This is a genomic window from Sphingobium sp., assembly GCF_036170395.1.
GTDB lineage: Bacteria > Pseudomonadota > Alphaproteobacteria > Sphingomonadales > Sphingomonadaceae > Sphingobium.
Map to the genome: position 1 here is coordinate 109,522 of NZ_JAVHPD010000047.1, position 53,204 is coordinate 162,725.

At 64.4% G+C, this 53,204-nt stretch carries 69 protein-coding genes (2 of these 69 only partly in view); 34 read left to right on the forward strand and 35 right to left on the reverse strand.

The window, feature by feature from the left end; genetic code table 11:
- The 6 genes from V2B31_RS12825 to V2B31_RS12850 all read left to right on the forward strand — a co-directional run.
- Nucleotides 1-415, forward strand: the 3' portion of a protein-coding gene (locus V2B31_RS12825) for an MFS transporter (protein WP_328279099.1). Its footprint begins 1,037 nt before the window's first position; the window shows 415 of its 1,452 coding nt (coding positions 1,038-1,452); its start codon lies beyond the left edge, outside the window; the stop codon is at nt 413-415.
- A gap of 58 nt (nt 416-473) precedes the next feature.
- Entirely contained in the window at nt 474-1,589 is a 1,116-nt protein-coding gene (locus V2B31_RS12830) for an FAD-dependent oxidoreductase (protein ID WP_328279101.1), read from the forward strand.
- 11 nt (nt 1,590-1,600) lie between these two features.
- The gene (locus tag V2B31_RS12835; protein WP_328279103.1) at nt 1,601-2,503 is read left to right on the forward strand and encodes a VOC family protein; all 903 of its coding nucleotides are present in this window, start codon (nt 1,601-1,603) and stop codon (nt 2,501-2,503) included.
- A gap of 3 nt (nt 2,504-2,506) precedes the next feature.
- Nucleotides 2,507-3,664, forward strand: coding sequence for an alpha/beta hydrolase family protein (locus tag V2B31_RS12840; RefSeq protein ID WP_328279104.1), 1,158 nt, complete (start codon nt 2,507-2,509; stop codon nt 3,662-3,664).
- Between the two features lie 123 nt (nt 3,665-3,787).
- A complete protein-coding gene (locus tag V2B31_RS12845; RefSeq protein WP_328279106.1) occupies nt 3,788-4,579 on the forward strand; it encodes a cyclase family protein in 792 nt (263 codons plus the stop codon).
- A 5-nt stretch (nt 4,580-4,584) separates the two neighbouring features.
- Complete coding sequence (locus V2B31_RS12850) at nt 4,585-5,559, forward strand: fumarylacetoacetate hydrolase family protein (protein WP_328279108.1); 975 nt, start codon at nt 4,585-4,587, stop codon at nt 5,557-5,559.
- A 58-nt stretch (nt 5,560-5,617) separates the two neighbouring features.
- On the opposite strand, the gene uvrB is transcribed toward V2B31_RS12850, so the two are convergent.
- Entirely contained in the window at nt 5,618-7,801 is a 2,184-nt protein-coding gene (uvrB, locus tag V2B31_RS12855; RefSeq protein ID WP_328279110.1) for an excinuclease ABC subunit UvrB, read from the reverse strand.
- A gap of 188 nt (nt 7,802-7,989) precedes the next feature.
- Here uvrB and V2B31_RS12860 point away from each other — a divergent pair, with 188 nt between their 5' ends.
- From V2B31_RS12860 to V2B31_RS12905, 10 genes are all read left to right on the forward strand, one after another.
- On the forward strand, nt 7,990-10,110 hold the full coding sequence (locus tag V2B31_RS12860; protein ID WP_328279112.1) for a calcium-binding protein: 2,121 nt from the start codon (nt 7,990-7,992) through the stop codon (nt 10,108-10,110).
- Between the two features lie 107 nt (nt 10,111-10,217).
- Nucleotides 10,218-10,766 (forward strand): DUF3617 domain-containing protein, encoded by a 549-nt coding sequence (locus V2B31_RS12865; protein WP_328279114.1) that lies wholly within the window; start codon nt 10,218-10,220, stop codon nt 10,764-10,766.
- A 10-nt stretch (nt 10,767-10,776) separates the two neighbouring features.
- Nucleotides 10,777-11,058: an HNH endonuclease gene (locus tag V2B31_RS12870; protein WP_328279117.1), complete on the forward strand. Its 282-nt coding sequence runs from the start codon at nt 10,777-10,779 to the stop codon at nt 11,056-11,058.
- An 80-nt stretch (nt 11,059-11,138) separates the two neighbouring features.
- Complete coding sequence (locus V2B31_RS12875; RefSeq protein ID WP_328279119.1) at nt 11,139-11,639, forward strand: DUF3617 domain-containing protein; 501 nt, start codon at nt 11,139-11,141, stop codon at nt 11,637-11,639.
- A gap of 88 nt (nt 11,640-11,727) precedes the next feature.
- Nucleotides 11,728-12,783, forward strand: coding sequence for a DUF3667 domain-containing protein (locus V2B31_RS12880; protein WP_328279121.1), 1,056 nt, complete (start codon nt 11,728-11,730; stop codon nt 12,781-12,783).
- Between the two features lie 100 nt (nt 12,784-12,883).
- Complete coding sequence (locus V2B31_RS12885) at nt 12,884-14,245, forward strand: methyl-accepting chemotaxis protein (RefSeq protein ID WP_328279123.1); 1,362 nt, start codon at nt 12,884-12,886, stop codon at nt 14,243-14,245.
- A gap of 60 nt (nt 14,246-14,305) precedes the next feature.
- Nucleotides 14,306-15,646, forward strand: a complete 1,341-nt coding sequence (gene glmM / locus V2B31_RS12890; protein ID WP_328279125.1) for a phosphoglucosamine mutase — start codon at nt 14,306-14,308, stop codon at nt 15,644-15,646.
- Nucleotides 15,647-15,751: 105 nt separating this feature from the next.
- A complete protein-coding gene (locus V2B31_RS12895) occupies nt 15,752-15,976 on the forward strand; it encodes a DUF1272 domain-containing protein (RefSeq protein WP_328279127.1) in 225 nt (74 codons plus the stop codon).
- The gene (gene thiD, locus V2B31_RS12900; RefSeq protein WP_328279129.1) at nt 15,973-16,854 is read left to right on the forward strand and encodes a bifunctional hydroxymethylpyrimidine kinase/phosphomethylpyrimidine kinase; all 882 of its coding nucleotides are present in this window, start codon (nt 15,973-15,975) and stop codon (nt 16,852-16,854) included. The genes V2B31_RS12895 and thiD overlap by 4 nt, the downstream gene beginning before the upstream one ends.
- Nucleotides 16,847-17,473, forward strand: coding sequence for a ribonuclease HII (locus tag V2B31_RS12905; protein ID WP_328279131.1), 627 nt, complete (start codon nt 16,847-16,849; stop codon nt 17,471-17,473). The genes thiD and V2B31_RS12905 overlap by 8 nt, the downstream gene beginning before the upstream one ends.
- Here the strand turns inward: V2B31_RS12905 and V2B31_RS12910 are convergent.
- Nucleotides 17,470-18,636, reverse strand: coding sequence for a mechanosensitive ion channel family protein (locus tag V2B31_RS12910; RefSeq protein ID WP_328279133.1), 1,167 nt, complete (start codon nt 18,634-18,636; stop codon nt 17,470-17,472). The two genes, V2B31_RS12905 and V2B31_RS12910, sit on opposite strands and share 4 nt — an antisense overlap.
- A gap of 19 nt (nt 18,637-18,655) precedes the next feature.
- Nucleotides 18,656-19,663, reverse strand: a complete 1,008-nt coding sequence (locus tag V2B31_RS12915) for a DNA topoisomerase IB (protein WP_328279135.1) — start codon at nt 19,661-19,663, stop codon at nt 18,656-18,658.
- Between the two features lie 106 nt (nt 19,664-19,769).
- On the opposite strand from V2B31_RS12915, the gene V2B31_RS12920 reads away from it, so the two are divergent.
- Nucleotides 19,770-20,324, forward strand: a complete 555-nt coding sequence (locus tag V2B31_RS12920) for a type 1 glutamine amidotransferase domain-containing protein (protein WP_328279137.1) — start codon at nt 19,770-19,772, stop codon at nt 20,322-20,324.
- On the opposite strand, the gene V2B31_RS12925 is transcribed toward V2B31_RS12920, so the two are convergent.
- Both V2B31_RS12925 and V2B31_RS12930 read right to left on the reverse strand, forming a co-directional pair.
- Complete coding sequence (locus tag V2B31_RS12925; protein ID WP_328279139.1) at nt 20,284-21,000, reverse strand: hypothetical protein; 717 nt, start codon at nt 20,998-21,000, stop codon at nt 20,284-20,286. The two genes, V2B31_RS12920 and V2B31_RS12925, sit on opposite strands and share 41 nt — an antisense overlap.
- The gene (locus V2B31_RS12930; protein WP_328279141.1) at nt 20,997-22,364 is read right to left on the reverse strand and encodes a putative O-glycosylation ligase, exosortase A system-associated; all 1,368 of its coding nucleotides are present in this window, start codon (nt 22,362-22,364) and stop codon (nt 20,997-20,999) included. Before V2B31_RS12930 ends, V2B31_RS12925 begins: the two co-directional genes overlap by 4 nt.
- A gap of 320 nt (nt 22,365-22,684) precedes the next feature.
- Between V2B31_RS12930 and V2B31_RS12935 the strand changes: the two genes are divergently transcribed.
- Both V2B31_RS12935 and V2B31_RS12940 read left to right on the forward strand, forming a co-directional pair.
- Nucleotides 22,685-23,911 carry a TIGR04063 family PEP-CTERM/XrtA system glycosyltransferase gene (locus tag V2B31_RS12935; protein WP_328279143.1) on the forward strand — a complete coding sequence of 409 codons (1,227 nt, stop codon included), beginning with the start codon at nt 22,685-22,687 and terminating at the stop codon, nt 23,909-23,911.
- 20 nt (nt 23,912-23,931) lie between these two features.
- The gene (locus V2B31_RS12940; RefSeq protein WP_422247444.1) at nt 23,932-24,864 is read left to right on the forward strand and encodes a hypothetical protein; all 933 of its coding nucleotides are present in this window, start codon (nt 23,932-23,934) and stop codon (nt 24,862-24,864) included.
- Between the two features lie 4 nt (nt 24,865-24,868).
- Here V2B31_RS12940 and V2B31_RS12945 read toward each other — a convergent pair whose 3' ends face one another.
- From V2B31_RS12945 to V2B31_RS13090, 30 genes are all read right to left on the reverse strand, one after another.
- Entirely contained in the window at nt 24,869-25,237 is a 369-nt protein-coding gene (locus V2B31_RS12945; protein WP_328279145.1) for a hypothetical protein, read from the reverse strand.
- Nucleotides 25,238-25,547: 310 nt separating this feature from the next.
- A complete protein-coding gene (locus V2B31_RS12950) occupies nt 25,548-26,375 on the reverse strand; it encodes a DNA adenine methylase (RefSeq protein ID WP_328279267.1) in 828 nt (275 codons plus the stop codon).
- A 200-nt stretch (nt 26,376-26,575) separates the two neighbouring features.
- A complete protein-coding gene (locus tag V2B31_RS12955) occupies nt 26,576-28,186 on the reverse strand; it encodes a hypothetical protein (protein WP_328279147.1) in 1,611 nt (536 codons plus the stop codon).
- On the reverse strand, nt 28,186-28,452 hold the full coding sequence (locus V2B31_RS12960) for a spike base protein, RCAP_Rcc01079 family (protein ID WP_328279149.1): 267 nt from the start codon (nt 28,450-28,452) through the stop codon (nt 28,186-28,188). Before V2B31_RS12960 ends, V2B31_RS12955 begins: the two co-directional genes overlap by 1 nt.
- A gap of 177 nt (nt 28,453-28,629) precedes the next feature.
- Nucleotides 28,630-29,859, reverse strand: a complete 1,230-nt coding sequence (locus V2B31_RS12965) for a phage head morphogenesis protein (RefSeq protein ID WP_328279151.1) — start codon at nt 29,857-29,859, stop codon at nt 28,630-28,632.
- Nucleotides 29,860-29,889: 30 nt separating this feature from the next.
- Nucleotides 29,890-30,564 carry a DUF2786 domain-containing protein gene (locus V2B31_RS12970; protein WP_328279154.1) on the reverse strand — a complete coding sequence of 225 codons (675 nt, stop codon included), beginning with the start codon at nt 30,562-30,564 and terminating at the stop codon, nt 29,890-29,892.
- Nucleotides 30,561-30,713, reverse strand: a complete 153-nt coding sequence (locus tag V2B31_RS12975; RefSeq protein ID WP_328279156.1) for a hypothetical protein — start codon at nt 30,711-30,713, stop codon at nt 30,561-30,563. The genes V2B31_RS12970 and V2B31_RS12975 overlap by 4 nt, the downstream gene beginning before the upstream one ends.
- 226 nt (nt 30,714-30,939) lie before the next feature.
- Nucleotides 30,940-32,964, reverse strand: a complete 2,025-nt coding sequence (locus V2B31_RS12980; protein ID WP_328279158.1) for a phage portal protein family protein — start codon at nt 32,962-32,964, stop codon at nt 30,940-30,942.
- A gap of 47 nt (nt 32,965-33,011) precedes the next feature.
- Nucleotides 33,012-34,484 carry a terminase large subunit domain-containing protein gene (locus tag V2B31_RS12985; RefSeq protein ID WP_328279159.1) on the reverse strand — a complete coding sequence of 491 codons (1,473 nt, stop codon included), beginning with the start codon at nt 34,482-34,484 and terminating at the stop codon, nt 33,012-33,014.
- Nucleotides 34,484-35,023 carry a phage protein Gp27 family protein gene (locus V2B31_RS12990; protein ID WP_328279161.1) on the reverse strand — a complete coding sequence of 180 codons (540 nt, stop codon included), beginning with the start codon at nt 35,021-35,023 and terminating at the stop codon, nt 34,484-34,486. The genes V2B31_RS12985 and V2B31_RS12990 overlap by 1 nt, the downstream gene beginning before the upstream one ends.
- Nucleotides 35,023-35,322 carry a hypothetical protein gene (locus V2B31_RS12995; RefSeq protein ID WP_328279163.1) on the reverse strand — a complete coding sequence of 100 codons (300 nt, stop codon included), beginning with the start codon at nt 35,320-35,322 and terminating at the stop codon, nt 35,023-35,025. Before V2B31_RS12995 ends, V2B31_RS12990 begins: the two co-directional genes overlap by 1 nt.
- Nucleotides 35,319-35,678: a hypothetical protein gene (locus tag V2B31_RS13000; RefSeq protein ID WP_328279165.1), complete on the reverse strand. Its 360-nt coding sequence runs from the start codon at nt 35,676-35,678 to the stop codon at nt 35,319-35,321. Before V2B31_RS13000 ends, V2B31_RS12995 begins: the two co-directional genes overlap by 4 nt.
- A 128-nt stretch (nt 35,679-35,806) precedes the next feature.
- Nucleotides 35,807-36,286, reverse strand: coding sequence for a hypothetical protein (locus V2B31_RS13005; protein WP_328279167.1), 480 nt, complete (start codon nt 36,284-36,286; stop codon nt 35,807-35,809).
- Nucleotides 36,286-36,996: a regulatory protein GemA gene (locus tag V2B31_RS13010; RefSeq protein ID WP_328279169.1), complete on the reverse strand. Its 711-nt coding sequence runs from the start codon at nt 36,994-36,996 to the stop codon at nt 36,286-36,288. The genes V2B31_RS13005 and V2B31_RS13010 overlap by 1 nt, the downstream gene beginning before the upstream one ends.
- On the reverse strand, nt 36,989-37,270 hold the full coding sequence (locus V2B31_RS13015; RefSeq protein WP_328279171.1) for a LexA family protein: 282 nt from the start codon (nt 37,268-37,270) through the stop codon (nt 36,989-36,991). The genes V2B31_RS13010 and V2B31_RS13015 overlap by 8 nt, the downstream gene beginning before the upstream one ends.
- On the reverse strand, nt 37,267-37,539 hold the full coding sequence (locus V2B31_RS13020; RefSeq protein ID WP_328279173.1) for a hypothetical protein: 273 nt from the start codon (nt 37,537-37,539) through the stop codon (nt 37,267-37,269). Before V2B31_RS13020 ends, V2B31_RS13015 begins: the two co-directional genes overlap by 4 nt.
- Nucleotides 37,536-37,799: a hypothetical protein gene (locus V2B31_RS13025; RefSeq protein WP_328279175.1), complete on the reverse strand. Its 264-nt coding sequence runs from the start codon at nt 37,797-37,799 to the stop codon at nt 37,536-37,538. The genes V2B31_RS13020 and V2B31_RS13025 overlap by 4 nt, the downstream gene beginning before the upstream one ends.
- Entirely contained in the window at nt 37,792-37,989 is a 198-nt protein-coding gene (locus tag V2B31_RS13030) for a hypothetical protein (protein ID WP_328279177.1), read from the reverse strand. The genes V2B31_RS13025 and V2B31_RS13030 overlap by 8 nt, the downstream gene beginning before the upstream one ends.
- Nucleotides 37,986-38,240, reverse strand: coding sequence for a hypothetical protein (locus tag V2B31_RS13035; protein ID WP_328279179.1), 255 nt, complete (start codon nt 38,238-38,240; stop codon nt 37,986-37,988). Before V2B31_RS13035 ends, V2B31_RS13030 begins: the two co-directional genes overlap by 4 nt.
- On the reverse strand, nt 38,237-38,572 hold the full coding sequence (locus tag V2B31_RS13040; protein ID WP_328279181.1) for a hypothetical protein: 336 nt from the start codon (nt 38,570-38,572) through the stop codon (nt 38,237-38,239). Before V2B31_RS13040 ends, V2B31_RS13035 begins: the two co-directional genes overlap by 4 nt.
- A gap of 183 nt (nt 38,573-38,755) precedes the next feature.
- A complete protein-coding gene (locus V2B31_RS13045; protein WP_328279183.1) occupies nt 38,756-39,019 on the reverse strand; it encodes a hypothetical protein in 264 nt (87 codons plus the stop codon).
- Nucleotides 39,016-39,582, reverse strand: coding sequence for a host-nuclease inhibitor Gam family protein (locus tag V2B31_RS13050; protein WP_328279185.1), 567 nt, complete (start codon nt 39,580-39,582; stop codon nt 39,016-39,018). The genes V2B31_RS13045 and V2B31_RS13050 overlap by 4 nt, the downstream gene beginning before the upstream one ends.
- Nucleotides 39,582-39,794, reverse strand: coding sequence for a hypothetical protein (locus V2B31_RS13055; protein ID WP_328279187.1), 213 nt, complete (start codon nt 39,792-39,794; stop codon nt 39,582-39,584). Before V2B31_RS13055 ends, V2B31_RS13050 begins: the two co-directional genes overlap by 1 nt.
- A complete protein-coding gene (locus V2B31_RS13060; RefSeq protein ID WP_328279189.1) occupies nt 39,791-39,955 on the reverse strand; it encodes a hypothetical protein in 165 nt (54 codons plus the stop codon). Before V2B31_RS13060 ends, V2B31_RS13055 begins: the two co-directional genes overlap by 4 nt.
- Nucleotides 39,952-40,272, reverse strand: coding sequence for a hypothetical protein (locus tag V2B31_RS13065; protein ID WP_328279191.1), 321 nt, complete (start codon nt 40,270-40,272; stop codon nt 39,952-39,954). The genes V2B31_RS13060 and V2B31_RS13065 overlap by 4 nt, the downstream gene beginning before the upstream one ends.
- A 49-nt stretch (nt 40,273-40,321) precedes the next feature.
- On the reverse strand, nt 40,322-40,936 hold the full coding sequence (locus V2B31_RS13070) for a hypothetical protein (protein ID WP_328279193.1): 615 nt from the start codon (nt 40,934-40,936) through the stop codon (nt 40,322-40,324).
- On the reverse strand, nt 40,933-41,211 hold the full coding sequence (locus tag V2B31_RS13075) for a hypothetical protein (RefSeq protein ID WP_328279195.1): 279 nt from the start codon (nt 41,209-41,211) through the stop codon (nt 40,933-40,935). Before V2B31_RS13075 ends, V2B31_RS13070 begins: the two co-directional genes overlap by 4 nt.
- Nucleotides 41,211-41,981, reverse strand: coding sequence for an ATP-binding protein (locus V2B31_RS13080; protein ID WP_328279197.1), 771 nt, complete (start codon nt 41,979-41,981; stop codon nt 41,211-41,213). Before V2B31_RS13080 ends, V2B31_RS13075 begins: the two co-directional genes overlap by 1 nt.
- A 41-nt stretch (nt 41,982-42,022) precedes the next feature.
- Complete coding sequence (locus V2B31_RS13085; RefSeq protein ID WP_328279199.1) at nt 42,023-43,837, reverse strand: Mu transposase C-terminal domain-containing protein; 1,815 nt, start codon at nt 43,835-43,837, stop codon at nt 42,023-42,025.
- A gap of 88 nt (nt 43,838-43,925) precedes the next feature.
- Nucleotides 43,926-44,168, reverse strand: a complete 243-nt coding sequence (locus tag V2B31_RS13090) for a helix-turn-helix domain-containing protein (RefSeq protein ID WP_328279201.1) — start codon at nt 44,166-44,168, stop codon at nt 43,926-43,928.
- A 51-nt stretch (nt 44,169-44,219) separates the two neighbouring features.
- On the opposite strand from V2B31_RS13090, the gene V2B31_RS13095 reads away from it, so the two are divergent.
- The 15 genes from V2B31_RS13095 to V2B31_RS13165 form a co-directional block, all read left to right on the forward strand.
- Nucleotides 44,220-44,924 (forward strand): LexA family transcriptional regulator, encoded by a 705-nt coding sequence (locus V2B31_RS13095; protein WP_328279203.1) that lies wholly within the window; start codon nt 44,220-44,222, stop codon nt 44,922-44,924.
- A 462-nt stretch (nt 44,925-45,386) separates the two neighbouring features.
- A complete protein-coding gene (locus V2B31_RS13100; protein WP_328279205.1) occupies nt 45,387-45,620 on the forward strand; it encodes a hypothetical protein in 234 nt (77 codons plus the stop codon).
- Between the two features lie 8 nt (nt 45,621-45,628).
- A complete protein-coding gene (locus V2B31_RS13105; RefSeq protein WP_328279207.1) occupies nt 45,629-45,907 on the forward strand; it encodes a hypothetical protein in 279 nt (92 codons plus the stop codon).
- A 127-nt stretch (nt 45,908-46,034) separates the two neighbouring features.
- Complete coding sequence (locus V2B31_RS13110; RefSeq protein ID WP_328279209.1) at nt 46,035-46,175, forward strand: hypothetical protein; 141 nt, start codon at nt 46,035-46,037, stop codon at nt 46,173-46,175.
- Nucleotides 46,176-46,285: 110 nt separating this feature from the next.
- Nucleotides 46,286-47,230: a hypothetical protein gene (locus V2B31_RS13115; RefSeq protein WP_328279211.1), complete on the forward strand. Its 945-nt coding sequence runs from the start codon at nt 46,286-46,288 to the stop codon at nt 47,228-47,230.
- A gap of 29 nt (nt 47,231-47,259) precedes the next feature.
- Complete coding sequence (locus V2B31_RS13120; protein WP_328279213.1) at nt 47,260-47,601, forward strand: capsid cement protein; 342 nt, start codon at nt 47,260-47,262, stop codon at nt 47,599-47,601.
- A gap of 111 nt (nt 47,602-47,712) precedes the next feature.
- A complete protein-coding gene (locus tag V2B31_RS13125; RefSeq protein WP_328279215.1) occupies nt 47,713-48,639 on the forward strand; it encodes a major capsid protein in 927 nt (308 codons plus the stop codon).
- 74 nt (nt 48,640-48,713) lie between these two features.
- On the forward strand, nt 48,714-49,328 hold the full coding sequence (locus V2B31_RS13130) for a hypothetical protein (protein WP_328279217.1): 615 nt from the start codon (nt 48,714-48,716) through the stop codon (nt 49,326-49,328).
- Complete coding sequence (locus V2B31_RS13135; RefSeq protein WP_328279219.1) at nt 49,325-49,540, forward strand: hypothetical protein; 216 nt, start codon at nt 49,325-49,327, stop codon at nt 49,538-49,540. The genes V2B31_RS13130 and V2B31_RS13135 overlap by 4 nt, the downstream gene beginning before the upstream one ends.
- Complete coding sequence (locus tag V2B31_RS13140; RefSeq protein WP_328279221.1) at nt 49,530-50,252, forward strand: DUF1320 domain-containing protein; 723 nt, start codon at nt 49,530-49,532, stop codon at nt 50,250-50,252. Before V2B31_RS13135 ends, V2B31_RS13140 begins: the two co-directional genes overlap by 11 nt.
- A 1-nt stretch (nt 50,253) precedes the next feature.
- Nucleotides 50,254-50,781 carry a phage virion morphogenesis protein gene (locus V2B31_RS13145; protein ID WP_328279223.1) on the forward strand — a complete coding sequence of 176 codons (528 nt, stop codon included), beginning with the start codon at nt 50,254-50,256 and terminating at the stop codon, nt 50,779-50,781.
- On the forward strand, nt 50,778-51,200 hold the full coding sequence (locus V2B31_RS13150; protein ID WP_328279225.1) for a phage tail terminator protein: 423 nt from the start codon (nt 50,778-50,780) through the stop codon (nt 51,198-51,200). The genes V2B31_RS13145 and V2B31_RS13150 overlap by 4 nt, the downstream gene beginning before the upstream one ends.
- Nucleotides 51,197-51,406, forward strand: a complete 210-nt coding sequence (locus V2B31_RS13155; RefSeq protein WP_328279227.1) for a hypothetical protein — start codon at nt 51,197-51,199, stop codon at nt 51,404-51,406. The genes V2B31_RS13150 and V2B31_RS13155 overlap by 4 nt, the downstream gene beginning before the upstream one ends.
- 4 nt (nt 51,407-51,410) lie before the next feature.
- A complete protein-coding gene (locus V2B31_RS13160) occupies nt 51,411-52,067 on the forward strand; it encodes a hypothetical protein (RefSeq protein WP_328279229.1) in 657 nt (218 codons plus the stop codon).
- A gap of 4 nt (nt 52,068-52,071) precedes the next feature.
- On the forward strand, nt 52,072-53,204 hold the 5' portion of the coding sequence (locus V2B31_RS13165) for a hypothetical protein (protein WP_328279231.1). 181 nt of this gene lie beyond the right edge of the window; only the first 1,133 of its 1,314 coding nucleotides appear in the window; the start codon lies at nt 52,072-52,074; its stop codon lies off the right edge, out of view.

The window sequence follows — 53,204 nt, forward strand, 5'->3', positions numbered from 1 at the left end:
CTGGCTGCTGGTCAGCGGCGCGACAGTTATGGCGATTGGCGGCGCTCTGGCATTGGCGCTGCTGGCGCAGGGGATCGGGGGCGGCGTGGAGTTGATTGCGCTGCTCGGGCTGGCCGGCATGGGAATGGGCATGATCGCCGGCCCGTTGCCGCCGGTCGTCGTCGCCGACGTGGATCGGGCATTCGCCGGCACTGCCAGCGCGACTTTACGCACCGCCCAGCAAATCGGCGGCGCATTGGGCATCGCCCTTATCGGGTCGGCCTTCTTCGCTGGCGCGAGCGGCGAAGGTGCCGGGCGGTTGAGCGGGCTCCTGCCAGCAGGCGTGGTGTTCGTGATGTTGCTGTTGCTGTCTTGCGTAGCCGCGTTGCGCCTGCCGGGGGATATTTTCGGTACGCGGGGCGGCCGAGAGCGTTGACGGCGACGCTCGGCTTATTTAGAGTGAGTATTCTAATATAGCGATTGTGGAGAGGCTGGTGGAAGGAAAGCGCTGTCTGATCGTCGGCGGCGGGATAGGGGGGCTCACAGCCGCCGTCGCGCTGGCGCGGAGCGGCCAGCGCGTGACCGTGATCGAGCGGGAGGCGCAATGGTCGATCTATGGCGTGGGCATCATTCAGCAGGCCAATGTCGTGCGCGCGATGGCGCAACTCGACCTCGCCGGCGCCTATATCGACGCTGGCGTGCCGTTCGACCAGGTCGCGATCCACGCGCCCGACGGCCAATTGGTTGCGCGCATTCCTTCGCCGCGCCTTGCCGAGGGCTATCCCGCCAATGTCGGGATGAGCCGCCGCAAGCTGCACGAGGTTCTGCTCACCCGCGCCGGGCAACTGGGTGTAGAGGTGCATATGGGCGTGACGCTCGCCGATATGAAAGGCGAAGCGCACGGCGTTTCGGTCGAGTTCGCCGACGGGACCACCGGCCAGTTCGATTTCGTCGTCGGGGCGGATGGCATCTACTCGCTACTGCGCGCGCACCTATTCCCGGAAGCACCGCGCCCCGCTTTCGCAGGCCAAGCAGTGTGGCGCTACAATCTGCCGCGCCCGGACGACCTTGATGCGCTGCATGTCTTCAACGGCCCGACCGGCGTCGGGCTGGTGCCGATGAGCGCCGAGACCATGTACATGTTCGTGACGACCCCTGAACCCGGCAACCCGCATTATCCTAAAGCCGGGCTTGCCGAGGCCATGCGCGCCAAGCTGGCGCAGGCGTCGCCGGCTATCCGGGCTCTCGCCGAAAATATCACGGACGATGACGAAGTCGTCTATCGCCCGCTTGAGCATCTGTTCCTGGACGGCCCATGGTATAGCGGTCGCATCGTCCTGCTGGGCGATGCGGTCCACGCGACGACACCGCATCTCGGCCAGGGGGCTGGTCTGGCGATCGAGGATGCAGTCGTGCTGGCGGAGGAGGTCGCGCGGCATGACACGCCCGAAGCCGCCTTTGCCGCCTATCACGACCGGCGCGCCGATCGCTGCCGCTTCGTCTGCGACCTCTCGCTGTCGATCTGTCGCGGGCAGATCGGCGAGGGCGAACCCATCGACAATGCTCAGGCGACGGCGGCGATGTTTGCCCGCACCGCCGAGCCGATTTGAAGGAAAATGTGATGAGCCGCGTGACGGAAATTCGCTTTGTCGGCTATGGGGTCGAGGATTTCGACGCCGAGCGGGCATTTTACGCCGACGATTGGGGGCTGGTGGAGGTCGCGTCGGACGCCGACACCGCCTGGTTCAAGACCCACGGCCATGACGAGCACCATGTCGTCCGCCTCCATCGTTCGCCGAGCAATTGCGTCGAGGTGATCGCGCTTGCCGCCGACAGCCGCGCCGATGTCGATGCACTGCAGGCTCGGGTGGCCGGCGCCGGATGCAAGATCGTGCATGAAGCGCGCGAACTGACCGGGCCGGGTGGCGGCTATGGTTTCCGCTTCTTCTCGCCAGACGGCCTGCCGTTCGAAGTTTCGAGCGACGTTGCGCGCGGCGATCGGCGCGACATGCAGCGCTGGGAAGGCATACCGGTCAAGATCAGCCATATCGTGCTGCACTCGCCCGATCATCGGGCGATGGTGTCGTTCTTCGTCGATGTGCTGGGGTTCAAGGTCAGCGACTGGCTCGGCGATTTCATGTGCTTCCTGCGCTGCAACTCGGCGCACCACCGCCTTGCGATCCTGCCGGGGCCGCCCTGCCTCAACCATGTCGCGTATGACATGCTGACCGTCGACGACATGTTTCGCGGCGTCAGCCGGCTGAAGAAGCGCGGCACCGACATACGCTGGGGGCCGGGTCGTCACACGGCGGGCAACAACACGTTCAGCTATTTCACCACGCCGGGCGGCTTTGCCGTCGAATATACGTCGGAGCTGGACGAGGTCGATTTCGACGCGCATGTCCATCAGGTTCATGTTCCGGGGCCGCAAATCATGGATCAATGGGGCACCGGCGTCGGCGGTCCGCAGACCATGCCGCATCCCCATGCTGATCCCTGTCTGTTCAAGCCGGCGAGCCTCTGACCGATGGCCCTGTACGAACCCTTTCCCAATTATATCTGGAACCTGTCGGTCGCGATCGCGATGGAGAGCGGTGGGCAGATCGGCGAGATCGTCGACATGTGCCAGCCGATCAAGGATGCGGCTGCGAACGGCGCGGACGCGGGTACGCCGCAGTTCATGAAGGCCTGGGCGGCGATGGGCGACAAGCTGCTCGACCTCGCAGCCGCCGACGAGGCGAAAGGAAGGGCCTTTTCCGCGTCGAACAAGCTGGAGCGTGCATCGCTGTATCTCTTCACGGCGGAGCGGATGCAGGGCCATGGCGCGCCCGGTCGTCAAGCGACTTATGCCAAGGCGCGTCAGGCGTTCGACCGTTCGACCACGCTGGGCCAGTTAAACCGTGAGCGCGTGGAGGTCCCGCTCGAAAGCGGCACTATGCCCGCACTCTTCACCCGCGCGCCGGGCGAGGGAAAGAAGCCGGTCGTGGTGTTCTGCAACGGCCTCGATAGCTGCAAGGAACTGCTCTACTGGACCCGCCTGCCGCACGAACTGGCGCGACGCGGCATTTCCACCCTGTGCGTCGATCAGCCCGGATCGGGCGAGGCGCTGCGCCTTCAGAACCTCCCCGTCGATCCGCACAGCGAAAGCTGGGCGAGCAAGGCGGTGGACTGGCTGGAACAACAGAGCGAGGTCGATCCCAAGCGCATCGGCATGACCGGCATTTCGCTCGGCGGCCATTTCGCGCCGCGTGCGGTCGCCTATGAGCCGCGCTTCGCCAGCGGCGCGGTGTGGGGCGCGAACCATAATTGGCGCGAGGTGCAGGACAAGCGCATGGCGCGCGAGGGGGAAAACCCCGTCCCGCATTATTGGGCGCATGTCCACTGGGCCTTCGGCGCCAAGGATCAGGACGACTTCCTCGCCAAATCGGAAGCGATGAACCTCAACGGCCATATGGACCGGATCAAGGTGCCGTTTCTCGTCACGCACGGCGCCAACGACCGCCAGATCAGCGTCGCTTATGCCGACGATCTCTACGACCAGCTGGTCAATTCGCCCCGCCGCGAGAAGATGATCTTTACCGCGCGCGAGGGCGGGGTCGAGCATGTCGGCGCCGACAATATGGCCTATGGCCGCGACCTGATCTCGGACTGGTTCGCGCAAACACTGGGCGGTGTGACGGGGTGATACTTCGGTGACGGCCCTTTTCGAAACACAGGCTCGCCCGCCTGTCATGCCGCCGGTCGGGCGCGCCTCCTCCCCTTGGCGCGGTCGACCGGCGGGCTTTTATTCCCCGCCGGAGCCGATGCCATGACCCGCCGTTTCGTCGACCTGTCGATCACGCTCTGCAACGACGTCGTGAGCGATCCGCCGTTCCTGAAGCCGGAAATCAGCTATCAGACGCACATGGACACCGCGCCCGAGCTGGACATGTTCTTCCCCGGCGTCACGGCGGAGGACACGCCCGACGGCGCGGGCTTCGCCGCTTCGGAATGGGTGAAGCTCACGACCCATAGCGGCACGCATCTCGACGCGCCTTATCATTTCCATCCGACAATGAACGCCAAGGATGGTGAACCTGAGCGCTCGATCACGATCGACGAAGTGCCGCTCGACTGGTGCTTCCGCCCCGGCGTGAAGCTCGACTTCCGCCATTTTGCCGACGGCTATGTCGTGACCGCGCAGGATGTGGAGGACGAACTCGCCCGCATCGGCCATGACCTCCAGCCGCTCGACATCGTGCTGGTGAACACGGCGGCGGGCAAGGCGCTGGGTCGGCCCGACTATGTCAATGTCGGCTGCGGCATGGGCTATGAGGCGACCATGTATCTGACCTCGCGCGGCGTGCGCGTGACCGGCACCGACGCCTGGAGCTGGGATGCGCCCTTCGCCCATACCGCGCGGAAGGTGAAGGAAACGGGCGACACCTCGCTGATCTGGGAAGGGCATAAGGCAGGCCGTGACATCGGCTATTGCCACTTGGAAAAGCTGCACAATCTCGAAGCCCTGCCTGGCAACGGCTTCACCGTCAGCTGCTTCCCGCACAAGATCAAGGGCGCGTCAGCGGGCTGGACCCGCGCGGTCGCCATCTTCGAGGACTAAGCGCCATGCGCCTTGCCACCATCGACAATTGCACGCCCGATGGCGCGCTGATCCTTGTGTCGCCCGACGCCGAGCGCTGCCTGTATGCGGGCGGCACGTTGCAGCAGGCTATCGAACGCTGGAATGATGCCGAACCGGGGCTTCGTGCCCTGGCAGCGCGGCTCGAGCATGGGGAGGGCGAGCCGCTCGATCATCACCGCCTACTCGCCCCTCTGCCGCGCGCCTGGCAATGGCTCGACGGATCGGCCTTCCCGCAGCATGGTGAACTGATGCAGCAGGCGTTCAACCTGCCGCCGATCGAGACCGATCGCCCGCTGATGTATCAGGGGTTGTCAGACCGGTTTCTCGCCGGTCATGCGGACGTACCGCTGCCCAGCGAAGCCGACGGCATCGACTTTGAGGGCGAATATGGCGTCATGACCGATTTCGTGCCGATGGGCACGACCCCGGAGCAGGCGATGGCGCATATCAGGCTCGTTATCCTCATCAACGACTGGTCGTTGCGCGCGATCGCACCCGTCGAGATGAAGACCGGGTTCGGCTGGGTTCAGGCCAAGCCCGCCTGCTCCGCAGCGCCCTTCGCAGTCACGCCCGACGCGCTGGGCGACGCGTGGCAGGATGGGCGCGTCCACCTGCCCCTCCACGTAACGTTGAACGGCCAGTGGTTCGGCCATCCCCATGGCGGTGAAATGGCCTTCGGGTTCCACGAGCTTATTGCCCACGCCGCCCGTACCCGCGACCTCGTCGCCGGCACTATCATCGGATCGGGCACAGTTTCCAACGCCGATTATGCCAGAGTGGGCTCCGCCTGCATTTCGGAGCGGCGCGCCATCGAAATGATCGAGACCGGCAAACCCCAAACCGATTTTCTCAGCTTCGGCAGCCATGTGCATATGGAGGCCTTGGGGGAAAGCGGTTCACCGTTCGGCGCCATTCATCAGCAGGTCGTGCAAGCCGGTCTGCCATCATACAGCCAGTGATCCGGTGCAGTCGCCGCCGGGCCTGAAGCGGGCGCGTGGCGATAGGGCGGGGCGAGACTTACCGCCCGAACTTCTTCTGCACTTTCCCGTATCGCAGCTTTCGCGTCCCCGGCTTGCCCTCGGTCGCGCGGCCCCTGGGCGCCGCGACCTGTTGCTCGACGGGCAGGCCCAGTTCCTCCGCCTCCAGCTTGCGGATTTCGTCCCTGATCCGGCCGGCCTCCTCGAACTCCAGGTCGGCGGCGGCGGCGCGCATCTTCTTTTCAAGGTCTTCGATATAGGCGCGCAGATTGTGGCCGACCATGTGGGGGCGGTCGTCCAGGCCGGTGTCCACCGTCACCTGATCCTTCGACGCGACATGGGCGATGATGTCGCCGATGTTGCGCTTGATCGTGGTTGGGGTGATGCCATGTTCCAGATTATAGGCCTGCTGCTTTTCCCGCCGACGCGAGGTTTCGTTGAGCGCACGCTCCATGCTGCCGGTGATGCGGTCGGCGTAGAGGATGACGCGGCCTTCCACATTGCGCGCGGCGCGGCCGATCGTCTGGATCAGCGAGGTTTCGGAGCGCAGGAAGCCCTCCTTATCCGCGTCAAGGATGGCGACCAGCCCGCATTCGGGGATGTCCAGCCCCTCGCGCAGCAGGTTGATGCCGATCAGCACATCATAGACGCCGAGCCGTAGATCGCGGATCAGCTCGATACGCTCCAGCGTCTCGACGTCGCTGTGCATGTAGCGGACCTTGATCCCCGCCTCGTGCATGAACTCGGTCAAATCCTCCGCCATGCGTTTGGTGAGCGTGGTGACGAGCGTGCGATACCCCTGCGCCGCGACCTTGCGGCATTCGTTGATGAGGTCGTCGACCTGGTCCTCGACCGGCTTGATCTCGACCGGCGGGTCGATGAGGCCAGTGGGACGGATCACCTGCTCGCTGAACACGCCGCCGGTCTGCTCCATTTCCCACGGGCCGGGCGTCGCGGAGACGCTGACGGTCTGCGGCCGCATCGCATCCCATTCGTTGAAGCGGAGCGGGCGGTTGTCGATGCAGGAGGGCAAGCGGAAGCCATATTCGGCCAGCGTGATCTTGCGTCGATGGTCGCCGCGCGCCATCGCGCCGATCTGCGGCACCGTCTGGTGGCTTTCGTCCACGAACAGCAGCGCGTTTTCCGGCAGATATTCAAACAGCGTCGGCGGCGGCTCGCCGGGCAGGCGGCCGGTGAGGAAGCGGCTGTAATTCTCGATCCCCGCGCAGCTGCCGGTCGCCGCAATCATCTCCAGGTCGAAGTTGGTCCGTTGCTCCAGCCGCTGCGCCTCCAGCAGCTTGCCCTCCGCCACCAGCTCCTTGAGCCGCTCGGTGAGTTCAAAGCGGATCGCTTCCATCGCCTGCTTGAGCGTCGGGCCGGGGGTGACATGGTGGCTGTTAGGGAAGACTTTCACATAATCGAGGCTGGCGATCTTCTTGCCGGTCAGCGGATCGAACTCGACAATCTCCTCGATCTCGTTGCCGAAGAAGCTGACGCGCCAGGCCGTGTCCTCATAGTGGGAGGGGAAGATCTCAAGATTGTCGCCCTTCACGCGGAAATTGCCGCGCGCGAAACCGGCATCGTTCCGCTTATACTGGAGCGCGACGAGCTTGCGGATGATCTCGCGCTGGTCCTCCACGCCGCCCTTCTTCATCGAGAAGGTCATGGCCGAATAGGTTTCGACCGAGCCGATGCCATAGAGGCAGGAGACCGACGCGACGATGATGACATCGTCCCGCTCCAGCAGCGCGCGGGTGGCCGAATGGCGCATCCGGTCGATGCTCTCGTTTACCGAGCTTTCTTTTTCGATATAGGTGTCGGAGCGCGGCACATAGGCTTCGGGCTGATAATAGTCGTAATAGCTGACGAAATATTCGACCGCGTTTTCGGGGAAAAAGCTCTTGAACTCGCCGTAGAGCTGCGCGGCGAGGATCTTGTTGGGGGCGAGGATCAGCGCGGGACGCTGAAGCGCCTCGATGGTCTTGGCCATGGTGAAGGTCTTGCCCGAACCGGTGACGCCGAGCAGCACCTGGTCGCGCTCGCCCTGCCGCGCTGCCGCCACCAGCTCAGCGATCGCGGTCGGTTGGTCGCCCGACGGCTCATAATCGCTCACCAGCTTGAAAGCGCGCCCGCCCTCGCTCTTCTCCGGGCGCGCGGGACGGTGGGGGACGAAGCTCTGCCCGGTTTCCGGTTCGGACAGGTCGGTGCGGATTTGAATGGCCATGGCTGGAATATGGGGGTTGCCACCGCAGCCGCAACATTTTTGATGCCCGTCCCGACACCTGGCTTGACCGCAATATGGCCCTATCGCCGTTGGCGTTGTGTAATATACCTATGTTAATTCCGGGAGTTGAAGCAAGATAGGCTCGGGTCGCCATCGTTCCGAATCAACATCATGGAGACGCAAGGGATATGGCGGTAATCAAGGGCACCAGCGCATCGCAGACCATAAACGGCACTGCGGGCACCGACACGATATTGGGTCTGGGTGGGGATGACATTCTCTTTGGACTTGACGGTAACGACGCCTTGGTCGGTGGTGAGGGCAACGATCGGCTGACTGGCGGCGCGGGCGGCGATCGCTTCGTTATTGATGACCGAGGTTTCGGCATCGATACAATTGCCGATTTCGCGGCGGGCGACCGGCTCGACCTGCGCGCGCTCAACATCGGCGATCTCAGCCAGTTGGTCCCCTTCATGACTCAGGTCGGGGCCGACGTGCATATCAGCTTTTTGTGGGGGGGGTGGACCGAGCGCATTATCCTGTCGAATATGCAAGTCGGCAGTATCACGGCTTCGACGCTGCTGCTGAACAGCGCAACCGACTCGCTGTCAGTGCTGGGTACGGGCAATTCGGATACGCTGTTCGGAGGCAAGGGCCATGACATATTGTCAGGGGATAGCGGCGACGACACGCTTTCAGGCGGGGCGGGATTTGACGCTCTGATCGGCGGCGGAGGCGACGACTTGCTCATGGGCGGCGCGAACAGCGACCGTTTCATCTTTTCCAGCCGGGGATTTGGCATCGATCAGATTGTCGATTTCACAACCGGCGACCGCATCGATATGCGCGGCCTTGGCATTGCCGATGTCTCGCAACTGTCGCCCTTCATGACGCAGGTGGGCGCTAATGTGGAGATCCGCTTCGACTGGGCGGGGCGGGCCGAAGGCATCATCCTTCAAAATGTGTCAATCGCGAGCCTGAGCGCCGCCAGCTTCATCTTCGACAAGTCGCTGGAACCTCTTCGCGTCAACGGAACGGGTAATTCGGATACATTGTTCGGCGGCGCAGCCGACGATGTTCTGGCAGGCGGCAGCGGCGACGACGCATTGAGCGCGGGCGCGGGCAATGACGTGCTGGTGGGCGGATCAGGGAACGATGTGCTAATCGGCGGGGACGGAAGCGACCGGTTTGTGTTTGCGGAAAGAGGCATCGATCTCGACCGGATCGTGGATTTTACGAGCGGCGACCGCATCGACCTGCGGGCGCTCAACATCAGCGCGATCAGCCAGCTCAGTCCGTTCATGCGGCAGGTTGGCGACGATGTTCAAATAACCTTCAGCTGGGCCGGGCGGACCGAACGCATCACTATCGCTGGTGTCCAAGTCGCGGATCTGGGCGCTGCCGATTTCCTGTTCAACACCGATCGTGTGGGCAGTATCGTGGACGGCACCGGCAATGGCGATACGCTGTTCGGCGGCTTGGGGCCGGATCAGCTTTTCGGATATTCGGGCGACGATATCTTGTCGGCGGGCAGCGGGAACGACCTGCTGGCCGGCGGTGACGGCGACGACCAGCTTTTCGGCGGATCGGGCAGCGACCGGTTCCTGTACGATATGAGGGGATTTGGTGCGGACACCATCGCGGATTTCGGGAAGGGCGACCGTATCGATCTGCGCGCGCTCAATATCTCCGACCTGTCTCAACTCGCGCCCTTCATGACCCAGGCCGGTTCGGACGTGCGTATCGCTTTCCAATGGGCGGGGCGCACCGAAACAATCATGGTCAAGAACAAGGTGATTGCAGACCTGACCGCAGGACAGTTCCTGTTTAACGGCTCGGGCGATCCGTTGTTGGTAGAAGGCACGGGGAGTGCCGACACGCTGTTCGGCGGTCGCGGCAACGATCATCTCTACGGCCATAGCGGTAATGACAGCCTGAGTGGCGGGGCGGGCAATGACGTGTTCATCGGTGGAACCGGTCTCGACACGCTGCGTGGCGGGGCGGGGGCGGATCGCTTCCTGTTCCGCGCCGGCGACAGCGGCGGATCGCAGATCGACAGGATTCTCGATTTTTCGGCCAGTGAAGGTGACAAGATCGACCTGCGTCGGATCGACCCGTCCGACGAGGCAGGCGATCAAACCCTGTCGTTCGTCGCCGGCGCCTTCACCGATATAGGGCAGGCGCGGATCGTGCAGTCGGGGTCGGACTTCCAGGTTCAGGTCAATCTCGATACCAATTTTGCAACTGCGGAGCTGGCGGTGCATGTCACCAGCGCTGGCCCCCTGATGGTCACCGATCTGTTGCTTTGACAATGGGCGCGCGGGCGGCTTGCCGCCCGCCGGCTGACGAGGAGTCCGCGATTGCCCGCGCTCCGCCGCCTGCTATGCTGCATGTCGGCCATGAGGAGGAAGCGACGATGCGCCATGCTGTTGTGACGATGACGATGCTTGCCACACTGCTCGCCGCCTGTTCCGAAAAGCCCGGCGACAAGGCGGGTGATATTGCCGCTACCGACTCGATGAGCAGGGCGGAGGTGAAGGCGCAGGTCGATAGGGTGCAGCTGAAGCCGGGCCAGTGGGAGGGGCGCTTCACGGTTAAGGACATCGACATGGCGCAAGCACCGCAGGCGGCGAAGGATCAAATGAAGAGCATGATGAGCCAGACGTCGCTGCGCTATTGCGTCACGCCGGAAGAGGCGGCCAACCCCAGTGGCGAAATGTTCGCGGGGCAGGAGGACAAGAATTGCACCTATGCGGGGTTCGAGGCAAAGGGCGGGACGGTCAAGGGCCAAGTGTCGTGCAAGGCGGAAGGCGGCACGATGAACGCCGCCATGTCCGGCAGCTACGCGCCCGAAAGCTATGCGATCGACATGGACATGAAGATGACGGGCGGCCCCCATGCCATGGCGATGACCGCGCGGTCGGAAGGCAAATGGGTGGGGCCGGAATGCAAGTCGCCGGGTTGATCCCGCCGCGATGCGTCAACCTGTCACGGAATGCTGCTGGCTGTGCGATCGGCCCCTGGGGCGGCGGGTGGAATGGCATCATCCGGTGCCCAAGAGCCGGGGCGGGCGGAGCGTCGTGCCGGTCCATCCCATCTGCCATCGCACTATCCACGCGACGCTGACCAACGCCGAACTGGCGCGCGTGTATGCCGATCCTACTGCGCTGCGGGCGCACCCCGCCATTGCGCGCTTCCTGGCCTGGATTGCGGACAAGCCGCTCGATTTCCATGCACCCACGCGCCGGCGCGCCTGATCCGGCTGCATTTCCGCTTGCGCTTTGGCTGCGTCGGGTAGAGCCTCCTGCCGTTCCGTCAAGAGAACAGGGGAGAGGATATGCGACTGAGGATCGAGGCCGGGCTGGCGCTGGGCGCGGCATGGGTGCTTGCGGGCTGCAGCGAGCCGGCGCCGCCGCCACAACAGGAGGAAGCGCCGATCGTGCTGAAGGGCGGCGAGTGGCAAATCACCCGCAAGACCACCGGCTATAACACGCCGACGGTCACGCCGGCCGAATATCAGCAGGCGCTCAAGGACATCGGCGAGGAGAAGGTCTGCATCGCGGTCGACAAGGACGGGGTGCCTGATCCCGATGCGCTTGCGGGCAAGGAAGGATCGGATTGCAGCTACAAGGACAAGATGCTGCGCAAGGGGCGCCTGATCGCGACGTTAAGCTGCAAGTCGGGGGCCGGCACGTCCGAGATCACGGTCGAAGGCAATTACACCGCCGACACGCTGACGCTGGGGACGACGATGACCAGGACTGAAGGGGGGCAGCCGGTGCTGCGCACAACCCACGACCTGACAGGCCGGCGCACCGGCGACTGCGCGGCAGGCTGACCCGGGACGATCGGCGTGCCGCGATGCCGGGCGGCGGGCTTGCGTCCGCTGACTGGCGCCTGTCATACGGCTTTGATACTGTTGGCGCATGACAGGGGGAATCGAAGCGGCGGGTGACGCTGTCACTGGGGCCATGCTGGCGCGGGCGGTCGAGCCCGCCCATGGCGAGGCGCGGGAGGCGGGCTATGGCGCCTGCCTCAATTGCGGGGCGCATGTGGACGCCAATTATTGCGCCCAGTGCGGGCAGGCGGCGCATCTGCACCGCAGCTTTGCTGCGATCGGGCATGATCTGGCCCATGGCGTGCTGCATTTCGAGGGCAAGATCTGGACGACTTTGCCCGAACTGGCGCTGCGCCCCGGCAAGCTGACGCGGCGCTATATCCACGGCGAGCGGGCGAAGTTCGTTTCGCCCTTCGCGCTGTTCCTGTTTTCCGCCTTCCTCATGTATGCGGTCTTTTCGCTTACCAGCCATAGCGGTGGGGAGAAGGCCAAGGGACCGGTGATGGACCCGGGTGCAGTCGCGGAACTCCGCAAGGAAGAGGCGAAGATCGACGCGCGCATCCGGCAGATCGAGGCGGATTTGGCCGCGCCGGGGCTAAGCGCTGCGCGTCGCGCGCAACTGACCGAGAAGTTGGAGGACGCGCAGGCGGATCGCAAGGGCATAACCCTGGCGAGCAACATCAGCCGGTCGCTACAGGGTGAAGGGCTGGATGGCGGGGTGGCCAAGACCGTCGGCCGGGTGATGAACGCCGCAGCGGAAAACCCGGACTTCGCTTATTACAAGCTCAAGGCCAATGCCTATAAATTCTCCTGGGCGCTGATCCTCATTTCGCTGCCCTTCGTCTGGCTGCTCTTCCCGTTCAGCCGCCGCTTCAAGATGTACGACCACGCGATCTACGTCACTTATTCGATCGCCTTCATGTCGCTGCTTTTCTCCCTGTCGATGCTGCTGACCGCGATACATGTCACCAGCGGGATCGTTACCCTGGCGCTGCTGCTGTTCGCCACCTGGCACATGTATCGCCAGTTCAAGGACGCTTATGCTTTGTCACGTGGCGCCGCGCTGGTGCGGTTGCCGCTGCTGTACGGCTTCGCCTGCGTGTCGCTGTCGCTGTTTTTCACGCTGGTCGTCCTGATCGGATGACGCAGGATCGGGCGCAGCGCTAACCCTTCCTTTACCACAGCGGATTACGCCCACTGATGTGGGAAAAGAAGCGCACGCCGATACCGTTGCACGGGCCGTGATGCAGGTCGCCAGATTGTCGGGCGACCTCGGCATCCGCACGCTCGATCTTCAGGCCGACATCAGCGAACTGGCCGACCGGGTGACGCAGCAGGCGCGCACGATCGAGGCGATCAGCGGCGCGGCCGCGCAACTGTCGCGCGACGGCGACAGCGTATCCTATGCGGGGCAGGACGCGCGCGAAAAAGCGATCGCCGCGCGCGCGATCATCGACGATTCCGGGCGGCAGCTGTCCGCCGCCAACAGCAATTTCGTCAACCTGATCGAACAGGTGAACCGCGTCCATGCGCGACTCGACGGCTTTGGCGAGGCGCTCAAGACCGTCGCCCATGTGACCAGCGTCATCAGCGGCATCGCGAGCCAGACCAATTTGCTGGCGCTCAACGCCACGATCGAGGCGGCGCGCGCGGGCGATGCCGGCCGGGGCTTTGCCGTCGTCGCGTCCGAAGTGAAGAAGCTGGCGCAGGAGACGGCGGCGGCGACCCATACGATCGAGCAGTCGATCGGGGCGCTGACCGGCGAGGCGGGCGGAATGCTGGACAGCATCACCCATGGCGTCCAGACCGCGCGCACGGCGCTGAGCGACACCAAGAATATCGAGGCGCTGGTCGAGCGGCTCAGCACATTGATGCACGGTCTGTCGAGCAACAGCGAGGCGGTGGCCGCTCGGATCGGATCGATGGTCGATTCGGCGGGCGAGATCCGCACCGGCCTCGCCGCGCTCGCCAGTACGTCGAGCGACAATGCCGATGGCCTGCAACGCTTGTCGGGGCGTGTGTCGAGCACCAGCGAGGAGGCCAATGCGCTGCTCCAGCATCTGGCCGAAAGCGGCGTCGAAATCCCCGATTCGCCCTATATCCGCTTCTGCCTGGAGAGTGCCGAAGCGGTCGCCCGTGCGGTCGAGCAGGCGATCGACCGGGGCGAGGCGCGGGAGGCGGACATCTTCGCCCACCATTATACGCCGATCGCGGGCACCAATCCGCCGCAATTCACCCATCCCGTGCAAACCGCGATGCTGCCCGCTGCCCGCGAGCGGCAGGAGATGGCGCGCGGCTACGCCGGCCTGTTCGGCATGACCTTCACCGATCGCAACGCCTTTGGCGCGATCGCCATGCCTGAACGCGCGCAGCCGCAACGGCCGGGCGACGACCACTGGAACCTCGAATATTCGCGCCAGGGCGTGATGTTCGATTTCCCCGATACGCGCGAGCAGGCGAAGATCACCCAGCCCTTCTGCATCAAGGCCTATCGCCGGCTGACCGCCGATGGCGAGGTGATCCTGCTGAAGCAGGTCATCGCCTCCATCCATATCAAGGGCCGGCACTGGGGCATCCTCCAGATGGCCTATCGCGATCAGGGCTGAGCCGACGCGCCGGATGCAAATGGGTTGCAGCGGCAACCCTGCTCGGTGCATGGAAGCGCCATGAGCAGGCAATTTTTCGGCACCGACGGCATTCGCGGGCGGACCAACCAGTGGCCGATGACCGCCGAATTGGCGATGAAGGTCGGCATGGCGGCGGGGACGCATTTTCAGCGCGGCAGCCACCGGCATCGCGTCGTCATCGGCAAGGACACGCGGCTGTCGGGTTATATGGTCGAAAACGCGCTGGTCGCGGGTTTCACCGCCGTGGGCATGGACGTGGTGCAGTTCGGCCCCATTCCGACGCCCGCCGTCGCATTGCTCGCCCATTCGATGCGGGCGGACCTGGGGGTCATGATCTCCGCCAGCCACAACCCCTATTTCGACAATGGCATCAAGCTGTTCGGGCCGGACGGCTACAAGCTGTCGGACGAGGACGAGCTGAAGATCGAGGCGCTGCTGGGGCAGGATATTCCGTTGGCCGCGTCCAAGGATATCGGCCGCGCCCGCCGGGTCGAGGATGCGCGCGGCCGCTATATCCACGCGGTCAAATCCAGCTTTCCCGCCGAGCTGCGGCTCGACGGCCTCAAGATCGTGGTCGATTGCGCCAATGGCGCCGCCTATCAGGTCGCCCCTTCGGCGCTGTGGGAGCTTGGGGCAACGGTGGTCGCGGTGGGGGTCAGCCCCAATGGCACCAACGTCAATGACGGCTGCGGATCGACCGCGCCCTTGCTGTGTCAGGAAACGGTCGTGTCGTCGGGCGCGGACATCGGCATCGCGCTGGATGGCGACGCGGACCGGCTGATCGTGGTGGACGAGAAGGGGCAAATCGTCGACGGCGACCAGATCATGGCGCTGATCGCGAGCAATTTCGCGGCGGCCGGCACGCTGCGCGGCGGCGGGCTGGTGGCGACGGTGATGTCGAACCTGGGGCTGGAGCGGTTTCTGGCCGGGCGCGGCATCGGGCTGGAGAGGACCAAGGTTGGCGACCGCTATGTGCTGGAGCGGATGCGCGAGGGCGGCTTCAATGTCGGCGGCGAACAGTCGGGGCATATGATACTTAGCGATTATGGCACGACCGGCGACGGCACGGTGGCAGCGTTGCAGGTGCTGGCGGCGCTCGTGCGGGCGGGCAAGCCCGCGAGCGAGGTGCTGCACCAGTTCGATCCGGTGCCGCAATTGCTCAAGAATGTACGCTTCGCCGGCGGCAAGCCGCTGGAGCATGAGGATGTCCGGCGCGTGATCGCGCAGGCGGAGGCGGAGCTGAACGGCGCGGGGCGGCTGGTTATCCGCCCGTCGGGCACCGAGCCCGTGATCCGCGTGATGGCCGAAGGCGACCGCGAGGATCAGGTGCGCGACGTGGTCGAGCGCATCTGCGCGGCGGTCGAGAAGGCGGCGGCGTGAAGGGTTTTTTGCTTCGTCATCCCAGCGAAGGCTGGGATCCCGCTTCTTCGGAGGTGAAGAAGAAAAGTGAGATGCCAGCCTTCGCTGGCATGACGGTGGTGGTCGATGCTTGAAATGCGCCCCGATTGCGAGCGCTGTGGCGTCGATCTGCCCGCCGATGCGCCGGGCGCGTTTATCTGTTCGTTCGAGTGCACTTATTGCGCGCCGTGCGCCGAGGCGCTCGACGATCGCTGCCCCAATTGCGGCGGCGAGCTGATGGACCGGCCGACGCGGGTGGGCAAGGCGCTTGCCGGGAACCCGGCATCGAGCGAGCGCAAATTCAGGGGATGACCGCGCGCATCCTCATCATCGCCGGGTCGGACAGCGGCGGCGGCGCGGGCGTTCAGGCGGACATCAAGACGGTGACGCTGCTGGGCGGCCACGCCATGACCGCGATCACCGCGATCACGGCGCAGAATACGCTGGGGGTGCAGGCGGTGCATTTGGTGCCGACCGATATGGTGCTGGCGCAGATCGACAGCGTGGTGAACGACATCGGCGTCGATGCCGTGAAGATCGGCATGATCGGCAGCGCGGAGACGGCGAATGCGGTGGCGGAGAGGCTTTGTTCGCCACCTTTTGTTGAAACGAAAGAGATCGCCGCCGTCTCTTATCCTGATCAGGTCAAATGGGAGACTAGGGAGCGGGTCACACGGGTCGAGAAAATTCCGATCGTTTTCGATCCGGTCATGGTTGCGACGAGCGGAAGCGCGCTGGCGGATGAAGCAACCATAGCGGTTTTTCACCGGCTGATGACGCTGGCAGATGTCACCACGCCTAACATCCCTGAGCTGAAAGTGCTGTCCGGGATGTCGACTGTCGATGCCGAATCCCGATTGTCTGCTGCGCGCGCATTGGTCAGAGCATCCGGAAAGCCACTGCTGTTGAAGGGCGGGCACGGGAGAGGAAGAACCATTCGTGACCTGCTGGTATGGCCAGGCGGCTCCCTTAGTGAATGGCAAGGCGACCGCATCGATACCGATCATAGTCATGGGACCGGCTGCACTCTTGCAAGCGCCATAGCGGCAGGCTTAGGCGAAAGCTGGCCTTTGGAAGCCTCAATCGACCGCGCTAGACGCTATGTCCGCGCAGCATTGGAAGGGGCGCCGGGGCTTGGGTTGGGCCATGGCCCGATGGGTGTGCCGCTGGGGTTTGACGCTGATGTCTAATTGCGGCCCTGACTTCGCCCATGAACTGAGCCATCATCCCGGCCTTGTCGCCGGGGTGGACGAGGCGGGGCGGGGGCCGCTCGCAGGGCCGGTGGTCGCGGCGGCCGTCATCCTGCGCGTCGAGGATTGCCCCGATGGCCTCAACGACAGCAAGCAGCTGAGCGCGGCGAAGCGCGGGGTGCTGGAGGGGCAGATCAAGCGCCGCGCGCTGTGCTGGGGCATAGGCGTCGCCAGCGTCGAGGAGATCGACGCGATCAACATCCTGTGGGCGACGATGCTGGCGATGACTCGTGCGGTCGAGGCGCTAACCCATGATTGCGCGCATGTGCTGGTGGACGGCAATTTCAATCCGAATGGGCGCTGCCCGCAATGGCGCTGGGCGTCGACGGCGGTGGTGGAGGGCGACGCCAAATGCCTGTCGATCGCGGCCGCTTCCATCCTTGCCAAGGAGGCGCGCGACCGGATGATGATCGCGGCGGCGGCCGAGCATCCGCATTATGGCTGGGAGACGAACAAGGGCTATGGCAGCGCCCGGCACCTGGCGGCGCTGCGCGAACATGGCCCGACCCCGCTCCACCGCCGCAGCTTCGCGCCGGTGGCGCAGCTCAGCCTGCTTTAGGGAGCGACGCTCACCGACCGAACCGGCTGAACCTCCGCATAAGGCATGATCGCTTTCCCATCGGGCGCAGCGGTGAAGCTGGTTTGGGTGGGGTAGGCGAATTCGATCCCCTCTGCATTGAAGCGCTTCCAGATGGCGAGACCGATGCGGTGGCGCATCTCGAAATAGTCGTGATGGTCGGGATCCGGCACGTCGAAATTGAGTTGATAGTCGAGGCTGCTCGCGCCGAACTGGACGATGCCCGCGTTGACGAAGATCATGCCTTCGGCCTCCACGATCTCCTTGAGGATCGTGGGCAGCGCCTCCGCCTTCTCTTCTGCCGTCTGGTAGATGATGCCGATGGCGTAGGTCACACGGCGCTGGGTCAGGGTCTGGAGGCTGGTGATCTCCTTTTGCAGCAGGTTGGCGTTGGAGATGACCTTCTTCTCGCCGCTCATCGCGCGCAGGCGCGTGCTTTTGAGGCCGATTTTCTCGACCCGTGCCGTGGTCTGATCGTAGGTGATGATCTCGCCCCGGCGGAAAGGCTTGTCGAAGATGATCGAGAGAGCGGCGAACAGGTCGGAGAAGATGCCCTGTGCCGCGAGGCCGATCGCGATGCCGCCGATGCCGAGGCCGGCGACCAGGCCGGTGACGTTGACGCCGAGATTGTCGAGCACCACGATCGCCGCCACCGCGAACAGCGCGAAGCTGACGAGGACGCGGATGAGGCCCATGGCGTTGGCGAGCGTTTCGCTGCCGCCATCTTCCGCCAGGGTGCGCCGCTCGATGAGGCCGAGGATGATCTCCCGCGCCCAAATCGCCGCCTGGAGCACGGCGGCAATGGTGAAGAGGAAGGCGACGGTGCGGTGGAGCGAGGCCGGCGCGTCGGCATAGCCCACCACCAGGCGGGCGGCGACCAGCACCATGAAATAATGGGTGGTGCGCGCCGCCGCGCGGCTCAGCACATTGCCATAGCCGAGCGAGTCGCCCCGCGTTCCCCGATTGCGCTTGCCGAACTGGCGGATCGCCGCGAGCGCGAGATAGATGAGGATGCCCGCGCCGGTGCCGATCGCGATCGACGCATAATGGACCTGCACCCAGTCGATGGTGCTGTGCCACATTTCGACGAAGTTGGGCGCCTTCACCTGGAACGCGGGCAGCGCGGGGTCTTTCTTGTCAGCCATGTCGCCCTATTGGCCCAGATCAGGCGGCCGCTGCAAGCGGGGCGCAGTCGGCGACGCTGTCGAGGAAGGCGATGAGGCCGCGCTCGCCGCGCGAGAGATAGCGGGTGCGACGCGGCAGGCGCAGGCCCGCGCGCCATTCATCCTGCCCGTCGCGGCATAGGGCGATGAGGGCGGGATGGACATAGCTTTTGCGGCTGATCGCAGGCGTGTTGCCGAGCGCCTGCGCGACCGGTTCCAGTAGCTGCTTCAGCGACACATGCCCTTCCGCCAGCGTCTCGAAAGCGATGGTGGACGCGCCCCAGGTGCGGAAATGCTTGGCGGTGAAGGGGCCGCCCATCGCTTGCGCGATATAGGCGTTGACGTCGCCGGAACTGATCGGGCGGGGATCGCCGTTCTCGTCCAGATATTGGAACAGATGCTGGCCAGGGAGATCCTGCACCTGCCGCACGAAGCGCAGCAGGCGCGCGTCGGTGATGGTCTGCTGCTGCTCCTTGCCCGATTTGGCGCGGAAGCGCAGCGTCAGCGACTTGCCCGACAGGTCGACATGGCGGCGGCGAAGCGTCGTGGCGCCGAAGCTCTTGTTGACGGTGGCATAATGTTCGTTGCCGACGCGCAGCTTGGCGAGGTCGAGCAGGCGCACGACGGCGGCGATGGTGCGGTCCTTGCGCAGCCCGCGTTTGGAGAGGTCGCTTTCCAGCCTGGCGCGCAGCTTCGGCAAGGCGCGGCCGAAATCCGGGCAGCCGGCATATTTCTCCGCCTCTCGCGCGGCGCGAAAATCGGTGTGGTAGCGATATTGCTTGCGCCCCCGGTCGTCATAGCCGACCGCCTGGATATGGCCCCAGGGCGACGGGCAGAACCAGCAGTCGCGATAGGCGGGCGGCAGGGCGATGCGGTTCAGCCGGTCGATCTCGTCCCGGTCGGTGATGCGGTTGCCGTCAGGGTGATAATAGGCCCAGCCGCGCTTCAGGGCGCGTCGCGTGATGCCGGGGATGCTGTGGTCTGCGTGGGTGACGACGTCTTGGGGCATGTCTGTCCTTCTCATGCCGCAAAACCCGCCGTTCATCGCTTCGTTCCGCAACCCTTAGGGGCTGCGGCCCGTTGAACGGCATCCCGCCTAACCCAGGAGAATTGCCATGCCGTCCGTCGAACAAAGCCGTATCCTGATCGTGGCCACCGACGGGTTCGAGCAGTCCGAACTGTTCGATCCGCGCGAAGCGTTGATCGAAGCAGGCGCGCAGGTGACGCTCGCCTCGCCCAAGACCGATCCGATCCAGGGCATGAAGCATGACGAGAAGGGCGACACGATCACGCCCGACATGACTTTGGATCAGGTCAATATCGAGGAGTATGACGGCCTGCTGCTGCCTGGCGGGGTCGCCAACCCTGATACGCTGCGGACCAATGAGAAGGCCGTCGAGATCGTCCGCAACTTCACCTTGTCGGGCAAGCCGGTCGCGGCGATCTGCCATGGGCCATGGCTGCTGGTCGAGGCCGATGTCGTGGACGGGCGGACGGTCACGTCCTGGCCCTCGGTCCGCACCGACCTTGCCAATGCCGGCGCGAGCGTGGTCGATCAGGAGGTCGTGGTGGACGGCAATCTCATCACCAGCCGCAAGCCGGATGATATCCCGGCCTTCGTCGATGCGTTCAAGACAGCCGTGGCGGCTGTAGCCAGAGCGGACGCCTGACGGGCGGCCTTGCGCCATCGACCGGCTGCCATGGCACCGGGCGGCGGCGCAGCACCGAGAGGTGCGCCAGCGCCAGCGTGGCGCAGACGAGGCCCGTCGGCAGGGCGAAGGGCAGGCTGGCGGGTAGCGCGAGCGGAACGACCGCAGCGGCGGCTGCCCCGCCGAGCGCGATGGCGAGCGCCCGTGCCTCCCCATCGGGACCGCGCATCCACAGGAGACAGGTGGCGATGCCGGTCATGAAGGCGATGACATAGGCCATGGTCTCGCTTGCCGCCGCGCCGGCGAGGGCGATCAGCAGCGCGAGGATCAGCGCTACCAGGGGGCGGCTGAGCTGTCCCAGCAGATGGGCGCTGATCGGATAGACGAGCAGTTCGCTCAGCAGCGCCGCGCTGGCGACCGCCATGGCGCTGCGCGAATCGCCGGCCACCAGCGCCGCCACCGCCGCCGCGCCCCAGGGGATCAGGCGGCGCGGGGCCATGCGGATATGGCTGATCCAGGCGGCCGGGCCGCCGCGCAGATCCCAGCGGCGATCGGCGAGGCGCAACTGAAAGCCGCCGAGGAGGAACAGCGCGCTCACCGCATAAGGCAGCAGGGCGGGGGCAACCATGGGACTCGCGAGCAGCAGCCCCAGCAACAGGCCATGGGCCAGGCCCAGCGCGCGCAGTTCGCCGCTCATGCCGGCGCCTGCTGCCGCCGGGCGGCGAGGGCGAGGTTGAGGCCGCGCTGCGCCTCCGCCTTCTTCAGCCGGGACAGATAGGTGTCGAGCCCGATCTGTAGGGCGAGCATCATGAAGATGAAGGGCTGGTAAGCGATACCCACGAACAGCGATCCGATCATGTAGACGATATGCCCCTGTTGCAGCGCGAGGGCGAAGGGCGCGACCCAAGCATCGTCCGGCCCGTCGCGCTTACGATAGGCGCGGCGGATAGATTCGGTGCGGATGAAGCAGATGAGGTGGATCAGCGCCCAGACGGCGAAGCCGAAATAGCCCTGTTCCCCCAGCATCTCGAAATAGGCGCTGTGATAGGCGCGGCCCTTGTCGGTGACGAGCCGGCGCTCGATCCGCTTGGCGTCGCCTTCGCCCACGGTGCTGGTGGCGAAATAGGTGAAGCTGTTCTGGAGATAATTGTCGAAGCCGCCACCGCCCGGATGCTGCTTCACATAGTCGAGCGTCCACATCCATACCGCGACGCGGGTGGCGGCGCTTTCGTCGCCCTGGTGATTTTCGATCGTCTGCATCCGCTGGGTGAAGCTTTGCGGCAGGAAGGGGATGGAGACGAGCGCGGCTAGCACGATCAGCGGGCCGTAGATGAATTTGCGCTTCGAGCGCAGCAGCATGAGGCCGGCAAGGATCACCAGGCAGACGAGCCCGGTGCGCGCTTCGGTGCCGATCGGCATCAACATGCAGGCGAGGCAGAGGCAGTAGCAGAACAGCTTCACGCGCCAGTCGGGCGGGAAGATAGTGCCGTGATTGGTGAACCAGAGGATGAGCGGGATCAGCGAGATGGCGACGCAGGAAATGATGCTGCCTTCATAGAGGCCGCTGTTGTTTTCGACCATGAGATTGAGCACGCCATAGCCGCCGCCCGACAGCGCCGTCTTCATGCCGCCGTTGATGATGATGGTGCTGGCGCACAGGATCATGAAGAGGGTGAGCGCCTCGATCCGCAGCCGCGTGCGCAGCACCAGCGGCAGGAAGATGCCGGCGATGATCGCCTTCCACACCCAGTTCCATTTGGTCAGCGCCTCGACCGGGAAATCGGCGGTCATGGTCGTATAGCCGCAATAGCCGACCAGCACGAGCATCAGCATTTGCCGCACCGAGAATCGGCAATCCTTCTTGTCGTCGATCAGCAGCCAGGAACCCACCATCGCGGCGAAGGCCATGGCCGAGATGGGAACGGAATTCAGCAGCATATAGGAAAGCCGCTGGGGCGAGACGATGTCGATATAGCAATAGAGGGCGACCAGCAGGAACGGCCGGCGCAGGCCCATCAGGCCGAACACGCCGAGAAAGGCGAGGAAGAAGAGGTCACGCATCGTCGCTATGCTCCGTGCGCGGCGGATCGCGGTCCAGATCGGCGCGCGGCAGCAGCCGCCAGGCCGCGAGCAGGATCACGCCATGGCTGATCAGGAGGGACAATGCGTCGATCATTCGCTTGGCAGGTCTTCAGCGCTTCCGTTCGGTTCGAGCAGCTTCGAGCAAAGTCGAGAAGCGTCAGTCGAGAACGGCGTCTCGACTTCGGTTCTCGGCAGGCTCGAACCTCCGCTCGACGTGAACGGGTTGCTGTTCGGCAGACCTTTCGTAGCGCGACAGAGTTGACGGGCCGTTAAACCTTTTCCGGCAAACAGGGCGGGCTATGACACGCATCCTCCACGTGCTGGACCACAGCCTGCCGCTGCACAGCGGCTATACCTTCCGCACCCGCGCGATCCTGCGCGCGCAGATCGCCAAGGGCTGGGAGGTGCGCGGGATCACCGGCCGCCGCCACGTCGCCGAGGGACCGGCTGAGGAGATGGTCGACGGCCTGCGCTTTCACCGCACGCCGGGCGAGGCGTCGGGCGGCAATCCGCTGATCCGCGAGTGGCGCGACATTTCCGCTCATGCCGATGCGATCGAGGCGCTGGTGCGGCAATGGCGGCCCGATGTGATCCACGCCCATTCGCCGGTGCTGAACGCGCTCGCCGCGCAGAAGGTGGCGAAGCGGCACGGCCTGCCGATGATCTACGAAATTCGCGCCTTCTGGGAGGATGCGGCGGTCGGCAACGGGACCGGCACGGAAGGCAGCCCGCGCTACTGGCTGACGCGGCAACTGGAGACCCATGCGGTACGCAATGCCGATGCGGTCGCGGTGATCTGCGAAGGGCTGCGCGGCGACCTGATCGCGCGCGGGATCGACCCGGCCAAGATCATCGTGTCGCCCAACGGCGTCGACCTGGAGCAGTTCGGCGATCCGGTAGCGCGCGACCCTGCGCTGACCGACCGGCTGGGGCTGGCGGGGACCGATGTCGTCGGGTTCATCGGCAGCTTCTATGATTATGAGGGGCTGGACGACCTGATCGCGGCGATGCCCAAGCTGGTGCGGGCGCGGCCCAGAGCCAAACTGCTGCTGGTCGGCGGCGGACCGATGGAAGAGGCGCTGCGGGCGCAGGCGATGGCCTCGCCCTTCGCCGACCATATCGTCTTCGTTGGCCGCGTGCCGCACGATCAGGTCGAACATTATTATGCGCAGGTCGACATATTGGCTTACCCGCGCAAGGCGATGCGGCTCACCGAACTGGTGACGCCATTGAAGCCGCTGGAGGCGATGGCGCAGGGCCGGCTGGTCGCGGCGTCGGATGTCGGCGGGCATCGCGAGCTGATCGAGGATGGCGTTACCGGCACGCTGTTCGCGCCCGACGATCCGGCGGCGATCGCGGCGGCGCTGGCCGGGCTGTTCGCGAACCGCGACGGATGGGAGGCACGGCGCGCGGTGGCGCGGGCTTTTGTGGAGCGCGAGCGTAACTGGTCGTCAAACATTTTGCGTTACGAACCTGTTTACCAGCGGCTGCTGGGCCGGCCCTGCGCCGACCGGGCGGCCGCCTGAACGGAAGGAAGCAAGCGCGGATGCCGAATACGGCGCGCAACGGGGCGATGATGACGGGGCTGGCGGCGCTCGCCGTGGCGCTCATCATCCTGTGGGCGCCGGTGGGCTTGGTCGAGATGGTCGTGGCGTCGAGCGGGCTCAGCGAAGCGGTGCCCGCCGCCGCGCCGCCGCTGGGCCTCAAGGCGCGGCTGATGCTGGCGGGTTTCGGCGCGCTGATGGCGGCGGGCGTCGTGAGCGCGACTCGCCGATCCGCCGGGCGTGACGAGCCGCAGAGGATAGAAGAGGGACGCCAGGATCGCGTCCAGGGAGCAAAGACTATGGGTTTCGCATTCTCCAAGCTGACCGCGCTGGCGCGCGGACGGGCCGCCGCCAATGAGGCCGACGCGCCGGTGCTGCGCCGGGCCGACGCCCATCCCGACGCGCCGCCGCGCCCGCCCATCTTCGCCAGCCGCGATTTCGACGGGCTGGAGATTTTCGGCCGGCCGGAAGGGAGCCGCCGACCGCTGGTCGCCAATCCCGAGCCGCAGCCCGAATCGGTGTTGCCGCCCCCGCCTTTCGCCATGCCAAGCGCGCCCGCGCCGCTGAGCGAGGCCGAACTGCCGCAGCCCGCCTTCGCGCGCGCACCTGCCGCTGCGCCGGCCTTTGCCGAGCCGCCGCGCTTTGCCGCGCCGATCGCCGTCTCGCCGCCGGAGGTCGAGCCCGCGCCGACGCCCGCCCCGCTGCCGCTGCGGTTGCCGACGCAGGGGCTGTCGGTCTCTGAACTGACCGAACGGCTGGAGCGCGGGCTTGCCCAGCGCAGCCGCGCGACGGTGCCGCCGGTCGCAGGGCGCGGCGTCATCGCCGACATGCCCGCCGCCCAGCCCGTGCCGGTGCGCGAGGCGGTGGCGCAGGACACGGACGAAGCGCTGCGCGCCGCGCTCGGCGCGCTGCGCTCCATGGCGGGACGCCGCTGAGCGCTCACCAGTCCTGAATGGTGAGCGCCGACAGTTCGACCCACAGGCTTGTCGCGTCGGCGTCGCCATCGTCGATGCTGATATCGGCCAGGAAATGACCGCCGAGACGCCATTCCGCCGTGTCGATATCGGCAAGGAAAGCGTCGCAGCGGGCCAGATAGTCCGTGCCGCTGAAGCGGAGGCGGATAATATGGCGCCGCCCCTCGAACAGCGCGCTGGCCCAGGGGCGGCTGGTCGCCCGCTCGATCACCGTGGGTTCGCCCGCGCGCGCCAGCATCTGATCGAGCAGGCGGGGCAGCGGATCGCCCCGGCGATTTCCTATCGGTTGATTTCGGATGAGGTTCGTGGCTGTGCCGCGCCATTTATTACCCACTTCACCGATGCGGGATATTGCGGGGGTTTTTGGGGACGTATCGGGATGAGATGCCCGGAAAAATGGGCTTTTCGCGGGTTTTTCGTCTTCGGGACTGCAAGTGGGAAATTTGTGGCACTTTACGTTGCATTGGCATCAATGGCGAGGTTGTGAACCGAGAAAATCGGGGCAAATCCGTGAGAGCTTTCCACTTGTTGCACCGATCGCTCCCCACCCTCCATTTCCCACGGCTTTACGGGGCGTTTGGCGCCGTCGCGGTTCCGTTGGCGGAGACCGAAGTGGGAAATGAAAGCGGGAAGCGAAGAGAGCATCACACCAGCTTGGAGATGATGAGCTCGCGCGCGCGCTGGGCGCGCCCGATGCCGCTTACCTGATAGGTCGTTTCCACCTCCTCGATCGCGAACCCCCTGAATATATCGCGGACGGTTGGGTGGTCGTTAAGGCTGAGAATGAAGCGGCCTTTCAGCATCCCCAACAAGGAGGCCATTTCGGCGAATTCCTCCTGACCGAACATTCCCGCTCCGTAGTCGCCCTCGCAATCGAAGTAGGGCGGGTCTAGATAGAACAGCGTTTCCGCGCGATCGTAGCGCCGCAGGAAGTCCTGCCAGCGCAGTCGCTCGATCGTGACCGCTGAGAGACGCTCATGGATCGCCTCGAGCATAGGTTGGAGCTTCGTCACATCAAAGCGACTCGGCCGGGATGGCGCTACGCCGAAAGAGCGGCGCTGGACTATGCCCCCAAAGGCCATACGCTGTAGATACAAGAAGCGCGCGGCGCGCTGCATGTCCGTCAGTGAACGGGGCTCCTGCGCCAACAGCTTCTCGAAATTCGCGCGAGAGGCGATTTGAAAGCGGATCATGTCAAGGAATGCCACATAGTGGTGCTGCAAGACGCGGAAGAACGTGGAGACGTCCTCGGACCAGTCGTTGATAACCTCCGACCGCGGGCGCATGTCGCGTCGCAGGAAGATACCTCCCATGCCCACAAAAACCTCGGCGTAGGTGGCATGGGCCGTAGCGTTGATGCGGCTGATGATCCGCTTCGCGAGATTGCGCTTGCCGCCGATGTAGGGTGCTGCGGGTTGAACAGGGCTGACTGGCAGCAGCGTTCCTGCAACTCCCTTGCAAGCTGTTTGCATAATGCCTGAAAATGGACTCGACTCTATCACGTTGTTCTCTATTTGATCACGCCGTCCAGCGTTGGATGGCGGGATGGTTCCGGCTTTGGCCAGCCGGGTCGTGACGGGTCATATCCGTCGGCTTGGGGCGTTGACGCGCCCCATCCCCCGCCCAACGGCGGCGAATGTCTGATACGTATGACGCTCGGCGGTTTTGGGCATCACACAATTGCCCCGTAGCCGAAGTTGGGCGTGTCTCCGCCGCTCAGCATCAGCCGCTGACCCGCAAGCCGAAGGTGCGTCTGGTCAACGTCATAATAGCCGGAGGCGTTGTCCTGAGCGTCGGTGGACGTTTTGAACTTTGAGTCGCCACCCGCCGTCACGTCGTATAGGTGGAGCACGCTCAGCCGCCCGTCATAGGTCTGACCGGGTCCCGCCAAGCAGTCAGCTAGGAACGTCGGATTAGGTAGGTGATTGGCAGGGTCCGCCACCAGCAGGCGGATCGCTTCAAGCCGCTTCTGGATCGTGTTCTCGGCACCGATGACATTCGTTGTGACGGCGGTATCAGGTCCGGCGATATTTGCCACGTGGACGACTTTCCAGCCGCGCTGCAGATAGCCAGTGGAGCCGCTGTTGTAGAGCGCTGTCAGGGCCGAATAATATTGGGTGGAATTTAGCTTGCCATTTGTCTCGGCGACGTCATTGCGACCGATTTGACACGCGACGATGTTCTTGTCCGGCCCGCCCGGGTAGAGCGCGTTGAACATCGTGTTGGCAGCATCGCGCTTGGCGACCAAGTTGGAAACCTGGTTGCCGCTCTCGCCCAGGTTGATCACCCGGAGGCTGGCAGGGACTTGCAGCCCGCCGGGATCGGTCATGAGCATCGCGATATTGCCGCCGCTCATCGGGTCGGTCGGCAGTGCGGTGGGGACAGCGTTCGTGATGCTGTCGCCAGTCAGGATGAGCTGGCCGTCGATGGCGGGAATGGCATAGTTGGCGACCATGGCGGCCGCGATCGCGTCAGCCTGCGCATTCGTGAGGGACGCGGACCAAAGGGTGAATTCGTAAAGATCGAAGAAGCCACCCGCCGAGCTTTGGGCCTGTGAACCCAGCGTCAATCCGTTGGATGCAGCCGGGACGGCGCCAATGACACCGCCAACGCACCCTGTCGAGGTGACGCCCGATTGCGCCACGCTGGCGGCGTCAGCGTTGACGTAGAGGCGCTGGCCGCCATTGGCGGTGGTGCGCGATGCGACGCCGATCACTTGAAGCTGCGCGCCGGGGATGGCTTTGTAGCCATTGACGACGTCGGTAAAAGCCCCGATCCCGGCACCATAAAGCCATGGCGCGCTGTTGCTGGCGACGACGGTTCGAACCGTGGAGCCCCCGCTATAATTGGTGTTGGTCGCATCATCGGTGTAGGCCGAATAACGCGGCGAGAAGAGATTGACGCTGTTCTTTCCAAGATGAATGCGCGCCACCATGAAGCAGGCGACGGCTCGTGCCGACAGGGCATTCAGCGCATTGGAGACGAGCAGCGCATCGGCGCCGCGAAAGCGCCAGAATTTGCGCCCCAGCGCGTCTGTCATTTGGACAGGGCCGATCGTGGCTCCAGCGAAGCTGATGCCCGACAAAGCCGCGAGGCCGGCAAGATCGGGGCATGCGGTGACGCGATTGGACCCGTCCAGCGTGGCGGCTTGGCTGTGGGGGTGATAGTGAATTGTCGGGACGACCGGGTAGGCTGTGGCGGCCAATCCCGGCGCGGCGGACGGGGGGCTCGCGCCGCCTAGCCGCGCGCGGCGGCTACCATGTTGGAAGCCGAACCCGATCATTAAGCGTATCCAATAATGGTGGTTTGGCCGCTCGTGCCGGTGGCACGGACATGGGTAGCACGGACGGGGATAATCTCGCCGGCCAAAACCGGGTGCGAGACGTCGTCTTCTTGCCCGACCGGCCGGAACTTGATCACTCCGTCCCCGTCCGCACGAATGCCCTTGGTGACAAAAGGAAGTTCGGCGGCATCGTTGGGGGCGATGACGAAACAGCGACTCGCCGGGGACCAGCGTTTGTCGCCTTCGTAGTGGAATGGGTCTTTCACGTCATACTCCTGCTGCTGAGAGGAAGAGGGGAGAATTGAAAATTAGGGGCTGGTGCGCTAACTAGGGCGGGCGATGCGCGCGACGCGGTGAACTCTTCCCTCCGTAGCGCGAGGCTAAGGCCGTCGAACGCTTAGCAGGGGACAGGAAGTCCCTGCCGCGCATCGCACTCTTCCCCATCATTGGCGTCTATCCACGAGGATGGTCAGGTTGCGCGTCTCGGCCGCGATGTTGCGTGGGCGGCTGCGATGAAAGCTGACCAGCACCGGCAGTTCATCGCCGGTATCCTGACGGACCACGGCTTTCCAGATGTTGCCGGCCGCATCGGCGAAGAAGATGAGCTTGCTGTTGCCCTGCTGCGCGACCACCAGCGCCCGCGCCATGATGTCGGGCAGTAGGCGATAGTCGTCGGTGGTCAGTTCGGGATGACCGCGTGAGATTTCCGGCGCATCGCCGCGCTGCTTCCTGTAGACGCCTGCAGGCATTACGATGACCCGGCTCCGGGCCTGCATCGCCGCCTGCTGAGCGGGGTCGAGTATGGCGACAGGAAAGGCGCCATGCGGCGCGGCAAGGAATTGGTCGAATGCCGCATCGGCGACGATGTCGCGCAACGTCCGGTCGGCCTCCGCGTCAAGGCCGGCGTCCACCGCGTCACGGAGAGATGCCACTGTTTTGGCGGTGATGGCGCGAAGATGCGCCGTGCCGGGATTGTAGCTGAAGCCGGGATCGATGCCGTCCGGCACCATGATCGGTTCGCCGCTGGCCGGCACGAACTGGCGCGCCCCTTGCGGCAGCTTATCGTCCGGTGTGACGGTCCAGCCCATGCGCTTCATCTTGCGCTCGGAAACCTGCTCGAAATGGCATTTGCAGCCCCATCCGTTGGGCGGGAAATGCGTCTGCCAAAACGGATGATCAACCGGCAGCAAAATGCCATACCAAGTCTTATGGAGAGGGCGCTTATGCTCCGACGTCGAAGGCAGGTAGCGGAGGTAGGGGTAGACGTCCTTTTGCCGCTGAATGCGGGTCCAATGGCCTGCCGCCATGCTCATGCGGACGTTGGTGCCGTAGATGGTCTTGAGGCGGCGGGTGTTGACGATGATGGTGTCGTCGGTGCCGGTCAGCTCACGATTGGAAACGGCGCCCCACCAGCCGGCCTTGCGCAGTTCGGGCATGATGCCCGATTTCCACTCCTCGAATGTGCCGCCGTCGCGGATGGTGCCGCCGATCGACGTCTGCAGCGCGCGCAGGAGATCGAGCTTGGCGATCTTGGCCACCGTAAAGGCGACTGCATGATTTCCATGCATCATCTCCGACCAGGCGACGGTTGGCTGCAGCGTCCCGCGCGCCTCGAAGGCACGAACGACATCGTCCGGTTTCAGGAAGATGGAATAACCGAGGGCGTCAGCCATTCGGGGTCTCCACATTATGTAGGGCGCGCGTCACGCGATCCGCAGGGGCTGCGCCCCTGTTCCCATGCTGATGGCTAGATCGACGGCGCGCCCGGCGTGGTGGCCTCGCCAGTAATCATTCTCCAGCCGCCCTCGTTTGGTCGACGGAGCTCGACTGCTCACTTCGGACAAGCTGGCGAAGCGCCGTGCGATGTATTGGTCGATCTTCTCATGCTGATCGACCGGAGGCATTAGCGCCTTGATCTTGCTGTAGACCGCGTAAGCCCATGCCTCGCAGAACACATCCGCTCGCTGGCGCTTCCGGGCCGGCCTGCAGCGCTTGAGGGTGGTGCGGATATAGTCCTGCCTAGCTCCTTTCAGGCGCCGGAACAGGACCGCAAATGCGTAGCTTGCAATCTCCGGGGCAGGTCGCGGTCCGATGTAAATGCGTTGAAGATCGGCAGCGATGATCACTTTGCAACCCACGGCGTGCCGAACTGTCCTGCAAAGGAGTGCCTCCCAAGTAGGTGGTCGCTGGGTCATCGACCCCTTGGCGGATGCTTCGCCCAGTTCCGCCAAGGCAATGTCGTCGAGCGTAATGCCATACTCGTCCATCAAGGCGCGGGCCTTGGCGAGAGCGGCTGCGGCTTCATGCTCGTTGCCGCTTCTCGCCAGCGCTAGACATTTCTTTATCTTCGCGAGCAGGGCTTCCGTTGCGCGGCTCATTGGCGCCTCACCGGGGATGTCAACGCGCGGTCATCCCGCGCGCAATCCGGGCATTGGCATTCGTCGCCCATGGAAGCCGGTTGGCGGACGAAATCAGGGGTTATTTCGACGGCTGCGGCGTCGAGCAAACGGCGGAAGATATCGATCACGTCCGCCTCCATTCGAGGATATCGAAATCGTGACCAATCAGCGTCCAGCGCGTCGGCAACGGCTTGCCCATCACTGGCCAGCTGCACGAAGCCTCGGTGCCGCAGCGCAGGCGCACTCGCACACGGGCGCCTGCCGCTTCCGAAGCCGGAATGAGATGTGCGGGGCACGGCTGATCGGGAGATTGCGGGTAGAAGACGGGTGCGACGCCCGTGTTGGGACGCCATGTCATGCCGTCACCTCGGTGGGAGCCTGAGAGGCAGAGCCGAGCTGCACTGCAAAGCCAGCCCGTTCGATCGCCTGGATCAGCGGAGCATCGTCCATCGCGCCCAAGGCATCGGCGAGAATAGCTCGCGCCTCAGTCTCGCTGTCAGCGGCGAGGAGGCGTTCGATTATGGTTCCCGTCATCGCCGTTGCGACGCGGTATCCGTCTTCGGCAATCATCCTGTCGACGATGCTATCGGCGTCGTCGTGACCGTCGTCGTCCATCTCGGCGAAGCTGGTGACGGTAGGGCGCTCCGTAAGCTGCTCCTGCCAGTCAGGCTGGATGGTTTCGAACCGCTCCGGCCCGAACACAAGGCGACCCTGATAGGGTGCGACCTTCGCGATATCGAGGTCGCCCGGATCGTAGGTCAGGGTGACGTGCGGCAGGTAGGACGGCCAGTCCCAGCTAGCGCCGGCCTCCGCCATCTCCCGATGACGCCATTGGAGGTCGGGCGATTGAAAGAGCAGTGCAACGGCGCTGCCGCCGCCCAGGCGCTCGACCAGGCGTGGCCCGCCGGGTCCGACGACGACTTCGCCACTGGAGCCAAAATGGCCCATGGCAAACCAGTTTACGGGCCGCTTGGAGTAGATGACGGTGACATGCAGTTCCTCGGCCGGGAGCGTAGCTTTGAAACCCTGTTCCAGCGCCCAATCGAGCAGTTCGCCAGCGTTGAGCAATTGCCGATAGACATAGAGCGGACGTGGATCGTCGGCCGCGAAGCTCACCGCCTTCGCTGCCGCGTCTTCGGCCACCAAATCGAGCGGCGGCCCGCCATTATGGCCGCGTCGGTCGGGCTGCTGCTGTTTGGAGGGAGGCGCGGAGGGCGCCTCAGGATCATCGTGGCGAACAAAGCCTTCTCCATAGGTGTCCTCGAAGCTGTCCTTCGTGCGAACCCACCCCAGGCCGGAAAGCGTCTGGTCGGTTTCGGCCTGCGCCTTGGTATCTTGCGGTTCCTCGACGATGCGGCGGACGATTGGCGCGGCGACGTCCGGCCCGAAATTGAAGTCGGTCCACCAGCGGGCGGCCTGGGCGGTGAAGCTGTCAGTCAGCTGGTCAGCGTCCGACTTGACCACCTCCAATTTAACGTCCGCATGGACTTCGCCCTGGGCGCGCGATGAGCCATTGTCGGTGGTCATCGTCTGCGACAGCACGATCTTGCTGATCGCTGCGTCCATGTAGAGGCAGAGGGTGTGAAAGTCGGTGGTGCCGGAGGTGGCCGCCGTCAGCAGATCGACCGCGACATCTTCGGGAACGATGAAGCCGCTGTCAGTCGCGATGGCCTGCAGTGCAGCCAGCAGCTTCGTCTGTTCTTCTCGCGATGCGCCGCGCGGATATTTGCCGATGGCGGTCGGTGTTCCAAACTTGTCGAGGAAGATGTTCCAGAAGCGGATGCCGTTACGTTTGAACAAGGTCGGCCAGTAGAGCCAGTGTGCAAGTCCCTGACCATATGGCTGGTCGTCGTCCGCCGCGCCGACGGAATGGACCCAGAATTTGCGCTCCGGCAGGATTTCGCCCTGCATGTTGCCCGGCGTCAGCATCCGCAGCCGATCTTGGTCATCGTAGCGGAAGCGTCGGGCATGGCGGACCTTCAAGCCGACAAGGTCGAGCAATCCGTCCCGATAGCCCCACATCAGTTCGCCGACGCTGTAGCCGTTGAAGGTGGCCATCAACATCTTGTCGGTGATGCGATCCCAGGGCAGGCGCTTCATGGTCCGATCGAACGCCTCGGCCGCCTTGGCTGCACGCGGGTCTTCATCATCGCCGGCAAGGACATTCCAGTCGCGCGCGACCACGGCGCCGATGCGCTGCTGCATCGTCGACTTGACCTGATCGTCATTGAAGACGACGTCATAGGCGCCCCAATCGACAGCCGTAGAGAGTTTGGGGTCCTTCGCCTCGCGCAAGCCACGCACCCATGGCTGGGTGATGTCGCGGCCGTCGCGGGTGGTCGCGATCTCTGTCAGCAACTCGGCCGAAGGGGTCGTCAACGACGTCGATCGGACGCGCGAGCGGTAGGGAGCGGGTCGCTGAGCCATCAGAAATATAGTCCGCTGGGGCGGCGCCGGACGGTGCCGAAGCCGGTGGTGGTGATCATGGTTTCATCGGCGCCGCTGCGCAGTTGGTGGAGCGGCTGGACTTCGATCGGCCCGGCAAATTCGCCAGCCGCGTTGACGCAAAGAGCTGCCGCCCAGAAGCGGTCACCATGCCCGTCGCTCTCGCCGTCATGGACGAGACGCACCGCGCCGGTCGATGTAACGGCCTTGGTGATCGAATGCAGATCGTCGCGCAGGTAGATGTCGCCGGCCGGGATGCGGAACTTGCGGTCCTCCATCCGATCCTTAAGCATAGTGGCCAGGGCGAACTTGGTGGGGAGCGTGAAGGTGACGCCTTCGATGCGGAACTTGCCCAGCAAACCCTTGGCCTGTTCGACGAAGGGCAAACCCATGCCCGTTTCGTCGATCGAGGCGCGGGACGCCCGATCGCGTTGCACCACATCCACCAGCATCTGCATTTGCGCCTGAAATGGTGCGCGCCGCATGGTGATGATTTCGCGCGGATAGAGGGTGTCGCCTAGCTTTTCCGCGACCCAGATGCAGGTAAGGTCCTTCTTCCGGGCTATGTCCATGCCGATGAAGACTTCGGCGTTGGTCTGCCCGATCGGCTCGCCGGTGATGTCGTCCCTGGTCTTTACGCCATCGGTGTATTCTATGACGCGAAGACGGCCGTAACCGGGGGTTTCGGCCTTGTTTATGAGGTCGAAATCGAGCCATGCCGTGGCCTCGTCCAGCCACTTCAGCTCGAATTCCTGCGCCCATAGGTCCGCGTCGCTCATGCCGGCGCGCAATTCGTCGATGTTGCGGTCGAGGCCGGCGGCGACGGCCTGATAGATGTCGACCATGTGGCGCGACCAGATCGAAGGGTTCGCCGTCATGATCTCGTAGAATTTGTTGCTCTTGCCGTTCGGCGTCGAAATGACGCGCAGCTTCCACCCCTTGGAGATGACTGGAAAAAGGGCGCCCCAAATGGCCTTGCTGTCTTTATGGAAGGCGAATTCGTCGAGCAGCGCATTGGCGGAGAAGCCACGCGCTGTATCGGGATTTGCGGGCAGTGCGGTGATGCGCGATCCGCCGGGAAACTCGACTTCGAAGGTTCGATAAGTGGCGCCTGTCTCTTCGGATCGCCAGTCGCCCTGGAAGACATCGGGCGCTACGCCCTTCAGCCCGTTGTAGAGCGTCCAGAACGCCTTGGTCATCGGCTTGACGTTTTCGGTCATCGCCTCCATCGCCTGCCGCTCGCCGCGCGACAGGATGACCCAGCGGGTGCGCTTGCCCGTCAGTTCGGCTTCCACGCAGTCGTCGACCAGCTCGGCGCAACTGGTGAAGGTCTTGCCCGTCTGGCGCGAGAACATGCCGGCTTTGAAGCGCGACTTGTCCGCCAACCATGCCCGTTGATAGGGATGGAAGTGGATAAGCCTATGCAGCTCGTCTCCAAACGCCAGATCAGCCATTATTCGGCGAAGCCGAGATAGCGCCGCGCCTCCGCCAGGGCGGCCGGATCGATACGACCTTCGTTCCCGGCCGCATCCAGTTGCCGACGCATCTCCTCCTTGGCTTCCTTCTTCGCCTCCTCGCGAACACGAGCGTCTCGCTCCGCGTCCAGCTTGGCGGAAGACAGCAATTCCTTCGTGGCCTTAGCCAGGAAGTGAAATTCCTTGGCGTCGATCTCCGGCTCTTCCTCCGCCGCCATGGGCAGGATCATGCGTGCACCGATGCTGGTCAGCATCTGCACCATGAGCTTGCCCTCAGCATTGTCGGTGCTGCCGAATTCTGACGCGAAGGCTTCGGCGACCACGCGCATGTCACGCTGACGCTTCGCCAGTTCGCCATATTGCTTGGCATAGCGGCCGACGGCGGAGCGGGAACGATCGTGACCAAGCGCGGCGAGCCTTTCGACGATGTCGTCAATCGTCGCTCCGCCGTCGAGCGCCTGGACGACAGCGGCTTGCACCTGCGGCGGCAGGCTCTTGATGGACGATTTGCGCCCCATCAGCGCTTGCCAGTCTTGTGGCGCCAGATGCCGTCCAGCTTGAGGCGGCCCTCTGCGACTTCGATACCGTTGGGCAGGATTGCGGCGACGGTGTAGGGGCCGAACTCGGTGATTTCGAGCAGGCGCATCTCATGCTCGGCGAGCCAGCGCATCTGTTCGGTCACGGCCGGACGCGGGAAGCGGTGCCCGAGGCCGGTGAGCATGATGGTCAGGACGTCGTCATTCTCCTCGCCGCCCACGTCGTTGACAAGGTCGAGGATGGCGCGCCGGATGAGCGGCAGGATCGCGGCGGGGATCATCGCCGGACGCTCCGCTCGATAAGGAGCTGAAGATAGTCGTTGGCGGTGTCGAGCTGATCGGCGATGCCTTCGCTGCGCGCCTCGACCGCGCTCAGCCTCTCAGCGAGCTTGGCAACGCCTTCCAGCAACTCGATGCGCGTGGGTGGATCGTCCCGTTCTTCCTTGAGGGCCTGAATGGCGACCTTGCAGGCGACCTGATCCACATCGATCTTGTCGACCTTGATCGAGAGCGCGTCGAAATCCTCCTTCGACGGAAATTTCTGGCGCAGCCAGAGGAAGCCGGCGAGCAGAATGACCGGCGTGATGGTGGACGCGATCGGCCAGAGGTCGAGAACGACGCGGAACCAGCCCGGCATGTCAGGGCCTCCGCTGGCAATAAGATTGGGACACGAAACCCCCGAGTTGAAACGGCGTTGAAAAGCCGGATCAAACTAGTCGAGGGCGGGGCGCCGGACTGGTTTCCGCAGATGGAAACAGTCGTGATTTACTGGTCGAACATCTCGATCTGGCGCGCATCGCGCGGCCGCTGTAGATCAAGCAGCGGTTCGGCATCTGTGCCTTCGTCCGTGTGGTTAATCAAGGTGGAGAGGTGACGCACCGGCATGCGTAACCAGGCTGCGCCTTCACTGACGGTCAGGCGCTTGGCACGGACCAGGGCGACGACACCCGCCCGGCGGGCGCGCGCCAGAGCGCTGCGGCCGGCGGGTATCTGCAATTTCTCACGCCCATATATCCGCGACAGGACGGCGGCCTGGTCACGGCCGAGGACTTCTGCGAAGGGGCTGCGCGACGCATCGAGCGGCACGTAGACATATTGGCCGGCAAACGCATCGACGAGCCGCAGCGTGTCATAGGCGCCGATATGCGCAGCCATGTCGAGCATCAGCGCCGGCCAGCTCCGGTGGGGCTTGGCATCCTGCGGTATCGGCAACTCGTCGGGCCGGGTGTTCAGCGGGCGCGCCATCAGTCACGCACCTCCTTGCCCTTCAAACGCCGCAGCTTGCGTCCGAGCAGGCGGATGGCGGTGTCCAATTCGGCGGTCGACCACATATGGTGGTTCGCGACGAGGCCCAGCGCGGTCTGGAGGTAATAGACGTGGTGCCCGTGAAGAGCGCCTCCCGCGCGCAAAGCGTCTCCGATCGCAGTCAATACCGCGTGGCGTTCCGCATGCAGATCAGTGTAGTCCGGCGTAGCCTGGACGATCCGGACCGTCTGTTCCTGTGCCGGCCACTGCACGCCCACCCGCTCCAGCCAGCTCTTAAGTGCTTCGATCACGCTTGCGGCCTTGCGATGGTCGAGGAATTTGAGGGCGGAGACGTGGGCTTGCCGCTCGACGAACGCCGATATGGCCCGGTCGCCTGGTTCTTCGATCGCGCCCAACCAGTAGAGCGACCACCATAGCGCCTTGATTTTTCCAATATGGGCACGATGGCCCATCGGCCCCTTCCAGCCTTTGTTGAAATGGTCGAGCAGGCGGCCCAACTCGGCGATGGTCATGTCGGACATGCTCGCCTTGCCGATCAGATCCTCCTGAATGGCCTTGCGCATATCGTCGTCGATCGCCTGCCGCTTGCAAGCGGCCCGGATCGCGATGATAAGGCGCTTGCGGCCTTCCTCCGTCTTCCCCTGCCGACGGCTACCGAACTGGATATGGGTGCGGCGTGCTTCAGTCATGGTCGCCGGCCTCCCGCTTGGCCAGTTCGGCGCGCAGCTGATCGTCGGTGACCGCCGAGAGATCAGGCATGACCGAGGCGGGCGCGAAGGAGCGGTCGCGGCCCGGCAGCTTCACCAGATAGCCGCGCTCGATCAACGCCTGCACGCGGCGGTGGACGCCGCCCGTCGAGGATAGCCCTTCCAACGCGGTCAGCTCGCGGATTGTCGGCGCCACCCCATGCTGACCGTGATAGGCTTGGATGTGAGTGAGCGTCCGGCGCATTTCGGGGGTCATGCATCGTCTCCGTAGTATGGAAGGCCGAGATGAGGCGCGGGCAGCGCCGCGCGCGACAGCGGCGTTGAGCGGGCCTTATGCGGCGGCGTCGTCGGCGGTGGCGGCGGATGCTGGGCCTCGTGCAGCTCTTGCAGCACGCGGCTGAGCGCGTAGGAGTCAGTCAACTCCAGCACGATCGTCAGCTTCGTCGCTTTTGCACCAGAGACGGTGGAAAAGGATTTCACCTTCCCCTGGTCGCGGTCGAAGTGGATGAATATGCCGTCTGTCATTGGAGCGTCCCAATGGACGGCGAAAGCGGAGCCATGGCTTCGTTCGCTTGCTCCACGGCCTGCGCGAACAGGCCGGCGACGGCGTCGATCATCATGCCGCTAAGCAGGACCGACATGCCTTCGCCGTCCTTCACCAGCGACACCACGATCGAGCCATTCACATTTCCGAAGGCGATGCCAGTTCGCCCCGCCGGGCTTACGGCGCGCTCGACTGGCATGTCGACGCCGCGCGCCTTCACCGGATGCATTTGCTTATCCACCCTTCTTCTCCTTGAAGTGGTTATGGAATTCGATGGCGAGCGCGCGCATTCGGGCTGGATCGGCGAGGTCGCGAATGTCGACCACCTCCTGCAGCGCTTCGACCGGACGGGTGCGTCCACCGGGCTTGCGGTCCAGAGCGAAGCTGAGCCGCTGCGGGCTTTCGGCCGCGATGATGTAGACGCGGATCATCGCGGCCCGCCTTCCTGCGGAGGCGAGGCTTTCAGCAGGGCATCATGGCCGGCTACGAACAATGCTTCAGGAAGCAGCAGTTCGCCGATAATGCTGGCGTAGATGATGGCCGACAGCGCATCATACAGATCGGTCGCGGCCGCCATGGCCATGCCGTCCTCGACGGACACGGTTTCTGCCAGTTCGGCAATCAGGCCCATATCCTCTGTATCGAGGATGGTCCCGGTCGGCGCGTCATAGTAGAAGCTCATGCAGCCGCCCTCGCGGCATAATAGCGGCGCAGTGCCTTCAGGAGCATGGCCGACCCGATCGCCGCATCCTTCATCCACAGATCAGGGTTGCCCGCCACGCCGATGCCCGAGCCGCTAGGATCGTAGCGAATGACGGGGGTGGGCGCGGGGCAGTAATCCGGGTTGTCGAAGATGAACTTGCGGATCATCGCCTCGCGCTCGGGCGTAAGGAGGAGCTGTTCGTTCACCAGCTTGGTGATGAACCCCCGGTCGCGCGTGATGGCACGGCCCAGTTCCGCTTGCGTGATGCCCGTCTTCTTCAGATAGGCGCGGATTTCGTCGAAGATCGTCATGCCGCTTTCCTCCCGCCATGGCGGTTCCATTGGGCGGCGGCGGCTTCGTCGTTCCGCTCCTCATCTTCGACCCACGGGCCTTCAGCCTCACAGGAAAGGCTGGGGCAGACGACGGCGGTGACGACCGTGTCATCCCGCGTCGATCGGACACGGATATGCGGCACGCGACCGCAGGAGCAGCGGTTAAGCGCGGGCATGAGCATTCTCCGTGGCGATCCTGACGGTCGCGTTGCCCTTCCAGCGGTCGAGCAGGCCGGTATCCGCCGACCAGGAGCAACTGGCCGTTACACCGGCGACGCGAAGAATGTTCGGGTCGCCGCGCCGATAGAAGGCGCGGTGGTTCGCAACGAGGCCGGCGATGATGTCGGCGGCGGGGGTCTTGCTGCCCAGTTCCGCCAAGACATAGTCTGACGCGGACTGAAGGCGAGCGAGCATTACAGGCGTCATGCCGCTGCCTCCTCGATCTCGACTGGCAGCGTCGGCGCCTCTTTCCGTTCAGCGCGGTCAATGAAGAATTCGTCTGCCTGATGGTTGCGCGCGCCGAGCCACAAGAGGAGCTGGCCCAGCTCGTCATTGTCGATGATGGCTGCGATGCATGCCTGCTTGTCGAGCTTGGTGGAGATGCGCAGCAGCTCGGAGAGGCCGAGCGCTGCCAGTTCGTCGATCAGTGTTTCCGCCTTGATGCCGTCATGCTTGAGCGCCGGGGTCGACGTGCGCTCCCCGATCTTGCAGCCGGCGAGCGTTACGGACTTGCGCTTCCCCTCGGTGAGGGACGGCGCGGCGACGGCCCACCAAGCGCGGAGCTGGCGGAAAATGTCCTTCGCCCGCTGCTCGAGCGGCGCAACGAACTCGTCCCGTGCCGCCTCGATCTTAGCGATGGAGGATGCGCTGTCGAGCTTCAGTTCGTCGCTCTTGTCGAGCAGGTCACGATATTCGGCGATCAAGTCGACGGCCTGTTCGATCGTCTGCGGTGCTTCTTGCTTGGGCGCTTTGCGCCTGGAGGTGGCCATCAATATTGTCCTTCCGTCGTGATGCTGGGAATGAAGGGAGACATGAGCGGGATCGCCGTTGCGCACCGGGCGCACTCGGCCATGGTCCGCCCGACCAGCCAGTGACTGCCGCCGCAGCCTGGGCAGCAATTGGTCTCGGCCGGACGGTAGAGGATGACGTGCCCCCGTTCGGAGGGCAGCGCGCGATAGTCGGTGTGGGGCGCGTCCTTCATGGCAGCGCCGCCATGATGATGATGCCCACCAAGATGATCGGCGCGCCGACGAAGATCGCCTGCGCCAGCGCGATGCGGAATTCGACGGCGCCGAGTTCGACATGGCGGTCAGACAGCAGGCTGCGACCGATCTGCGCCAGATGGATCAGGCGAGACATCATGAAGGGTCTCCATCGTTATTGTTGGAACAGGTCGGGCAGGCCGCCGCATATTGATGATGGAGCTGGTTGCGGGGCGGTCCCTTGCGACGCCGGGCACGCAGGCAGCTCGCCAGCGGGATCGGCCCGAACAGCGGGCAATTCACATCCTCGCCGCCATAGGCCGCCCTGACGAGGCGTTCGGCCTCGGCATAGCTCCCGGCATAGTTTTGGTTGATGAGGCGGCTGATGTAGCCGCTGGACTTGCCCAGCCGCTCGCCGACCACGCGCTGATTGTCGGTGTCGCAAGCGCTGGCCAGCAGGCGCACCCATGCGGGCATCTGGTCGCCCCAAGCCGCTACCGCGCGTTCTATGTTTGTGCTGGAGGCATTAAGAGACATGGTGAATTTCCCCGGCTAAAATTTTTTGGCTCGAAAGCAGGGGGAAGCGCTGGCCGCTGTTGGCGTCGACCAGGGCGACTACTGTCCGCCCCGCATATTCGACGCGGGGATGGGTCGGCCCGGATGGTCGGGAAAGTCGCCAACGTGGCTGATCGTCTCCGAGGCGATCCGTGCGGCGGAGATATCCGGCGCGGGTCAACTGATTGAGGACGCGACGTGCTGCGCGCGCTTCGACCGTCGCGGCGAAGCATATCTCGACCAGGTCGAAACTCCGCATGACACGCACGGCCGACCAGATGCGCTGGCGGGTCGAACGCGCCTTTGGTTCGCGCGCCGGTTCCCCAACGGCGGGCGGGTCGCGGAACGTCCGCGCCTTGGCTTGCATGATATAAGACTCCGGCTTCTCGATCCGCTCGATCAGGCCGGCCCCGCGCCAGCGATTGAGCAGATGAAGGGTGTCGGCCACAGTCGGTCGCTGGGCTGCATCGCCCGCGTCGTTGGCCAGGATGATTTCGGCGAGGCCGACCGGCGCCAGGGCGAAGCGCAGGATCGTCCAAGCCGCCAGCTCGGGGTTCCGCATGCGGATTGTGGGCGCGCTGTTCACGGCAGCGGCTCCCGACAGCGGACATCGTCCAGCCAGTTCATCGCCTCGTCGGCGCTGGCCTCGGTTGGTCCAAGCTCGGTTTTGCCCTTGCCATGTTGCCCGGTAGGGAAAGCGGCGACGCTCGCCATCATCGCATCGCAGCCGTTGGGGCGGAGCGCGCGCAGCACGAGCGAGCCGGTCCATCCGTTGCTGAAATTGAAGCGGACGCGAGGGGCGTGCGTTTCAGGGCAAAGGTCCGCTTCGAAGCTGGCTTTCAGCAGGTTCGCGCTGGTCATCAGGCGAACTCCTTGCGGCGCACGGGCAAGTCCCCATTGGAGACAGGGCGGTTCCCCCACCAAGTCGCGTCGATCTCGCCCACACCGTCTTCGGCGGCGGCGCGCTGAGCGGCCCGTAGGTTCGTGACGATGCGTCGCGTTATGCCTTTGCAGCGCTTCTGAAAAAGCTCCGCCAGATCGTCGGAAACGCGGACGCGCGTGCAGTAATGATCCCGCAACTTCAGGGCGTCCGCGAGCGAGGCAGGCTGCGCCGGGGTGGCGATCAGGACACGGTTGTCGAACCGCTCCCATTCCTTCAGCTTGGACGGCAACGCCTCTTCGCCAATCAGCATGATCGCGATCGGCGTGCTGTCATGGATGTCGCGGATGATCTCGACCGACCGCTTGTTCACCAGATGGTCGGTTTCGTCGATGATCAGCGCGCGCGGTTCGTGGTTGAGTTGATCGACGATCTGGCGGAGGATTTTCGGCGCAGTCTTTTCGAACCGCGTGATCCCAAGCTCTTCGGCAATCGCCTCAAGCAGGGTGCGCTGCGACCATACGGACTGCGCGGCGATATAGGCCGCGCCCGTGCGGGCGGCCACGAAGGATGCGGCGACCGTCTTTCCGAAGCCTGAGAAGCCGTAGAACAGGCCGATGCGAGGCGAGTCCACCCCCGCATCTTCGCATTCGAGGACGGTGCGGAGCGCGAGGCTCATGTTGGTCAGCGGCGCATGACCGCGCGGTCCATCGCCAAGGTCGAGGCGCGGTTGGGAGGCAAGGCTGTTCATAGGTTCTTCTCCGGTCGTGCAATGGAGTTGAAAGGCTGTTGTCATGCTGCCCCCTGACGGCGCTCGGACGGGGCTTCGGGCGTTGGGCCGAAGCTGAGGGTCATCATCTTGTGAGCGCGATATTCGGCGGTGGTGGCGTAGAGGCGCGCACGGTTGAGCGCGTCGGCGTCGACGGCCTCGCCGCGCGCGGCGCTGGCGATGATGGCGTCGGCCTCGGCCATCTTGTCGTCCGGCGTGCGAGCAGACGTCCGAGTGGGAGTGGGTTCGGCGATCAGCCGCTCGACCGCCGAGATGTCGGGCACGGCGGGAGCGGGCGCGTTGGTGATGCTGTCCATTGCCGCAGTCGACCGAGTTTCCGTCGGACGTGGGAAATGGGTGAGCTTACCGGCGCGCTCCGCTTCGTCGCGCAGGACGCGATCCACGGCGGCATCGACCGAGAAGGATGCTTTTTTCTTGCGAAGCTCGGCGCGCTGGTCGTTAATGAACTTCGCCATCTCGCGGCGTGCGGCCAAGGCTATGACTTGTTGTGAGAAACCCTTGCGCTCGACGTTCACGGCCGTGTCGATATAGCTGCCGGCCTCGTCGAAGATGTAGAGCTCGCCAAGGTCGCCCTCGTCCCAACGCAGCATGACCTGCTTGCCCATGAACGGCACAAGCGTGTCCGCCCAATAACGGCCGCTCTTCCAGCGAACGCCGCGCTTGGTGACGGTCGCGGAACCGATGACGGCGCTAAACGCGATCTTCAGCAGGCTTTCGGTCGGCGCCGATCGGGCCGGCTGCGGAGAGCGCTGCCACTTCTCCATCGGCGCCATGCCGATCATGCTGTGCTTGCGCTGATGGTAGGTGCCGTCCACCCAGGCATCCAAGATGCGCTGCAGCTCGACGCTGTCGATCGTCGCCTCGATGACGGCCCGGCCATTCTTCTTCTTGGCGCGCGCGCGAAGCATCTGCGCCTGGGCGACATTGTGACCGACGAAGCCCTTGAGCATCGCCGCGCGTTCGCGGTTGAAGGTGCCGAACACACGCTCGACGTGGGGCTTGTCTTCCGGGTGTCCGGGCAGGCAGGGGTCAAGCTTGATGCCGACCGCATCTAGCGAGGCGATGATGGACGCATTGATGAAGCCCGAGCCGTTGTCGACCTTCAGAACCGCTGGCATGACGCCCCAAGCCAGCATCGTGCTGACCAACATCCCCCGCACCGACTGAGCGCTTTCGCTTTCGACCACCAGAAAGCGCGCGCGTCGGCTCCAGCGGTCGATGATGCCCAAGATGGCCTTGCGGCCATCGGTGCACATCACGTCGGCCTTGGTCGTGTCGATCTCCCACATTTCGTGCGCGTAGGATACGGTCGCATCCATGCGCCCGAGCGCTGGGCGATACATCGACTTGTATTTGTCCGGGTCGCGTTCTGCGGCGAGAAGGACTTTGTGCTCCTTCTCGATACGCTGCATGAAGCGCTGCAGCGTCCGAAGATCGGGCAGCGCCCCAAAGCTAGCCTTGAGCATCTCCATGACACGCGGTGCGGCATGTTTGTGCTGGGCTAGAATGACTAGGACTGCGTCCGCCACAAGGGGATGATGATCGAACCAATCTCCCTTGGGCCTGCCGACCGGTCTTGCCATCGAGAGGGTCGGCTCAGCGTGGCGGTTCAAGAAATCCGAGCGTGCAGCGGCTGGCAGACTCTGGACTTCATAGAAGCAAGCTTCGCCACCCCGAACCTTGCGCATCTCATACGGCCACCCTTCGACGGCCGCGCGGACCCGGATGCCGGTCTTGGTGGTCGGCAGGCCAGCGAGCCGCAGTTGGGCGATCTCCTGGGCGCTCAGATGTGTGGCAGTCCCCCCGCAGGCGCTCATTTGGCGGCTCCCGCAAGCGGCACGCAAATTTTCGCGGTGTGAACGCAGAGGAAACAAGACTCTGCAAATCCGCTGTGATAGGCGGTGGTCATGCAGCGTCGCTCCGCGTGCTTGTCAGTGACAGGCGATTGCCCGTCTTGTCGTAGCGTGACGGCCAAATGCTTCGAGGATGGAGGTCGAGGAAGTCCGCGATGATCTTTTCAGCTTTCGCCGACACACGAGCATGCAGCGCCAGCGACATTTGCTGGCGGGATAGACCGTTCTTCCGCCCCAGCGCCGAGAGGGTCGCGCCAGCCTTACGCACGGCCGCCTTAATGTCTTCAGGGTGCATGTCGTGTGTAAGCACGTCATCTCTCTCGGTTGCTGTCTATTGACATGCATAATGACAGGTAAAATGACAGGTCAAGAAAAAAATGAAAGGTCGCGCGTGGTTGGCTGGTCGCCGGCCGCTGCGGCGCGCTTGAAAGCGGCAGTCAAACGATACGGAAGTCAGGGCCATGTGGCGGAACTGAGCCAGATATCCCGGCAGTCGCTTGTCGACATTCTGGGTGGTCGGGCGGTGCCAACGGTCGGCACGCTCGCCCGTCTCTGCGACGTCTTGGCGCTAACCGACTCGGAAATTCTTGGCGACGCGCGTGGGCCGAGTGATGCCGCACCCGACTTGGATGCGATGGCGTTCGTGCCTCTCCATGACGTAGTCGTGTCGGCTGGCAGCGGGGCAATGGCGATGGAGGCGGGGCAGTCCGCAGAAAGCCTTGGTTTCCCGACCGCGTGGCTACGCGGCCGCTTTGGCGACCCGAGCAAGCTCCGCATCGTTCATGTAAAAGGCGACAGCATGGCGCCGGCACTCGGCGACGGGGACATGGTGATGATAAACCTCGGCCGCCGCGATCCCATTGATGGCGTGTTCGTTCTTCGCTTGCATGAGCAGCTGATGGTCAAGCGTGTGCATTTCCCCAGCGCGCGCCGCGTGTTGGTGACAAGCGACAATCGAGATTACGACCGATTTGACCGTATGATCGACCTTGAGAAGGGAGAAGATTTCGAGTTGATCGGTCGCGCGGTATGGGTAGGCAAGGCAATATAGAGGGATACTTTGATGATAAGGCGTCGGCCTAACGGATCAACTCAGTTCGCGATTGGAACGGCGCTGGTTGTAGTTGGTTCGCTTATAGTTGTTGGCTCGTTTTCGGTGCATGTAGCGCAATATCCATCTTTAGACGTGGACGCGCTTACTTTGCGATGGGGGTTGGTCGCCCTCGGCAGCGTCAGTCTCTTCGTAGCGCTCCTTCTGTTCGCTGCCGGATGGATCATCCAGGCTATCTCGTTCCTCCCTGGTGCGTCTGATGCTGGGCAGGCGGGCGAGTTGCTAGAGCTGACCGAGCCGGCGCCGCCTGAGGATCAGCCGTCGCTGACCGCGTGGCTCCTTGTGGGCGCCGCCATCGCACTTGGGCTCCTAGCTGTCATCACCTTCGCATAAGGCCTCTTCGGACTCCCATTTGTTCCCTGTTTGTTCTATGAACGGGCTATCGAGTCGAGGAGGAACATCATGAAGCATTTTGTCCCCGAAGCCCCCGCACGCCCCAACTTTGGACGCTGGCTGCTGGCCCAGCAGAAGCGCGACGATCAAATCGGCGAGCTGGCGAAAGCGGCGCACCGCGATCCCAAATATCCGATCGACGGGGCAGTCCAGGATGTGTCGGCACGACTGAACAAGCTTGAGGCCGATCCAGACATGCATATCGCGCTGGAGGATGCCGAACTGGAATGGCTCGCCTACTGATGCGCAGAATGCCGGCGCGCGAAGTGGCGCAACACCTGGGGAGGGTGCTGCGCGAATGCGATGAATTCAAGGCGCCAACTCCGGCTGATACGGTCGACAAAAATCGCCGGATCGGTGAAGTGGCGGCGGCGCTGGTCAGGAGCATCGACAGCGACTTCATGATGGTCATCCATACAGATCAAGGCAGATGGGGGATCGACGAGCCTGACCCGGCCGGCCCGGCAAGGTGGTATGACGGCTATTCTGGTGGCGCCCATAACGGGTCGGCGACGCGGTCCAGATTTTAAGGCCCGTAGAGGGCCTCCACGTGCACAAGGCTACCAGACAGGCCAATAGTGCTCCGATGCCCATGGGCAGGATGCCCACGGCCAAATAGAGGCTGTTCGTTTCGGAGGCTGGCGTGCATGATGCGGCATGCTCAACGACTGGTCCGACCGCAGCGATGACGATGGCCGTGTCGAACATCGTCATCGGGCGGCCGGCGCCGTTATCGCCGCGATCGTCGCCCTCGGCTCCGTCGCCTGGCTGACCGAGCTGGCAATGCGGCTTATCTGACCCGCTTGCAATCTATTCCGTCATCGTCGATCTGACCTTCGACGGTCGCAGAATGCGGGTTCCGGTGGCGGAGACCATCGCCGCCAAATCGCCCCAGCTATGGATGGGGCATGGATCAGACGCCCCCCGTCATTCGCCTTGCCCGCAGTGGCACCTTCACCTCGAACGAAGGTGTGTCGGTTTCGTTCAACGAAGCTCTGTTCGCGGCTACGGCCGCAGCCTACGATCGCGAGAGCGATCCGGCGCCGCTGGTCATCGGCCATCCTCGTCTGGACGATCCTGCTTATGGCTGGGTCGATAGCCTCACGGTCGAGAATGGCGAGTTGGTGGCGCGGCCCGCCGATGTCGTGCCGGCCTTCGCCGAAGCGGTGCGCAAGAAGCAATATGCCAAGGTGTCGGCCCGCTTCTATCAGCCCGACCACGCCGCCAACCCGAAGCCGGGGGTCTGGTATCTCAAGCACATCGGTTTCCTGGGCGCGCACGCGCCGGGAATAAAGGGGCTGGGCACGGTCCAGTTCGCGGACGGCGCCGACGACGGCGCCGCCACCTTCGATTTTTCACCGGAAAAGGACAGTCAAATGAATGAGGCGAGTTTCGCCGAGCGCGTCACTGCGCTTGAGGAGCGCGAGCGCGCAATTGCTGAACGCGAAGAAGCGGCGATCAAGTCGGCCGCCGAGGCGCTGCACGCAAGCAATGTCAGCTTCGCCGAAGGCCTGGTCAAGTCCGCCAAGCTGGCTCCGGCCGCCAAGGGCCTGCTGGTCGGCATACTCGACGAACTGGATGCCGTCGCTGTCGTCAGCTTCGGCGAAGCAGGAGAAATGACCGCCGCCGCCGCGCTGAAGAAGCTGTTCGACAGTGCCGTTCCGCTCGTCTCCTTCGGCGAGCATGGCAAGAAGCCGGCCGACGAAAAGTCCTACACGAGCTTTGCCGCCCCCGAGGGGTATGACGTCGATCCCGATCAGGCCGCTCTCCACGCGCGCGCGACCACCATCCAACAGGAAAATCCGGGCCTCTCCTGGCTCGACGCCGTCAGGCGCGCGCAGCGCGACGGCTGACCGTCCACCCCTCCAAGCAGGACTGAACCATGCAAAAACATCCCATTTTCACCATGACACAGGTCGCCGCGGCGGCGGTCGCGGCGGCCCGCTTCGTCGGGCTGATGACCGGCCAGCAGTGCGCCTCGGGCGCCAAGGCGCTCGGCGTGTCCCAATATCCCGCCGCTACCGGCGAGGCGTTTGCAGTTGACGTAGTCGGCACCTCGATCGTGGAGGCGGGTGGTGCGATTGCGGCCGGCGCCGAGGTCAAGGCGGCGGCGGACGGTAGCGGCAAGGCCATCGCGCGGGGCGGCTCCGGCCCGCTGGACGGCTACGCGGTCTCGGCCGCAACTGCGGACGGCCAGAAGATCACGGTTCTCCTGACGCTCTGAGGTCGGGCGGCGCTGACGGTCGCCCGGATACTGCCCATGGAAGGCGGCCTGCTCCCGTCAGGCGGCGCAACGGCCTTCCGCCTATTCCATCTCCTTTGAAAGGCCCATTTTATGTCCATGAACGGCGCTCAAGTGCGTGTCGTCGACCCGATCCTGACGCAGCATGCGCGTGGCTACACCAATGCCGGCTTTATCGGCCACTATCTGTTTCCCGAGGTCGACATGCCGACGAGGGCGGCGAAGCGGATCGAGTTCGACCGTTCGTCATTCCGCCGTCGCCGCACTCGGCGCGCGCCTGGTGCGCAGATCGCGGCACTGGAGTTCGGCTATGAAGGGAAGGCGGTCAGCCTCCATCAGGAAGCCCTGTCGGCCGTCACCCCCATCGAGCATCAGCAGGAAGCCGGTGAAGTGCCGGGCATCGATCTGCTGCAGGTCGGCGTCGATACGGTGCTGGCCGTGATCGCGATGGAGAAGGAAATTCAGCAGGCCGAGGTGGCGCGTAACGCCGGCTCCTATGCTGCCTCGAACAAGCTGGTCCTCACGGGCGATAACAAATGGTCCGATCCCGATAGCGACCCCCTGACGCAGGTTTCCGATGCGAAGGAGACCATCCGCGCGCGCATAGGGCGCCGGCCCAATACGCTTGTGATCACCGGCGGGCTGACCACGGACCTGCAGAAGCATCCGAAGATCCGTGAGCATTTCAAGCACACGACGTCGTCGACCATCACGATCCAGATGCTCCAGTCCTATTTCGACGTGCAGAACGTCGTCGCGGGCGATGGCATCTACGACACGGACGCCGGCACGGTCGATATCTGGGGTAGTGACGCCATTCTGGCCTGGGTGCCCCCGGCCGGCCAGCGACAGATGCCGCTGCCGAGCTATGGCTACACCTATCGCCTACGCGGCCATCCGCTGGTCGAACCTGCACGCTGGGACGGCGACATCCGCAGCTGGAAGAACGACGTGCTCGACGAATTCTCGGCCGAGCTGGTCGGCGCCGATGCCGGCTTCCTGTTCCAGGGCGCGCGCTGATCCTTTGCGCCTTGGCCGGGCGGGCGCTGATTAGCGCCCGCCCGCATATTTCATCAGGTTTGGAGTGGGGTATCATGCGGAATTATGAAGTGAAGACGCCTGTGCGCGGCCTGCCTCGGGCGGATCGTCAACGGTCGCCGATTGGCGTGGGCGAAGTCATCGCCCTTCCTGCGGATCGCGCCATGGAGCTGGGTGGCTTCGGCGCGATCGAGCCGACCGAAGCCGAAGTCACGATCCCGCTGAACTGGTCGGCGCTCGCGTCCTCGCTCACCACCCCGATCGCCGTGGTGGCCGTGACCGACCGATACGCACTGGTCGACGCGATCGGCGAGCTGGGCGGAACGGTGTTCTTCCCTGGCGACGGCCTGCCGGACCATGCCGAGGCGGCGCTCGTCGACTTTTCGAACGAGCAGCTACGCGCTGAGCTTGAGTCCCGCGTCGAGGAAGGGCGCCTGTCGCCCGTCTGGCCGATGGGTAAGCCGGTCTTCGTCGGGGTCGATCTTGCAGCCGGGCCTGACACGACTGTTGAAATCGCGCTGCCGCCCGGCATCGAGGGCGCCGAGCTGGCCGGCGACGGTGCCGGCAAGGCCCTGTCTCCGATCGCCGAAGAAGGCGCCGCTGAGAGCAGCGGCGCGGCGGCGCCCGCCTCTCGCAAGCCGACGCGCAAGAATAAGGCGGCGGCGGAATGATGCCGCCGCTCCTCGCCATAGCGGTGGCGCTGTCTGCCTTGGGCCTGCTGGTCATGTTGTCGGCCGCCGTATTCATGCCAAACCATCTGACCGCGCGCTGGCCGACGCGGCTGTTCGATAGCGGCTACGCTATCTTCTGCCTCGCCTTGACGTTTTGGTTGGTGGTATCGTTGATCGCCTTCTTCGCTGAAGCGAGGATGCATGGCGGGTGACGCCATCCTGAAGCAGCCTTCCGAAACGCTGCATCGTCCGGTTACCTTCAATGGGGTGTCGACCGTGACGGCGCTGCACTCGGTCGAAGTCGCGGCCAGGGGCCTGGTCGCTGGCGCTGCGGAGCTGAGAGTCGTGCCTCAGCTTTTTGCGGGCGCCGTAACGCTCGCCATCTCCGAGGGGTCAGATGGCGAGCGTTACCTCATCACTGCCATCGCCGACGACGCGGAAGGTCAGCGCGCCGAAACCGAGCTGGAGATCGCCGTCATAGACATGACGTGGGTGATGCCCGATGGAGGGACGCCGTATCTCACGATCGCCGAATTCATCGACCGCTTCACGCTCGAAGAAGTCCTGGTCATGACGGACACCGGCAAGGGTTGGATCGACCGGGGCTTGCTGGTCGGTGCCCTGGTGAATGCGCAAGCGGTCGCGGACGCGCATATGGCCGCGCGCTATGCCGTTCCGCTGGCCGATGCGCCACTTATCGTCAAGAAAATCGTCGGCGACTTGGCGCGCGCCGAGCTTTATCCACGAGGCGCGCCGGACGGGGTCGATGCGCAGGCGAAGGCGTCGATGCGGATGCTGGAGCGCATCCAGTCGGGCGCATTGCCGGTTCCCTCCGCAACGGTGCCTGCGGCCGCGCCGGCCCAGGATGACATCCTGATTGCCCCCGGCCGGCGGGGCTATCCCGACGGCCTGAAGGGTTATTGAGATGGGCGCGGGCTTCGATGTCACCGTCGAGATGGGTGACGCCGCACTTGACGCCGCGCTGTCGCGCGCGATCAAGGGCGGCGCCGACCTGCGTCAGCCGATGGGCGAGATTGCCGAAGAGTGGATGGACCATGTCCGCGAGCGCTTCGACCAGGAGCGTGACCCGTTCGGCGTGCCGTGGAAGAAGCGGCGGATCGATCCCAATGCGCCGATCGACGTAAAGGACGCCAGCCGGCCGCTGCTGCGCAAGGACGGTTATCTCTTCAACACCGTCGTGCCGGAGTTTGGGTCGGACTTCGCCCAGGTCGGCGTGCTCAAGACGGCCGGGCCGGCGAGGTATGCGCGCATCCACAATGAGGGCGGCACGATCACGCCCAAGAAAGGGAAAGCCTTGTCCTTTGGCGGCCGCCTCGTCGCGAAGGTCGTGATGCCAAAGCGCCAATATGTCGGGTTCGGTCCCGATGAACGCCAGTCGGTCACCGAGGTCATGATCGACTTCCTGCGCGCCCTTTTTGGAGCATCAGCATGATCGCCCAGAAGCCTATCGTCGATCGGCTCGGCGAAGCCGGCTTACGCCACGTGTCAGGCCTGCTCGAATGGGCGAGCCTGACCGAGGCGCCGCGCGCCGTCCCCGCCTTCTTCGTCGTCCCCGAGTCGGATACCGCCGGCCCTAACAAGATGGGGACGCAGGTTCTCGACCAGCGGGTGGCTGAGCAGTTCGGCGTGATCGTGGTGGTCGAGGCGCGCGCGCGCGGTGACAACATGGTGGACGACGGCCTGCAGAAGCAGGTGGATCGGGTGGTCGATGCCTTACTGCTGTGGCGTCATCCCGAGGCCGACAGCCCGACCGAATATGGCGGCGGCCGCTTGTTGTCCGCCGACGGATACCGGGTCGCGTGGCTGATCCGGTTTACGACATCTCGGCACATCAGGAAGGAAGCTCAATGAGCCGGACTGCGACGTCAACCGGAAATGCGGAGCCGACCGAACAGGCGAAGCCGACCCAGCCGCGTCCATGCGACGCCGAAGGTAACGAGCTGGACCAGTGGGGCCTCCCGATCGCCGGGCCGCTGCGCATCGCGCTGCTGGCCGAGCTGGAACGGCCCGATCCCAATCATGAGCCGGATGCCTGGCTCTCGGAAGTGAAGGAGTAATTGCATGGTCGATGCGATCAAGGTCGTCATAGCCAAAAAGGAAACCGTCTATGCGTCTGATGCTGCGCCGACCGGGGCGGCAAATGCCATTCTGACGCGCAACTTCAGCTCTAAGCCGATCGAGACTGACCGGCTGGATCGCAACCTCGATCTTCCGACCTTCGGAGCGCAGCCGTCCGCCACGTCCAACGAGCGGCGGACCATGTCCTACGAAGTCGAGATCGCCGGGTCCGGGGCGGCGGGCACGGCTCCACCGTGGATGGAGCTGCTGGAAGGCTGCGGCATGGCGGCTCCGGCACTGACGCCGGGCGTGAGTGCGGTGCAGAGTTTCGCGGCAGCGGGGGCGGCAGCTTCGTCGCTCACCCAATATGACTATATCGCTGACCAGCGGCGGAAAATGGTCGGATCGGTGGGCACCTTCAGCATCGACCTGACGGCGGGCGCCTACGGGTTCTTCGGTCTTGAGTGGACCGGCCTCGTCCCGCCCGGCACCGCATTCGACAAGACCGCTCCGGGTGCCACGTCGCTGGCGCGCTGGTCCGGTGGGCGGCGGCGCGGCCAATGTCGCGCCCTCTGCGCCGGACGCTGGACCCGAGATCGTGGTCAATGGCCTCAAGGATTTGAAGTCCGGCTTCAAGGGCGGTTACTCGGAATTTTTTGATGAGATGAAGGGCGATTTCCGCGACATCTTTTCGGACATATTCGGTGACAAGGGCATATTCAGCAAATCACTAGGCAAGACGCTTGGTGGACTTGCGGCCGGCGCGCAGACGGGCGCGACCGCTGGGAGCCTTGTGACGGGCATCCTCGGCGTCAAGGGCAGCTCCACCGGGGGCGCGGTCGGGGGCGCGATCGGCAGCGCCATCGCCGGCCCGCTCGGGTCGATCGTCGGCGGCGCGCTCGGCTCGATCGCGGGCGGCCTGCTGAAATCGACACCCAAGGCGAGCGCGACCATCACAGGTGGCAAAGAGGAGGACGTATCAGCCAGCGGCACGAGCGATAGCCTCAAAAAGGCGTCGATTGGCCTTGCCAGTTCGGTGCAGGACACGCTGGCACAGATCGCCGAGCAATTCGGCGGCGAGGTGGGGAAGTTCGCCGTATCGATCGGTATCCGGCACGATGATTATCGCGTCGACCCAACCGGCAGCGGCAAGACGAAAAAGAAGAAGGGCGCGATCGATTTCGACGACGATCAGGCCGGCGCAATCGCCTATGCGGTCATGGACGCCATCACCGACGGCGGGATCACTGGCGTCAGTGCCGCCGTCCAGAAGGCATTGCGCTCGTCCAAGGATTTGGAAGACGCGATGGAAGAGGCGCTGAAGGTCAAGGAGATCGAGCAAATCCTTGGCGGCCTGGGCGGCGAGTTGGAGGCCCAGTTCAAGGCGTTCCAGCGCCAAGCCAGCGAGCGCGTGCGGATCGCGACGGAATATGGCTTCGACGTGGTCGCGATCGAGAAGAAGAACGCCGAGGATCGCGCCGCGCTAATCGAAAGCCTCCTAGAGAAGCAGGTGGGCGGGCTGAAGCGCCTGGTCGAGGAATTGACGTTCGGCTCGCTGTTCGAAGGATCAGCGATCGAGCAGCGCGATGCGTTGATGGCTCAGATCGCGCAGGCGCAAGCCGATGTCGACGCCGGCAAGGATGGTGCGGCCGACAAGCTCGCCCAGCTCTTCGAAAAGCTCTATGCGGTGTCCGAAGAGGCATATGGCTCGACCGGCCAGTTCGCCGCCGACCGCAGCATGATCCTCAACCAAGCGCAGGCCGCGATCGACGCCGCCCAGGAGCGCATCACTGCCGC

Bases quoted from the DNA above. Each gene is read 5' to 3' on its own strand.
- V2B31_RS12835 (WP_328279103.1), top strand. From the start codon at position 1,601: ATGAGCCGCGTGACGGAAATTCGCTTTGTCGGCTATGGGGTCGAGGAT.
- V2B31_RS12840 (WP_328279104.1), top strand. From the start codon at position 2,507: ATGGCCCTGTACGAACCCTTTCCCAATTATATCTGGAACCTGTCGGTC.
- V2B31_RS12845 (WP_328279106.1), top strand. From the start codon at position 3,788: ATGACCCGCCGTTTCGTCGACCTGTCGATCACGCTCTGCAACGACGTC.
- V2B31_RS12850 (WP_328279108.1), top strand. From the start codon at position 4,585: ATGCGCCTTGCCACCATCGACAATTGCACGCCCGATGGCGCGCTGATC.
- uvrB (WP_328279110.1), bottom strand. From the start codon at position 7,801: ATGGCCATTCAAATCCGCACCGACCTGTCCGAACCGGAAACCGGGCAG.
- V2B31_RS12860 (WP_328279112.1), top strand. From the start codon at position 7,990: ATGGCGGTAATCAAGGGCACCAGCGCATCGCAGACCATAAACGGCACT.
- V2B31_RS12865 (WP_328279114.1), top strand. From the start codon at position 10,218: ATGCGCCATGCTGTTGTGACGATGACGATGCTTGCCACACTGCTCGCC.
- V2B31_RS12870 (WP_328279117.1), top strand. From the start codon at position 10,777: ATGCGTCAACCTGTCACGGAATGCTGCTGGCTGTGCGATCGGCCCCTG.
- V2B31_RS12875 (WP_328279119.1), top strand. From the start codon at position 11,139: ATGCGACTGAGGATCGAGGCCGGGCTGGCGCTGGGCGCGGCATGGGTG.
- V2B31_RS12880 (WP_328279121.1), top strand. From the start codon at position 11,728: ATGACAGGGGGAATCGAAGCGGCGGGTGACGCTGTCACTGGGGCCATG.
- V2B31_RS12885 (WP_328279123.1), top strand. From the start codon at position 12,884: ATGCAGGTCGCCAGATTGTCGGGCGACCTCGGCATCCGCACGCTCGAT.
- glmM (WP_328279125.1), top strand. From the start codon at position 14,306: ATGAGCAGGCAATTTTTCGGCACCGACGGCATTCGCGGGCGGACCAAC.
- V2B31_RS12895 (WP_328279127.1), top strand. From the start codon at position 15,752: ATGCTTGAAATGCGCCCCGATTGCGAGCGCTGTGGCGTCGATCTGCCC.
- thiD (WP_328279129.1), top strand. From the start codon at position 15,973: ATGACCGCGCGCATCCTCATCATCGCCGGGTCGGACAGCGGCGGCGGC.
- V2B31_RS12905 (WP_328279131.1), top strand. From the start codon at position 16,847: ATGTCTAATTGCGGCCCTGACTTCGCCCATGAACTGAGCCATCATCCC.
- V2B31_RS12910 (WP_328279133.1), bottom strand. From the start codon at position 18,636: ATGGCTGACAAGAAAGACCCCGCGCTGCCCGCGTTCCAGGTGAAGGCG.
- V2B31_RS12915 (WP_328279135.1), bottom strand. From the start codon at position 19,663: ATGCCCCAAGACGTCGTCACCCACGCAGACCACAGCATCCCCGGCATC.
- V2B31_RS12920 (WP_328279137.1), top strand. From the start codon at position 19,770: ATGCCGTCCGTCGAACAAAGCCGTATCCTGATCGTGGCCACCGACGGG.
- V2B31_RS12925 (WP_328279139.1), bottom strand. From the start codon at position 21,000: ATGAGCGGCGAACTGCGCGCGCTGGGCCTGGCCCATGGCCTGTTGCTG.
- V2B31_RS12930 (WP_328279141.1), bottom strand. From the start codon at position 22,364: ATGCGTGACCTCTTCTTCCTCGCCTTTCTCGGCGTGTTCGGCCTGATG.
- V2B31_RS12935 (WP_328279143.1), top strand. From the start codon at position 22,685: ATGACACGCATCCTCCACGTGCTGGACCACAGCCTGCCGCTGCACAGC.
- V2B31_RS12940 (WP_422247444.1), top strand. From the start codon at position 23,932: ATGCCGAATACGGCGCGCAACGGGGCGATGATGACGGGGCTGGCGGCG.
- V2B31_RS12950 (WP_328279267.1), bottom strand. From the start codon at position 26,375: ATGCAAACAGCTTGCAAGGGAGTTGCAGGAACGCTGCTGCCAGTCAGC.
- V2B31_RS12955 (WP_328279147.1), bottom strand. From the start codon at position 28,186: ATGATCGGGTTCGGCTTCCAACATGGTAGCCGCCGCGCGCGGCTAGGC.
- V2B31_RS12965 (WP_328279151.1), bottom strand. From the start codon at position 29,859: ATGGCTGACGCCCTCGGTTATTCCATCTTCCTGAAACCGGACGATGTC.
- V2B31_RS12970 (WP_328279154.1), bottom strand. From the start codon at position 30,564: ATGAGCCGCGCAACGGAAGCCCTGCTCGCGAAGATAAAGAAATGTCTA.
- V2B31_RS12985 (WP_328279159.1), bottom strand. From the start codon at position 34,484: ATGGCTGATCTGGCGTTTGGAGACGAGCTGCATAGGCTTATCCACTTC.
- V2B31_RS12990 (WP_328279161.1), bottom strand. From the start codon at position 35,023: ATGGGGCGCAAATCGTCCATCAAGAGCCTGCCGCCGCAGGTGCAAGCC.
- V2B31_RS12995 (WP_328279163.1), bottom strand. From the start codon at position 35,322: ATGATCCCCGCCGCGATCCTGCCGCTCATCCGGCGCGCCATCCTCGAC.
- V2B31_RS13000 (WP_328279165.1), bottom strand. From the start codon at position 35,678: ATGCCGGGCTGGTTCCGCGTCGTTCTCGACCTCTGGCCGATCGCGTCC.
- V2B31_RS13005 (WP_328279167.1), bottom strand. From the start codon at position 36,286: ATGGCGCGCCCGCTGAACACCCGGCCCGACGAGTTGCCGATACCGCAG.
- V2B31_RS13010 (WP_328279169.1), bottom strand. From the start codon at position 36,996: ATGACTGAAGCACGCCGCACCCATATCCAGTTCGGTAGCCGTCGGCAG.
- V2B31_RS13015 (WP_328279171.1), bottom strand. From the start codon at position 37,270: ATGACCCCCGAAATGCGCCGGACGCTCACTCACATCCAAGCCTATCAC.
- V2B31_RS13020 (WP_328279173.1), bottom strand. From the start codon at position 37,539: ATGACAGACGGCATATTCATCCACTTCGACCGCGACCAGGGGAAGGTG.
- V2B31_RS13030 (WP_328279177.1), bottom strand. From the start codon at position 37,989: ATGATCCGCGTCTACATCATCGCGGCCGAAAGCCCGCAGCGGCTCAGC.
- V2B31_RS13035 (WP_328279179.1), bottom strand. From the start codon at position 38,240: ATGAGCTTCTACTATGACGCGCCGACCGGGACCATCCTCGATACAGAG.
- V2B31_RS13040 (WP_328279181.1), bottom strand. From the start codon at position 38,572: ATGACGATCTTCGACGAAATCCGCGCCTATCTGAAGAAGACGGGCATC.
- V2B31_RS13045 (WP_328279183.1), bottom strand. From the start codon at position 39,019: ATGACGCCTGTAATGCTCGCTCGCCTTCAGTCCGCGTCAGACTATGTC.
- V2B31_RS13050 (WP_328279185.1), bottom strand. From the start codon at position 39,582: ATGGCCACCTCCAGGCGCAAAGCGCCCAAGCAAGAAGCACCGCAGACG.
- V2B31_RS13055 (WP_328279187.1), bottom strand. From the start codon at position 39,794: ATGAAGGACGCGCCCCACACCGACTATCGCGCGCTGCCCTCCGAACGG.
- V2B31_RS13060 (WP_328279189.1), bottom strand. From the start codon at position 39,955: ATGATGTCTCGCCTGATCCATCTGGCGCAGATCGGTCGCAGCCTGCTG.
- V2B31_RS13065 (WP_328279191.1), bottom strand. From the start codon at position 40,272: ATGCCCGCATGGGTGCGCCTGCTGGCCAGCGCTTGCGACACCGACAAT.
- V2B31_RS13075 (WP_328279195.1), bottom strand. From the start codon at position 41,211: ATGACCAGCGCGAACCTGCTGAAAGCCAGCTTCGAAGCGGACCTTTGC.
- V2B31_RS13080 (WP_328279197.1), bottom strand. From the start codon at position 41,981: ATGAACAGCCTTGCCTCCCAACCGCGCCTCGACCTTGGCGATGGACCG.
- V2B31_RS13085 (WP_328279199.1), bottom strand. From the start codon at position 43,837: ATGAGCGCCTGCGGGGGGACTGCCACACATCTGAGCGCCCAGGAGATC.
- V2B31_RS13090 (WP_328279201.1), bottom strand. From the start codon at position 44,168: ATGCACCCTGAAGACATTAAGGCGGCCGTGCGTAAGGCTGGCGCGACC.
- V2B31_RS13095 (WP_328279203.1), top strand. From the start codon at position 44,220: ATGACAGGTAAAATGACAGGTCAAGAAAAAAATGAAAGGTCGCGCGTG.
- V2B31_RS13100 (WP_328279205.1), top strand. From the start codon at position 45,387: ATGAAGCATTTTGTCCCCGAAGCCCCCGCACGCCCCAACTTTGGACGC.
- V2B31_RS13105 (WP_328279207.1), top strand. From the start codon at position 45,629: ATGCCGGCGCGCGAAGTGGCGCAACACCTGGGGAGGGTGCTGCGCGAA.
- V2B31_RS13110 (WP_328279209.1), top strand. From the start codon at position 46,035: ATGCTCAACGACTGGTCCGACCGCAGCGATGACGATGGCCGTGTCGAA.
- V2B31_RS13115 (WP_328279211.1), top strand. From the start codon at position 46,286: ATGGATCAGACGCCCCCCGTCATTCGCCTTGCCCGCAGTGGCACCTTC.
- V2B31_RS13120 (WP_328279213.1), top strand. From the start codon at position 47,260: ATGCAAAAACATCCCATTTTCACCATGACACAGGTCGCCGCGGCGGCG.
- V2B31_RS13125 (WP_328279215.1), top strand. From the start codon at position 47,713: ATGTCCATGAACGGCGCTCAAGTGCGTGTCGTCGACCCGATCCTGACG.
- V2B31_RS13130 (WP_328279217.1), top strand. From the start codon at position 48,714: ATGCGGAATTATGAAGTGAAGACGCCTGTGCGCGGCCTGCCTCGGGCG.
- V2B31_RS13135 (WP_328279219.1), top strand. From the start codon at position 49,325: ATGATGCCGCCGCTCCTCGCCATAGCGGTGGCGCTGTCTGCCTTGGGC.
- V2B31_RS13140 (WP_328279221.1), top strand. From the start codon at position 49,530: ATGGCGGGTGACGCCATCCTGAAGCAGCCTTCCGAAACGCTGCATCGT.
- V2B31_RS13145 (WP_328279223.1), top strand. From the start codon at position 50,254: ATGGGCGCGGGCTTCGATGTCACCGTCGAGATGGGTGACGCCGCACTT.
- V2B31_RS13150 (WP_328279225.1), top strand. From the start codon at position 50,778: ATGATCGCCCAGAAGCCTATCGTCGATCGGCTCGGCGAAGCCGGCTTA.
- V2B31_RS13155 (WP_328279227.1), top strand. From the start codon at position 51,197: ATGAGCCGGACTGCGACGTCAACCGGAAATGCGGAGCCGACCGAACAG.
- V2B31_RS13160 (WP_328279229.1), top strand. From the start codon at position 51,411: ATGGTCGATGCGATCAAGGTCGTCATAGCCAAAAAGGAAACCGTCTAT.